Here is a 56765-nt window from a genome sequence, read left to right on the forward strand (position 1 = left end):
CTGGCGCAGGCGCCCGGTGAGGAATGCAAAGCCTTCGAGCAACCGCTCTACATCCGGATCCCGCCCGGCCTGCCCCAGATACGGCGCCAGCGCCGGACTACGCTCGGCGAAACGGCGACCGAGCTGGCGCAGTGCGGTGAGTTCGCTTTGGTAGTAGTGGTTAAAGGACATTTCTGGCTGCCTGGGTATTGATTCGTTTGATTTGAAAAATTAATCGACCAAAAGCACTAATAGCGGAAAACGAAAAAAATCATTTCGCACCCCGGGCCAACAAAAACCTTTCAAACTTGCCGGCCACCAATATCGCCAGCGTAGTAAGTCCGCCTGTTAGAACGATATAGGCCAACGCTCGAACGGGATAAAGCGGCAGCAGATAAACCAATATCAAGGCCACCATAAAAAACACAACACACAACTTAAAACGTCGATTCGGAATTACAGCAACGAGCAAATTAACAAAAATGAATAAGTAAAAAACCATATACATGGCAATTCCAATGGAAGCACCACGGGACGTTAACCCGCCGAATAAAAATTTATAGAGAGAAACACCATAGTAATTAACAACGACGTAAATTACGCAGGTAAAAAAATGGACGAGCAAGCTCCCAGCTATTCTCGTCATCATCTCTTCCACTCTCCGTACGTATCTACAGAGCCCTGCGTAATGAAGCTTTTCAACTTCTGGTCGGAAACGCCGAGATAAACCGTGCTCGTAATTACTTTCTCGCGATAGCCCATTCGCCCCACAAATACTTTTACCGTTTCCGTACGTAGATCAAAGTTCTCGGAGGCCCACAAAGCACCGCGCAGCACCATGTAGTTATCGTATTCATTGGTTTTGTCCTCCTTCGGAAATATAGGAAGACCATCGCCATACTCCATGCCGGTTTCAACGGTTTTCTTGATAGCCGTTTCCACGGACTTGGTTTCCTCCAGATATAACCGGTATGTATCGGTAGCGAATGGTATTTGCCCTACACCGTCAGCCCAGTAAGGTTCGCCCTCGATCATGACCAACAAGAATCCAGAACCGCCCTCCGGACTGTTTTTCCAATCACCCGGCATTTTAGCGGCGAAGCTAATCGACATTCTGTCAACAGCTGCAAACTTGGCAATTTCCGCCCAAGTAAATTGTTTATATGCATTGTATGCATCGGTGCCAGCGACTTTGGACTCGGGATTTATCCAAGATTTTTCCCGATAATTATCAGCTAACGGCTCAAACCACTGAATGGCTTCCGCATACAGTTTTTCGGCCGTCATGATTCTGAACTGTGCATCTGTCGCATTCGGCTTTACCGCGAAGAGAGGCACGCCATTGCCTCTAGTTATCAGCCACATACTTGGCAAAGGAAGCTTTTTCGGCTCTTTATCCTCGCTAGGCGTAGTTTCGCCTTCAATTTTCAACTCCGTTTTACCATCGGAGGTCTCGAAAATATGTGCGATGCCATCGATAACAATAGAGGTTTCCACGTGCTTACTCCGCCGACACGTAGATGGTAACCATCTCGCCTTGTTTACCCGTCGAGAAACATCCCGTGCCACCGGCCGCCGATGAACGTCCTGCTTTTTCTAATCCACTCTCAGAAACCATTCTGTAATTCAAGTTCTCGACGGGCTGTCCATCCGCTGCATGGAAGGAAAAAACACGGTTAAAGACTCCGGGAATAACAACAGGCTCTGGCGGCACAAACGGCGCTGGCGTATGCGAATTGCCAATAATCACCGTCCCGGACCCAGCCGTGACCTTGTTGCCGTGAGATCCAACCGAACCTACTGTCGCAGCCGGTTTGCCGTTGATCAGAACAGTGGTCGCCAAGCCGCCCGACAGCGCACCACCACACGCCGAGGCATCGCCTTGGCGGGCGGCCGCGAGGCCATCGAAAAACACGTCGCCGGAACCGGCGGCGATCGGGTTGGTACCGTGGCCGGGGAGCGGGCAAGCGGTGGGGTCGGATACGCGTGCTGCGGGTTTGCCAGACATCGGGGATCTCCTTAGTTGACCTTCACTTGACGACTGTTTATTTCCTGTCCACACGCTGGAATATTCCAGCCCTCGTAACCGGTCGCTGTCGGATAAATCGCATGGCCGGATACCCACTGCGAACGTTCATCGAAAGTGAACTCGTTCTGCCAAAGCAACCATTCGGACGATTTCAACAGCGTGCCGTCTTTTGCGTAAACGCGGAAAAAGGCTTCGCTGGCGAACAGCTTGAACAGCTTTCCGGGTATGCCAATGGCTGAGTACTGCGGAATGTAGGAGCCGAGGGAGCACGTTCCATTGTCACTCCAGACAATCGAGTACTCGTCGGCCAGCCGTGCTGCCGTCGTTTTCACGTAACAGGCAACTGAAATCAGGGCAGTGGCGGTTAGAACCAGAAAGAGCAACACGCTCCGTCCCAACTTTGGCAAAACACCTTGATTCACGGCGCTCTCTCGCATGGTCCTAATTCACCTTGACTTGACCGCTGCCATCCAGGCGCGCGGAGAAACTGACCTGACGCTTGAAACCCTCGACTTCCAGCACGCCTTCGATACTGAAGGCCAGGCGCAGTTGATCGTGGTCACGCGGCAGGGAAATGACACGCACGTTGCTCAGGCGTGGCTCGTAGGCTTCGATGAAGTTTTCGATAGCCAGACGGGCCTGACTCAGCGAGTCGTGCAGGCTCAGGCGCATGTCATTGAGATCGGGCAACCCGTAGTCGGCCAGCGTTTGCACGCTGCCGGCCCGGGTGCTGAGCATTTTGGCCAGATGGGCAGCCACTGACGCCATGGCGCAAGCCTCAAGGCTGTTGCCCTTGCGTAGTTGTGCGTCGCCGTTGAGGCGTTCGAACAGGCTGCCGTATCCGTCCATGAGTCGCTCTTACTCTTTGTCCAGCTTGCCAACCAGCGACAGGGTGAAATCGGCACCCATGTACTTGAAGTGCGGACGCACGTTCAAGCTCACGCGGTACCAGCCCGGCTCGCCTTCAACGTCGCTGACGATCACTTGCGCAGCGCGCAGCGGACGACGGCCACGCACTTCGGCGCTCGGGTTTTCCTGGTCGGCAACGTACTGACGGATCCACTTGTTCAGTTCCAGCTCGAGGTCGGTACGCTCTTTCCACGAACCGAGTTGCTCGCGCTGCAGCACTTTCAAGTAGTGAGCCAGACGGTTGACGATCATCATGTACGGCAGTTGGGTGCCGAGCTTGTAGTTCAGCTCTGCCGCCTTGCCTTCTGCGCTGATGCCGAAGAACTTCGGCTTCTGCACCGAGCTGGCGGAGAAGAACGCCGCGTTGTCGGAGCCTTTGCGCATGGTCAGGGAGATGAAGCCTTCCTCGGCCAGTTCGTATTCACGACGGTCGGAAACCAATACCTCGGTAGGGATCTTGGTTTCGATTTCGCCCATGCTTTCGAAGTGGTGCAACGGCAGGTCTTCAACCGCGCCACCGCTCTGTGGGCCGATGATGTTCGGGCACCAGCGGAATTTGGCGAAGCTGTCGGTCAGCTTGGTGCCGAACGCGTAAGCGGTGTTGCCCCACAGGTAGTGCTCGTGGCTGTTGGCAACGGTTTCCTTGTACACGAACGATTTCACCGGGTTTTCTTCCGGATCGTACGGGTTACGCAGCAGGAAACGCGGCACGGTCAGGCCAACGTAGCGCGAGTCTTCCGAGGTACGGAAGCTCTGCCATTTGGCGAATTGCGGGCCTTCGAAGTGATCTTTCAGGTCTTTCAGATCCGGCAGGCCGGTGAAGCTTTCCAGACCGAAGAATTTCGGGCCGGCGGCAGCGATGAACGGCGCGTGGGACATGCACGAAACGCTGGCCACGTACTGCATCAGCTTGACGTCTGGCGAGCTTGGCGACATGTAGTAGTTGGCGATGATGGCGCCCACTGGCTGACCACCGAACTGGCCGTATTCAGCGGTGTAGATGTGCTTGTACAGGCCCGACTGCATGACTTCCGGCGAATCTTCGAAATCGTCCAGCAGGTCTTCTTTGGAGACGTTGAGGATTTCGATCTTGATGTTTTCGCGGAAGTTGGTGCGGTCGACCAGCAACTGCAGACCACGCCACGACGATTCCAGCGCCTGGAAATCCGGGTGGTGCAGGATCTCGTCCATCTGACGGCTGAGCTTGGCATCGATCTCGGCGATCATGCGGTCAACCATGGCTTTCTTGACCGGCTCACCGTTGTTCTGCGGCTTGAGCAGCTCTTCGATGAACGCCGACACGCCACGCTTGGCGATGTCGTAGGCTTCGTCGTCCGGGGTCAGACGGGTTTCGGCGATGATGCTGTCGAGAATGCTGTATTCGCCGCTGGCGGCGCTCTTCTCTTGTGCTGCGCTAGTGCTCATTGTGTTGGCTTCCTTGGCTACTGGAGTCTCAGGCGTCCGGGGCTGCGGCGTTCAGGCCCAGCTCACCGAGTACGCGACCGCGGGATTCGTCGTCGGCGAGCACGCCTTCGATCGCTTTACGGAACGCAGGTGCGTTACCCAGCGGGCCTTTGAGGGCCACCAGCGCATCGCGCAGTTCCATCAGTTTTTTCAGCTCAGGCACTTGCTCGACCAGGCTGGCCGGGTTGAAGTCCTTCATCGAATTGACGCGCAATTGCACGGCCAGCTCTTCAGCCTCGCCATCTTCCTGCAGACGGTTCGGCACGCTCAGCGTCAGACCCAGCTCTTGCTTGGCCAACACTTCGTCGAAGGTCATCTTGTCGATGCTGATCGGCTTGCGATCTTCGATTTTGCGATCGTCCTTGCGGTGGGTGTAGTCACCGATTGCCAGCAGCTTCAGCGGCAGTTCAATCTCTTCCTGAGCTCCGCCGGTGGCGGGTTTGAAGGTGACGTTGATGCGTTCCTTGGGGGCTACCGAGCCTTCTTTGGCCATGGCTTTTCTCCTTGCGGTTGTGGCCCTGGGGCCTATTCGAGTACCACTTCGAGGTCGAGGTGGCACAGCCTGCGATAAATCTCTTCCTTGCTTTCACGTACGGCGTGGTTCTGCGGCAACAACTCGCAGCAACTGTGCAGCAGGTGCAGCACTTGCAATGCAAGATCGGGCTCCCAGGCGTGCAGGCCTGAGTCCTGTAATGTCTGATCGAGGGTTTCGAGCTGGTTCTTGGCCAGTTCGTATTTCTTGGCCAGGAAACACAGCCGCGCGAGGGTGAACTGCCAGAAGAAGCGTTCGCGGCCACCGTGGGCCGATTGCAGACCCTGCTTGAGAATCTGCACGGCCGGCTTCAAGCCTTCCTTGCGCAGAATCGGCTGGACTTCCTCGAGGGCTTTTTCCCAGGCCGGCTGGGTTTCGACGTTCTCGCTTTCGACCTTGCGCGGCGCGCTGGCGCTTTGCAGGTGCGGCATGACATTGGCGGCGATCCACGCCCGGGTGGACGGATCGGCAAACGGCGCGCCGTCATGGAAGCGCAACTCGATGATGCCCGGCAGGCGCTGAATCAAAAGCGCGAAGTGGATTTCCACTTCGCGCATGGCCAGCTCGGCGTTGAGGTTCTGGAGACATTCCCAGACCATCCTCTGGCCATCGAACCAGAACGGCGCCTTCGCCAGGCTCGCCTCCAGTTCCACCAGCAGGTCGGCGTATTTGCCCTGATCGAAACGGTCCTGATAGAGCTTGAGTTTTTCCAGCGGCAGGCCGCGCAGCACGGTGATCTGCTCGGCGTTGCGCTCGGGCACGGCGTCGATGGTCATCCACAGCAGCGTGCGATTGAGGCGCAGGGCACGCAGATCGGTAGCCTTCTGCTTGAGCCACCAGGCACACAACGGCCGGGCGCTGTCCTGCTGGGCGCGCAGGGCTTTGTGCGCATCCCGCTCGTTGTCGATCGGTGCGCCAGGAGTGAGCAGCTGGGTCGCGGCCTGCTTGACCTGCGCCACCGCCGCGCCCACCACGCCGGGCGCCGGCTGGTTGTCGGCGGCGCGCTGAATCATGGTTTTCAGGCGGCGGGAGATCGGCAGCAGCAGTGGCGCGTCATCGCCCAGATGTTCAGTGCACGCGGCCTCAAGACCGGCCAGGTGCTCAGAGAGCTGCCGGAACATCGGCAACTGCTCTTTGATCGCAATGTTTTCGGTGATGACCTGCTCGAGACGCGGCACCAGCCAGCCGATCGCGGCGGCACGGGTGCGGGGTTTGAGCGGGTGGACGTCGGCCCAGTTGTTTTCCGACAGATGGTGCAGCAGACCGAGGCCGGCAAGCAGCCCGGGGAAGGATTCGCGCTGGTACAGCGACCACGTCAGCCAGGCGCCGACACGCAGATCCTTGGATTGGGTACGCAGCAGATTTTCACTGTTTTCGCGGATTTTCAGCCAGTCGATCTGCCCGCTTTCGTGCATCGACGAAGCCTTGGCCAGCTCACTTTCCAGCGCCTCGAACTCGCTCGAAAAACGAACGTCTTCGCCCGCGAAATTCTCTTTGGAAACAGAGACTTTTGCGAGTTCGAGGTAATGGGCGGAAAGTTTGCTTGAGTAGGACATCCATGGCCTTTATTAAGGATTACAGTCATGCGCGCGAATGGAGTTTCAGCAACGCGGGACAGTATCGAAGAGCAGTTCAGCGACTCATCCAATTGAGATGTGCTCTTTCAAGTGGGCGCATCGTAATCACTATGATGGCCACTAGCAAGCATCTGATTAAACAACAAGACGAACTGTTCATTGCGATCTGTAGGAGATCGCCCTATATGTCGCAGGGGTTTCCCTGATGCCGTTTATAAATCAGCGCATTTTCCCGGCTCCCGCCAAACCATTGTCCCAGAGCCTCGGCCGCAGCCGGGCGAGTTTACCTGACGCCCGCACCCTCGAGCGGCGTGCAGCATGCCAAATTCAAAAAAAAATAGAAGTAGGACACTTCCTAAAATGACCGGGTTCCATCGAGAAGTTTGCAGCGACAACGATCAATGCAAAAAGTGCCACTATAATGATGGCATTTCATTATTCTGAAACTTTACTCCCCCGGCAAATACTGGCACTTCGATAGTTATCCGAGCCGCGTCCTACAGACACTTCTCGCATCCCAACCAAGACTTCCACACCGGAATACTCTGACAAATTTCAGGGATACTTCTTACATCAATTAGTTTGCCGCGCCGCTAGCTTGCCTTGGCAACTTTTCATGCGCGGCGATCAGGGAGGACGGTATCGCGCGTTGACTCACTTTGCTTAAGGACAAGCCCATGTTCGGCAAAGGCCACTGCGCGCCATTCTCACTGCATATCCCGGCCATTCGTCACGACTTCAAGGTGCTCGCGTTCACTGGCACCGAAGCGATCAGTCAGCTGTACGCATTTCGCATCGAGCTGGTGAGCGAGTACGCGGATTTCGATCTGGAAAGCCTGCTCAGCCAGCCTGCTTTTCTGCAATTCGGGTTAGCGGGCGAAGGCATTCACGGGCGGATCGAAAATGTCATGCTCGGCGAATCGGGAAAGCGCCTGACCCGCTATGAGCTGTCACTGGTACCGGCGCTGCATTATCTGCAAATGAGCCACGACCAGCGGATTTTTCAGCAACTGACAGTGCCGCAGATCATCGCGCAAGTCCTCAAAGGCCATGGCATCCAGGCCGATGACTTCACGTTCAATGTCGCCGCCGGTGAGCCTCGTGAGTACTGCACGCAATACGGCGAAAGCGACTTCCTGTTCATTCAGCGCCTGTGCGCCGAAGAGGGTATTGCCTGGCACCACCAGCATTCGCTCGACAGGCACTTGCTGGTGTTCAGCGACAGCCCGGTGTTCGCGCGCAAATTGGGTACGACAGCCTTTCGGGTGGATAGCGGCATGGTCGCCGAACACCCGGTGGTCAACCACCTGAGCATGGGCTTCAACACCCGTACCAGCACGGTCACCCGCCGCGACTATGACCTCATGCGCCCAAGCCTGCTGCTGGAAAGCCGCTTCACCGCCGAGTTCACGCCGGCTCTGGAGGACTATCGCTATCCACTGCTGATCAAGTCCGAGAAGCACGGCAAACAGCTGGCGCGTCAGGCCTTGGAGCGCCATCGCAGCGACTATCAATGGATTGAAGGCAAAAGCAATCAGCCGATTTTGCGCAGCGGTCACCTGTTCAAGCTGAGCGAACATCCCAGGGCCGACTGCAACGAGTTGTGGCTGTTGGTCAGTCTCAGTCACGAAGGCAAGCAACCGGCAGTACTCGAAGAGGCTTTCAGCAGCGAGGCGAATCCTGCCGATGGTTTTTCCCAGGGCTACCGCAATACCTTCAGGGCCATTCCCGCAGAGGTGGTTTACCGTCCGCCTTTGCCCGCGCCAAGACCCTTGCTGGTCTGCCAGACCGCGCGCGTTACCGGGCCTCCCGGAGAGGAGATCTTCTGTGATGAATACGGCAGGGTTCGTGTCGAGTTTCCCTGGGATCGCGCTGAACGCAACAGCGAAAAAAGCAGCTGCTGGTTACGCGTAGCGTCCAGTTGGGCAGGTGACGGATTCGGTGCGGTGACCATTCCCCGGGTCGACATGGAAGTGGTCGTGACCTTCCAGGAAGGCGACCCGGACCAACCGCTGATTACCGGCTGCGTCGCCAACAAGGTCAATGCCGTCGCCCATCCCTTGTCGGCGAGTAAAACCCGCACGGTATTACGCAGCCAGAGCTCACCGCGCAATGGCGGCTACAACGAACTGTCGATCGAGGATCGCGCCGGGCAGGAGAAGATCTACCTGCGCGCGCAGCGCGACCTCGAGCAACTGATCCTCAACGACAGCCGCAGCCTGATCACTCGCGACCGCCATGAGCATGTCGGCAATGACAGCACCAGTCTCATCGAGGGCAAGGATTCGCGCACTCATCAAGGACTGCGCAGCACAGTAATCAACGCCGATGACTTGTTGCAGGTCAGCGGTACCAGCAGCCAGACCCTGGGCGCTCTGGTGATCCAGGCCGGCCAGCAGGCGCATGTCACGGCAAGCAACGTGGTGATCGATGCCGGCATGAGCCTGACGCTGTCAGCGGGCGGTCATCACATCGTGATCAATGCCGGCGGGATTTTCAGCAGCGTGCCCATCGTTCAGGGCGGCGCGCCACTGCCGGCTCTCGCACCGCTACAACCGCTGCAAGTTGAGGCCGGCCTGCCAGCTGCGATCAACGCCACGCCGCTGTCGATCGTCAACAGCGCCCGCCAGCAGGCAGCGGATTTTTGCCCGCTGTGCGAAGCCTGCGCAGCGGGTCTGTGCGAGCTGGGAGAAGTCGCATGAGCCCGGTCGAACAATGGTTGCACGCTCAGTCCCGCGCCGGCTGCGATCTGTATCTGATGCTCGACACCGACGGCCACAGCGCAGAGCACGCTGCGTTGACCCGCGACCTCGGCACCGAGCGGTTTCGTCCGCTCTACACCGGCACGCCGGCCGAGTCGCTGGTGCCGACCGGCCCGCTGCTGTTGCAGATCGATACGGCGCAGCATCCCGCGATCCAGACCTTGCTCGCCACGCCCGAGCGCAATTGGGGCTGGCTGGCCAGTGCCCGTCACGTCGAACTTGATCTGCTGGCGGCGCATTGGCGCGATCGCCTGATAACCGGCGAACGTCCGAATCAGGCGGTGTACCGCGTGCATGACAACCGGGTTCTGGGACGTGCGCTGGCGCACCTGCAACCCGAGCACCGCGCGGCGTTTCTCGGGCCATTCAACAGCGTTTGCTATTGGCACGCAGAACGATGGAACGCCATCGACAACCCGGACCCCGGCCACCACCCGCTGCCGATGGATCCGCCGTGGCTGCACACGCCGACCCCGGAACTGATCTACGCCAACGTGCTGTTCGACAACACCCGCCGTTACCTGGTCGGCGAACACACCGAAGCCATGGCCGAGCTGGCCGAACAACTGGACGTCGATGAATGGTTGTGGGGCCTGATTCAACTGACGCACCTGTGGGGCTGGCAACAACCGGAGCACGTGCATTTCTTGCTGACCCGCAGTTTGCAGTTACCGGGATATCGGCCAGGCAAATCATGGCTGCCCAAACCCGGTGAAGATCCGGCGATGCATTTTGAGCGGGTATATCAGGAAGCGTTGTATTGGCAGGGAGAGGTAGGTCGATGAGGAACTTGAAACGAGGGTTGCTGCTGAGTGGTTGCCTGGGATTGCTGGTGGGTTGTACGACGGTGAAGACCCCGAACACCTTTATGTTTGTTCCGGATTTTCCACCTGGATTCAAGTACGACCTGACGGCCACCTATGTTCCGGCCAAGGGCCAAACATGCACCGTGCCTGGCGGGAGAAACACTCAGCTGGGATACAACAAAACCAATATGAAGTACCAAGGGACTTCCGAGATCCCGCTGTACAGAACCGTAAGCGAATGTCCGCTGGCGCTGAATTACATCGAGATCAAGGTCATCGGTATTTATGGTTCAGGGCGAAGCAACTTCAGCTATGACTACGCCTCGATTGCTGTACGTCCGGAGTTGCTGGAACGACAGATGGGTAGTTTCAGAGATGACGAGACAGCTGAGTTCTTTGGTGAGTGCATGTGGTCTTTTCGCACGGTGGGCCCGAAGCGTTATCTGATCAAACTGCTGACCTGCAAAAAAATGGATGCACAGGGCAATGTCGGGCGGAGCCGTCCTTTCACGGCGTACACGCTGACTCAGCTTTCTGGAAAAACGGTGACTCTGAAAATCCAATTATCTGAGCGGGAAAAGCCCGCTTTTGGTGACACGTGGGTAAAAGTGCCCGGCGGATGGAAGCGCTGCATGGGGAAAGCCTTTGAGGATCAGGATGCGTTCTGTTTCGGCAATTACAAAGACTTCAGCACATTCAGGATGGTAGACGAGCGCATCTGCACTATTTACCCCGATTGCACTGAAAACAAGGATCAGACCCCATGAGCATTGAGCCGACAGATTCCGGCATTGCGGCCTTTATGCAAGGCAACATCCACGCCTGCCCAAGACGCGGACAAGCCACAAGTTTTCAATTGGTGGACGAGTTCGGTGATGGCAAACCCTACGCCGGTTTGACCTACGAAGCCGTCGATTACGAAGATATTGTTTATACCGGCAAACTGGATTCCTCGGGCTCCGGAAAAGTTCTTGATCATTACTGCGGTCCCGTAACCCTGAAGCTCAGTCAGTTTTATCAGGGTAAAGAGGAAGTATATGCGCGACTGAAGGAACGACCGCACTACCCTCTCCCCATCACCGAACTCCAAGTCCGCGCCGAAAAAACCCGCTTCTTCCACAAAACAGGCACTCGCACCCAGGCCAACCCCGCCAAGGACCTGTCCGAAACCGATGCGTACTGCCAGGTCGAAGTCAGTGAACTGGTAAAATACATCGCCCACTTGCCGCCGCTGGCTGCTCGTCGCGACGCTCCGAAGAGGGCGGCGCACAAGCTCATGCGCCCCGCTGCGAAGTCCAGAGACTTCACGGTCGTCGATAAAACTTCTGCGGATGGCGGACTGCACACCATCTTGAGTGCGGCGGAGATGGCCACCGTCGAGTTGGGGTTTTCCCCGCCGCCGCCCAAGGGCGTCGCACTGCTGCCGAACAAACACCATGTGCTGGAAGTACGGCCGATGAGAGCGCTACGGCCAATGCTGTCGACAGGCGACGCGTTCTGCGCGCTCAACCTTTATCAGCTGTCGGTGATGGCGACGCTGAGCTACACCGATTTCGGACAGGAACCCAACACTCAACCGGTGCAGACCGACACGGTAAGCTTTCCGCTACAGCCCAGCAGCGGCAACTGGTTCGGCCACGCGCTGCCGCAGTTCGATGAGTTGTGGAAGGTCGATGACTCACAATCGCAGAAATACTATCCACTGTATGAAGACGTGCCGTATTCGAAACGCCTGGAAGTGGTGCCGTTTGACCCGAATCTTTACCCCGAAGTGAATGACCCCGCGTTAGGGAATCAACAAGAACACCCCGCCAGACTGCATTTTTTCGATGATCGCAAACAGGTCGAAAGCACGGACACTCAGGCTTTCATCTGCCACCACGACGAACTGATCCTGATCAGCGTACGCGGTACCAGTGAGATCTGGCCCGACGGCCGGCGTGACGGCGATGCCTATCAGGTTCCCTTTGCCGAAGGCGAAGGCAAAGTGCACCGCGGTTTCTACGGTGGCGCTTTGGCGGCTTATCCATTTATCGTGACTTATCTGGAAAAATTCTACAGCGGGCAAAAGCTGCTGATCACGGGTCACAGTCTGGGCGGTGCAGTTGCACTGATCCTGTCCGAGATGCTGAGACGCAACCTGGAGTTCTCCCCGCAAATCGTGCTCTACACCTACGGCGCCCCCCGCGCCGGCGACACCACCTTCATCGAAAGCGCCAGATCGCTGGTGCATCACCGCATCGTCAATCAGAACGATCCGGTACCGAGCGTGCCGGCGACCTGGATGAACACCTTTGCCAAGCCTGGGCCGATGTACGCAACCAACGCCGTGGTGCTGGGCTTCAACCCGGTCGCCGGCCTCGGCCTGCTGATCTGGGGAATCATCAATTTCTTTGGCGACGACTATGGGCATCACGGTGCTTTGCGCCATTTCATGCCCGTTGAGTTCGACAAGGACCACCGATCCTCCCTTCTCTGGGAGCCGGGTTGCAGCACGATCGTCGATCACGGCTGCGCCAAGGCCCTGCGCGCTACCAACGGCTTGCCCGAACGCGGATCGTTTCTGCGGCAGTTGTTCGACCGGGGTCACCACTCAATGGTCGGCAGCTACATCCCCGGCTGCTGGGCCAGCTTGCGCCGTTGGCAGGAAGCACTGCAGCTCAAGCGTTCGCTGGTGACCAATCGCGAATACGAATGGATCAGCAGCGCCCTGGAGAATATTCAGCAACAGCTGCGGGCCGTTAAGCGCGATCTGCAAAACAACCACCGTTCTTACGTGCGAGAGCAGGAGCGCGCGCACAAGACGCTGATGCTCAATCAGGAAATAGACAAGATCAGCATGACCATGGCCCGCCTGACAGCGCTGCGCAGTCAACGGGTCACCGAGGTCGACGTTTACGGCAGCTATGCCGACCAGCCCGAATGGGTCGAGGAAGGTCTGCTGCGCTGGAACGCCCATCCTGAAAACCTGGTTCAGGAGCAACTGGCGATGATCCCGCCAGCCGCTGAAGACCACGATGCCGCTATCGCCGCGATGACCGGAGGGCATGCGGTTGGCGCGCCGTTTCGGCTGGATATTGATTCGTTCATTTAACTTAATCAGTCAACAAGGAAGTACCGATGCTCTCGTTGTCCCCCAAGTTAAACTTCGTCACTGCAACGCACTCGATCCGCGCTTTGTTATTGGCCAGCTTCATAATATTTGGAACTGGATGCAATTCGTTCTCCAGTTCGGCAACACTGAACATGGACATCCCTGCGAATTTTAGCGTCACCGCCGAAGCGTACTATCAGCCGTTTTCCCCATATTACTGTTACGCGCCAGAAAACTACGCAAGAGACCCCAACCTTGGAGTCAAAAAATTTAAACAACCTTGGCTACCCACTGCGCAGACCGCCAAGTTCAACGTCAAATTACTTCCCAGCATTGGGGGCTGTCTCACGCTCCTCAGCGAAATCAAGATCTGGATCATGGACATGACTGAGGATCCAGAGAAACTTGGCTTAAGCGCCGTCTGGATACATATTAATGACCTGGCAGATGAACCACTGGACGAGCATGGGTCGAACGAGAACTTGCTTTCAGTCGAGTGTAAATATGCGGACTCCCGGTTAAGTAAAGTCTTCAAATATGAATTGGTATGCAAAGGGCAGAGTACGAACGATGAAATTTTGGGCAGGCTACGAATTGAGCAATTCCAGGATAAGCCATTGCGATTAACAGTTCGGATGACCGAGTAGTCGGCGTGCTGCCCGATGCTTAAGTCCCAATGACTGCCGCAAGCTGGCTAGGCAGCTTGGTCATGTCCGCTATCAAACGCAGTCTGAGCGCGAAGGACTGGGGCACAATGATCAAAGGTCACGGCGGAATCCTCGATTGGATGGACTCGATATGCTTCGCGGCACCGCTCTTCTTTCACCTGACGCGTTACTTCTTCTCCGTCTGATCTAGACGAATGCTCCAACCACAAAAAATGGGCACCCGACCGCAATCGGTGTGCCCATTTTCATTTGCGGTTCTCCCCGTCATTCAGGGGAGCACGCCGCCATCAAGGATTGACGCTGTCTTTCAACGATTTGCCTGGCTTGAACGCAACGGTGTTGCTGGCCTTGATCTTGACCGGTTCGCCGGTCTGCGGGTTTTTGCCGGTGCGGGCGCCGCGGTGGCGTTGCAGGAAGGTGCCGAAGCCGACCAGCGTCACGCTGTCCTTGCGGTGCAGGGCGCCGGTGATTTCTTCGAGGACGGCGTTGAGGACGCGATTGGCCTGTTCTTTGGTCAGGTCTGCCTTTTCGGCGATTGCAGCGGCGAGTTCTGGTTTACGCATTAGTGAAGCCCCTTTGACGGTTTTTTGTTGTTATGTCCGTGCTGTTCTCGTTGGAACAGCGCCCAAGGCGCCGCAGGCTCTACTCTGCGGCAGACGGGAGTGAGAATGGCACGCCGCCAACGGCGGCGCCAGTCTCCCCAAGACCTTTGTCGGGGCAAAAGAGCGGTGTTTGCGACAGAACGACCGGCATTTACGCCAGCAGCGGCGGCAGCTGTTTGTTCAGGGCCAGTTTTTCCATGACTGCCCCGCCGGTCAGGGCGTATCCGAGTAACTGACCGTCGGCACTGTGGCACAGCGCTTTGATGTCGGCGCCCTGCCCTTCGACGCTCCAAACGCCTTCGCTGCCCCGTGGCGGCGGCGAAACCACCAGCGGGCACACCGGGGTTTTCACGGTGATAGGCATCGGCCCGTAGCTGACTGCGGTCGGGTTTCCGGCGAGGGTTTGCGCCAACGCGCGCGCGCAGCTCATCAGTGGCATCACGTAGAGCAGATTGAGCCCGTCGACTTCGGCGCAGTCGCCCAAGGCGTAGATGTTGGCGTGAGAGGTCTTCAGGTAACGATCGACCATCACGCCGCGATTGACCTGCACGCCGGCAGCCGCTGCCAGATCGATGCGCGGGCGCAGACCGATCGCCGAGACCACCACATCGCACGGGATGATCTGACCGTCGGACAGGTGCGCTTCCAGGCCATCGGCGACTTTCTCCAGGCGGGTCAGCACCGGGCCGAGGTGAAACTTCGCCCCGATACTTTCCAGCCCGGCCTGCACGGCCGCCGCCGCGGCAGGATGCAAGAGCATTGGCATGACCTGTTCGCACGGCGCGACCAGTTGCACTTCGTAGCCGCCGAGGATCAGGTCATTGGCAAATTCACAGCCGATCAACCCGGCGCCGAGCAACAACACCCGACGCTTGCCCGCGGCTGCGGCACGGAAGCGCGCGTAGTCTTCCAGATCGTTGATCGGGAACACCAGTTCCCCGCCGTCGCCTTCGATCGGCACGCGCACGGTTTCCGCGCCCCAGGCCAGAATCAAGTCGCGATAGGGCACGGCTTCTTCGCCGATCCACAAGCGTTTGTGGCCGGCGTCGATACCGCTGATGCGCGTGTGGGTGCGCACTTCGGCCTTCAACTGCTCGGCCATGGCGCCGGGTTCGGCCATGCTCAGGCCGTCGGCATCCTTGTTCTTGCCGAAGCCGGTGGAGAGCATCGGCTTGGAGTAAGAGCGGCCGTCATCGGCGGTGATCAGCAGCAGCGGGGTTTCGCTGTCGAGCTTGCGAAACTCGCGGGCCAGGTTGTAGCCCGCAAGCCCGGTGCCGATGATGACGACTGGTGCGCTCATGCCCTACTCCTCTATTTGCTTAGTTGATTTCAATCATTTCGAAGTCCATTTTGCCGACGCCGCAGTCGGGACACAGCCAGTCTGCCGGTACGTCTTCCCAGCGGGTGCCCGGCGCGATGTCGTCATCCGGCCAGCCCTCGGCTTCGTTATAGATCAGGCCACAGACGATACATTGCCACTTCTTCATTCAGGTACTTCCTCAGGGTTCAGGCGTAGTGCCGGCGCGGACGGTCGATGGGTGTTGCGCTGCCATCCTGCTCAGGGCGTTTTGTACTGAGGGTGCCGCGCAGATGCAAGCCTGTTCGGCGCAACGGCGGCCGGCGCCGCTCAATCCTGTCGCCTGCCATGGTAAGCTCGCCGCCTCATTTGCGGCCAATAATGACTCATTGTGCAACATTCAAATGCCTGCCCCGCCCCGCTCTGGCTGACCCAAGACCGCCTGACGCCCCGCCCCGATCCGTTGACCCTGGACTGGTTGTTCGACGAAGGTTCGCTGACCCGCCGTTTGACCCGTTTGTCCGAGGATGGCTTCAGCGTGTCGCCGTTGTTCGAAGGCTGGGACACCCTGCGCGCTGATGAATGCGCGGCGCTGGATCTGGCCGAGGGCAGCGAAGGCTGGGTGCGTGAGGTGTATTTGCGTGGTCATGGCGAAGCCTGGGTGTTTGCCCGCAGCGTCGCCTCGCGCGCCGCCCTGCAAGGTGATGGTTTACACATGGATGAGCTGGGCAGCCGCTCGCTGGGCGAATTGCTGTTTTGCGATCGGGCATTTCAACGCCGCGCCATTGAAGTCTGCCACTACCCTGAACAATGGTTGCCGCCAGCGGTGCAAGCCCCTGAATTGTGGGGCCGGCGTTCGCGTTTCGACCGTGGTGCGCTGAGCGTGCTGGTCGCGGAAATCTTCCTGCCGAGCCTGTGGGACGCCGCCCGCGCCCATCCGGAGAACTGCTGATGTATCAAAGCCTGCTCAAGTCCCTCAACCGTCTGAACCCGCGCGCCTGGGATTTCGTTCAGTTGACGCGCATGGACAAGCCGATCGGCATTTACCTGCTGCTGTGGCCGACATTGTGGGCATTGTGGATTGCCGGCAAGGGCTCGCCGTCGCTGGCCAACGTGGTGATTTTTGTTCTTGGCGTAGTGCTGACCCGTGCCGGCGGCTGCGTGATCAACGACTGGGCCGACCGCAAGGTCGACGGCCACGTCAAACGCACCGCGCAACGGCCGCTGGCCAGCGGCCGGATCAGCTCGAAGGAAGCGCTGGTGTTCTTTGCCGTGCTGATGGGCATCAGTTTTCTGCTGGTGCTGTGCACCAATGCGCCGACGATCTGGCTGTCGCTGGGCGGTCTAGCGCTGGCATTCACTTACCCGTTCATGAAGCGCTACACCTACTACCCGCAAGTGGTGCTGGGCGCGGCGTTCTCCTGGGGCATGCCGATGGCCTTTACCGCCGAGACCGGCGAGTTGCCAGCGGCGGCGTGGCTGCTGTGGATTGCCAACCTGCTGTGGACGGTGGGCTACGACACTTATTACGCGATGACCGATCGTGATGACGACCTGAAGATCGGCGTGAAATCCACGGCGATTCTGTTTGGCGAGGCGGATCGGGTGATCATCCTCAGCTTGCAGGCGCTGTCATTGGGCTGCCTGATTCTGGCCGGGTCGAAGTTCGAGCTGGGGATCTGGTTCCACCTCGGCCTGCTGGTGGCTGCGGGGTGTTATGCGTGGGAGTTCTGGTACACACGCAGCAAGGACCGCATGCGCTGCTTCCAGGCCTTCTTGCACAACCACTGGGCAGGGTTGGCGATATTTGTCGGGATCGTGCTGGATTACGCACTGCGCTAATGCATGACACCTGTGGGAGCGAGCCTGCTCGCGAAGGCGTCATGTCAGTCACCTCTGCGATAACTGACACATCGTTTTCGCGAGCAGGCTCGCTCCCACAGCGTCTGGGTTGCATCTATTTGGCCTTGGCGACTTTCCACGCGCCGTCCATTTTGCCGTCGCCGGTCATGTCGCCGGCCTTTTTGTCCATCACGAAGGTGTACAACGGCATGCCCTGGTAGGCCCACTGCATCGTGCCGTCGTCACGCTTGATCACCGTCCAGTCGCCCATGGATTTGTCACCCGCCTGCGCCATCAACGGCGGCCAGTTTGCCGCGCACTTGTCGTTACACGCGGACTTGCCAGCGGAGTCCTTGGCGAAGGTGTACAGGGTCATGCCCTTGTGGTCGGTGTACATGCCGTCCTTCTCCATCGCCGGATCGGCCGCCATGGCCAGCCCCGGCAATGTCAGGGCGGCGGCCATCAGCAGGGCTTTGAAAGAAGCAGTCATCTGAGTCATGGAAACCTTCTTTTGTGGTTGTCAGGATTCGGACTTAGAGCTTAGTCGAGGATGGGTGCAAATGTTGCCGGCCTGAAATACTGTCACACGACTGCAATAATTCCGTTATCTAATGCGGCGCAAGACAGTTAAATGACAAGAGGATTAAGGCATGGTTGGCAGGAGCATTCTTATCGTCGACGACGAAGCGCCCATTCGCGAAATGATCGCCGTGGCGTTGGAAATGGCCGGCTATGACTGCCTCGAGGCAGAGAACTCGCAGCAGGCTCACGCCATCATCGTCGACCGCAAACCGGACCTGATCCTGCTCGACTGGATGCTGCCCGGCACCTCGGGCATCGAACTGGCCCGGCGCCTCAAGCGTGACGAGCTGACCGGGGACATCCCGATCATCATGCTCACCGCCAAGGGCGAAGAGGACAACAAGATCCAGGGCCTGGAAGTCGGCGCCGACGACTACATCACCAAACCGTTTTCCCCGCGTGAACTGGTCGCCCGCCTCAAGGCTGTGCTGCGCCGCGCCGGACCGACCGATGGCGAAGCGCCGATCGAAGTCGGCGGCCTGCTGCTCGACCCGATCAGCCACCGCGTGACCATCGACGGCAAACCCGCCGAGATGGGCCCGACCGAATACCGCCTGCTGCAATTTTTCATGACCCATCAGGAACGCGCCTACACCCGTGGCCAGTTGCTTGACCAGGTCTGGGGTGGCAACGTCTACGTCGAAGAGCGCACCGTCGACGTGCACATCCGGCGCCTGCGCAAGGCCCTCGGCGACGCTTACGAAAATCTGGTACAAACCGTGCGCGGCACCGGCTACCGGTTCTCCACAAAAGCATGAAAGCAGCTGCAAGCTTTCAGCTACAAGCGGCAAGAAACAGCGAGCCGCTCTGACTTGCAGCTTGTAGCTTGAAACTTGACGCTGCGGCTAAGGACGCCTCTGTGAATCAAAACTGGCATGGCACCCTGATTCGCCACATGCTGTTGCTGGTCACCGCCTGCCTGGTGATCGGCCTGATCACCGGCTATTACGGCTGGAGCCTCGCGGCGGGTCTGGGGCTTTATCTGGCCTGGACGCTCAAGCAATTGCTGCGTCTGCACGAATGGCTGCGCCAGCACCAACCCGACGAAGCGCCGCCCGATGGCTATGGTCTGTGGGGCGAGGTGTTCGACAGCATCTATCACCTGCAACGCCGCGACCAACGGGTGCGCGGGCGTCTGCAAGCGGTGATCGACCGGGTGCAGGAATCCACCGCCGCGCTGAAAGATGCAGTCATCATGCTCGACAGCGACGGCAATCTCGAATGGTGGAACCGCGCCGCTGAAACCCTGCTCGGCCTGAAGACTCCGCAGGACAGCGGCCAACCGGTGACCAACCTGGTGCGCCATCCGCGCTTCAAGGAATACTTCGAGCAGGACAGCTTCGCCGAGCCATTGGAAATCCCTTCGCCGACCAACGATCGCGTGCGCATTCAGCTGTACCTGACGCGCTACGGCAACAATGAACACCTGATGCTGGTCCGCGATGTCACGCGCATCCATCAGCTGGAACAGATGCGCAAGGATTTCATCGCCAACGTCTCCCACGAGCTGCGCACACCGCTGACGGTGATCTGCGGCTATCTGGAAACCCTGCTCGACAATGTCGAAGAAGTGAACCCGCGCTGGAGCCGTGCCCTGCAGCAGATGCAGCAACAGGGCGGGCGCATGCAGACACTGCTCAACGATCTGTTGCTGCTGGCCAAGCTGGAAGCCACCGACTATCCGTCGGACAACCAGCCAGTGCAGATCGACACCTTGCTGCAATCGATTACCAGCGATGCGCAGCAGTTGTCCGGGGCGAAGAACCAGCGCATCAGCCTCGAGGCCAATGCCGGAGTGCTGCTCAAGGGCAGCGAGGCCGAGCTGCGCAGCGCGTTCTCTAATCTGGTGTTCAACGCGGTCAAGTACACCCCCGCCGAGGGCAACATCCGCATTCGCTGGTGGGGCGACGATCAGGGCGCGCACCTGAGCGTGCAGGATTCCGGCATCGGCATCGACAGCAAACACCTGCCGCGCCTGACCGAACGTTTCTACCGTGTCGACTCGAGCCGCAACTCCAACACCGGCGGCACCGGCCTCGGCCTGGCCATCGTCAAGCACGTGCTGCTGCGCCACCGCGCGCGCATGGAGATCAGCAGCGTGCCCGGCCACGGCAGCACGTTCACCTGCCATTTCGCCCCGGCCCAAGTGGCCAGCGCACGGGCGATCAGCGCCGCCGAGTGATGCCGCCCGGCACACGCCACTAGGCAATCGCACGGTCAGCCGCTACATTGGCTGACTTGTGCCTGCCTTTCAGGCGCTGTTTCTCCCTACTTTCGAATCACACGGAACCCGCAAAACTCCATCATGGACCCTTCCCCTGGCTTGTCCCTCGCGACCATTTTTGCCGACTTCGGCATGATTCTTTTTGCTCTGATCCTGGTTTTGCTCAACGGCTTTTTCGTTGCGGCGGAATTCGCCATGGTCAAACTGCGCTCGACCCGGGTCGAGGCCATCGCTGAACAACACGGCTGGCGCGGACACATCCTGCGCACCGTGCACAGTCAGCTCGATGCCTACCTGTCGGCGTGTCAGCTCGGCATCACCCTCGCCTCTCTCGGTCTGGGCTGGGTCGGTGAACCGGCGTTCGCGCATATTCTCGAGCCGCTGCTGAGCGCAGTCGGCGTCGACTCGCCCGAGATCATCAAAGGCGTGTCGTTCTTCACCGCGTTCTTCATCATTTCGTACCTGCACATCGTGGTCGGCGAGCTGGCGCCCAAGTCATGGGCGATCCGCAAACCCGAGCTGCTGTCGCTGTGGACGGCGGTGCCGCTGTACCTGTTCTACTGGGCGATGTACCCGGCGATCTACCTGCTCAACGCCAGCGCCAACGCGATTTTGCGTATCGCCGGGCAAGGTGAACCCGGCCCGCACCATGAACACCATTACAGCCGCGAAGAACTGAAACTGATCCTGCACTCCAGCCGTGGCCAGGATCCGAGCGATCAGGGCATGCGCGTGTTGGCTTCGGCGGTGGAAATGGGCGAGCTGGAAGTGGTCGACTGGGCCAACTCCCGCGAAGACCTGATCACCCTGGAGTTCAACGCGCCGCTGAAGGAAATCCTGGCGATGTTCCGTCGCCACAAGTTCAGCCGTTATCCGGTGTACGACAGCGAGCGCCAGGAGTTCGTCGGCCTGCTGCACATCAAGGATCTGCTGCTGGAACTGGCCGCGCTGGACCACATTCCCGAGTCGTTCAACCTGGCCGAGCTGACCCGCCCGCTGGAGCGCGTGTCGCGGCACATGCCGCTGTCGCAACTGCTGGAGCAGTTCCGCAAGGGTGGCTCGCACTTCGCCGTGGTCGAAGAGGCTGACGGCAACATCATCGGCTACCTGACCATGGAAGACGTGCTGGAAGTGCTGGTCGGCGACATTCAGGACGAACACCGCAAGGCAGAGCGCGGCATTCTCGCCTATCAGCCAGGCAAGCTGCTGGTGCGTGGCGATACGCCGTTGTTCAAGGTCGAACGTCTGCTGGGCATCGATCTCGATCACATCGAAGCGGAAACCCTTGCCGGGCTGGTTTACGAAACCCTGAAACGGGTGCCGGAAGAGGAAGAAGTGCTGGAAGTCGAAGGCTTGCGGATCATCATCAAGAAGATGAAAGGGCCGAAGATTGTTCTGGCCAAGGTGTTGATGCTCGATTGATGGGAGTTTGGGGGGCTCTTGTGGCGAGGGGATTTATCCCCGTTGGACGGCGCAGCCGTCCCAAAACCATTGAATGCAGTCAGTTAGTACAGAGTTGCAATATTTGGGGCCGCTTCGCGGCCCAACGGGGATAAATCCCCTCGCCACAAAAACCCTCAACACCCTATCGCGCCTACTGTTTGCCCAACGCAAAGTTGGGCAACGCCCCCAGCGGCTGGTTGAACTGATAGGGAATCGACACCAGCCCTTCTCCGGTATTGCGCTGCACCACGAAGTGCAGGTGCGGGCCGCTGCTGTTGCCGGTGTTGCCCGACAGCGCCAGCGGGCTGCCGACCTTGACCCGTTGTCCTTCGCGCACACTCACCGAACCCTGTTTGAGATGCAGGTACACGCCCATGGTGCCGTCGTCGTGCAGCACCCGGACGAAATTGCCGGAGGCATCGGTACCGCGCCCGCTCTGGGAATTCTCGGTTTTCACCACTACTCCCGCTCGCGCGGCGATGATCGGCGTGCCCACCGGCATGGCGATGTCCATGGCGTAGCGGTTCTTCGGCCCGTAGTGGCTGTATTGGCCGTTGGCGCCCTGACTCAGGCGAAACGGCCCGCCACGCCAGGGCAGCGGATAGCGATAGCTCTGTGCGGTGCCTGCGGGGTCGCCCAGCGAATACTGGAACTGCGGCGAATACACCAGCGGCTGGTCACGGCTGATCGCCGTCAGCAGCGCCAGCCGTGTGTTGCTGCGCGGCGGCAGCACGCGACGGATCGCCCGCGCGGGCACGCCGCGCACATTACTCGTGCCAATGAAGGCCAGGGCAACCTCGACCGGCGCGTACAAATCGTTGCGCGCAAACACCACGTCGACGCCTTTCTGCTTCTTGATGTCCAGGTACACCTGGCGGTCGAGGCGCTCGACCATACGGTCCTGAAACACGAACACCTTTGCGCCTTTGCTCGGGCGGTCGCTGTACGAGACCACGCCGTTGGCATCGGTGGATTTGTAGATGGTCATGGCCATCGCCAGCTGGGAGGCCAGGCAGAGACCGCAGAAAAACAGCAGGCGCGCGAACATGGGCAAAAGTCTGTCGAAGGAAGGCCTGGGAATCAGCCTAGCAGCTGAGACAGACCAGGCTAGTCGACAGATGTTTCAAATGATCGTCCCCACGCTCTGCGTGGGGATGCAGCCCGGGACGCTCTGCGTCCCCTGCACAGAGGACACGGAGCGTCCGGTTGAGGCATTCCTTTGCTGCGCGTGGGAACGATCAGAGCACGGGAGACAAGTGGTGTTTTGGCTGGCCCCTTCGCGAGCAGGCTCGCTCCCACATTTGGAATGCGTTCCAGGGTGGGAGCGAGCCTGCTCGCGAAGGCGGCCTATCGGGCGACGAAGCTTACGCGCCGGGTACGAAATGCTTCTGCGCCGTGCCCCGGGCGATCAGGCGCGAGATGTAGTCGAGCTTCTGCGCATCCTGGTCGACAAAGCGGAAGGTCAGTTGCAGCCAGTCGCTGTCGGCTTTCTGCTCGTGGGCGACGATGGCGTGCAGGTAACCATTGAGCCGCGCGATCTCGGCGTTGTCGCCCTGCTCCAGATCGAGCACGGCGCTGTCGAGGATCTGCGGCAGGGTCTCGGTGCGCTTCACTACCAGCAGCGCCTCCTTGATGCTCAAGGCCTTGATCACGCATTGCTGGGTACCGCTCGGCAGGCGCAACTGGCCCTGCCCACGACCGCCCACCGGCGCCTTGGATGCACCGGGCGCCTGAACTGGCGGGCTGTTGAGCAAACCGCGCGACGGCGCAGCGGCTGGAGCGGGTGCAGCAGCGGCAGGCCTGGCCGCAGCGCCGCCGACCACGGCAGGCTTGCCGCCGGTCAGTGCGCTCAGGGAATCGTTGCCGAATGCCGAATTCATCTTGGTCGGCGCGCTGTTCATCAAGGTGTCGAGCTTGCCGACCTTGTTCAGTGCCTGCTTGACCTTGGTCAGCAGCTGCTCGTTGGTGAACGGCTTGCTGACGTAACCGGATACGCCGGCCTGAATCGCCTGCACGACGTTTTCCTTGTCGCCACGGCTGGTGACCATGACGAACGGCATGGTCTTGAGGTTGTCCTGCTCGCGGCACCAGGTCAGCAGTTCGAGGCCGGACATTTCCGGCATTTCCCAGTCGCACAGCACCAGGTCGAAAGCCTCTTTGGCCAGCATGGCCTGGGCCTTTTTGCCGTTGATGGCGTCCTCGGTGCGGATCCCCGGGAAGTAATTACGCAGGCACTTTTTCACCAGGTCACGAATGAACGAAGCATCGTCCACGACCAACACACTGATCTTGCTCATCCAACACCCCTATTAAAATCCCGGCAAGCATAACGCTGGCTGATGGCACATTGCCAAAACTCTTCAGTCACGCCGGGACTTTTCGTTCGCGGGTGCTGCTTTTAATTCGAATCCGCTTCTGAAAAGCAGAAACAAAAACGCCCGGCCAGAGGGCCGGGCGCTTTTCTCAGGCAATCTTACTTATCGTCAGCTTCGCCCGGAACATTAGCGGTTTCAGCGCTTGTGCCTTCAACTTCTTCTTTCATACGCTTGAGGCCCATGTGCCGCACGTCGGTGCCGCGCACCAGGTAGATCACCAGTTCGGAGATGTTGCGCGCATGATCGCCGATGCGCTCCAGTGAACGCAGGACCCAGATGATGCTCAGCACCCGCGAGATAGAGCGCGGGTCTTCCATCATGTAAGTGGCCAGCTCACGCAGGGCGGTTTTGTATTCGCGGTCGATGATCTTGTCGTACTGCGCCACCGACAAGGCCAGATCGGCGTCAAAACGCGCGAAGGCGTCCAGCGCATCACGAACCATGTTGCGCACCTGGTCGCCAATGTGACGGACCTCGACGTAACCGCGCGGCGCTTCACCTTCTTCGCACAACTGGATGGCGCGGCGGGCGATCTTGGTGGCTTCGTCGCCGATACGCTCGAGGTCGATCACCGATTTGGAAATGCTGATGATCAAACGCAGGTCAGAGGCTGCCGGCTGACGACGGGCGAGAATGCGCAGGCATTCTTCGTCGATGTTGCGTTCCATCTGGTTGATCTGGTCGTCGATCTCACGGACCTGCTGAGCCAGGCCGGAGTCGGCCTCGATCAGCGCCGTGACCGCGTCGTTGACCTGCTTCTCGACCAGCCCGCCCATGGCAAGGAGGTGGCTGCGCACTTCCTCCAGTTCAGCGTTGAACTGCGCGGAAATGTGATGGGTAAGGCCTTCTTTGGAAATCATTGTTCGCTCCGCGAAAGTTGCAAGCTTCAAGCTGCAAGCTTCAAGCAGTTATGTGTAAGTCCTGATATCGCACCAATTCTTTCTTGCCGCTTGAAGCTTGCGGCTTGCAGCTGCTGCAATCAGCCATAGCGACCGGTGATGTAGTCTTCGGTCTGCTTCTTCGCCGGATTGGTGAACAGAGTATCGGTGTCGCCGAATTCCACCAGTTTGCCCATGTACATGAACGCGGTGTAGTCGGACACCCGTGCCGCCTGTTGCATGTTGTGGGTAACGATGACGATGGTGAACTTGGATTTCAGCTCGTAGATCAGCTCTTCGACTTTCAGCGTCGAGATCGGGTCCAGAGCGGAGCACGGTTCGTCGAGTAGCAGCACTTCCGGCTCGACCGCGATGGTACGGGCGATCACCAGACGCTGTTGCTGACCGCCGGACAGGCCGAGGGCCGAGTCGTGCAGACGGTCTTTGACCTCGTCCCACAATGCCGCGCCTTTCAACGCCCATTCAACGGCTTCGTCGAGGATGCGCTTCTTGTTGATGCCCTGGATGCGCAGGCCATAGACCACGTTTTCGTAGATGGTCTTCGGGAACGGGTTGGGCTTCTGGAACACCATGCCGACGCGACGACGCAGTTCGGCAACGTCTTCGCCCTTGCGATAGATGTTGTTGCCGTACAGGTTGATCGCGCCCTCGACACGGCAGCCGTCGACCAGATCGTTCATCCGGTTGAAGGTACGCAGCAGCGTCGACTTACCGCAGCCGGACGGGCCGATGAACGCCGTCACGCGCTGTTTCGGGATGTTCATGCTGACGTCGAACAGTGCCTGTTTGTCGCCGTAGTAGAGGCTCAGGCCCGGCACTTCGATGGCGACGGTTTCCTGCGCCAGGTTGAGGCTCTGCTTGTCGCGGCCCAGGGCAGACATGTTGATGCCGTGGCTGTGTGTTTCGTGCTGCATGGGAGGCTCCCTGTGCTAACAAATTCGGTTCGGTTTTGTAGGAGTGAGCCTGCTCGCGATTCAGGCGCTGCGGTTTGTCTATGAAACCGCGGTGATGCCTTCGCGAGCAGGCTCGCTCCCACATAAAAATCAGTGCTGCAAAATCAGCTATCCAGTGCTTTGTATTTTTCGCGCAGGTGGTTGCGGATATACACCGCCGACAGGTTCAGCGTCGCGATCACCAGCACCAGCAGCAGCGCGGTGGCGTACACCAGCGGGCGGGCTGCTTCGACGTTGGGGCTCTGGAAGCCGACGTCATAGATGTGGAAGCCCAGGTGCATGATCTTCTGGTCCAGGTGCAGGTACGGGTAGTTGCCGTCCACCGGCAGCGACGGCGCCAGTTTCACCACACCCACCAGCATCAGCGGCGCCACTTCACCGGCGGCACGGGCCACGGCGAGGATCATCCCGGTCATCATGGCCGGGCTGGCCATCGGGATAACGATTTTCCACAGCGTTTCCGCTTTGGTCGCGCCGAGGGCCAACGAGCCTTCACGCACGGTACGAGGAATCCGCGCCAGACCTTCTTCGGTCGCCACAATCACCACCGGCACTGCCAGCAGCGCCAGGGTCAGCGAGGCCCAGAGCAGGCCCGGCGTACCAAAGGTCGGCGCCGGCAGTGCTTCAGGGAAGAACAAGCGGTCGACCGAACCACCCAGCACGTAGACGAAGAAGCCCAGACCGAACACGCCGTAAACGATCGCCGGTACGCCGGCGAGGTTGTTCACCGCGATACGAATGACGCGAGTCAGGGTGTTCTGCTTGGCATATTCGCGCAGGTACACCGCTGCCAGCACGCCGAACGGTGTAACGATCATCGCCATGATCAGGGTCATCATCACAGTGCCGAAGATCGCCGGGAAGATCCCGCCTTCGGTGTTCGCTTCACGCGGGTCGTCGGAGAGGAATTCCCAGATCTTGCTGAAGTAGAAACCAACCTTGGTCAAGGTGCTCATGCCGTTTGGCTGGTAGGCATGCACGACTTTGCCCAGACCGATTTCGATTTCCTTGCCGTTGGCGTCACGGGCGGTCAAGGCGTCGCGGTTGAACTGTGCATGCAAATCAGACAGACGTGCTTCGATGTCTTTGTAGCGCGCGTCCAGCTCGGCGCGCTCGGACTCCATGTCCGCTTGTGCGGTGGCGTCGAGTTTGCCCTCCAGCTCCAGTTTGCGCCCGTGCAGACGGATTCGCTCGAGGCCGGCATTGATTGCGCCGATGTCGGTTTTTTCCAGCGTCTTCAGTTGAGCCGCAAGATCGTTCACCCGATCGATGCGCGCTTGCAGTTCAGGCCAAGCGGCCTCGCCTTCGGCGATGACCTTGCCGTCCTGTTTGACGTTGACCAGGTAGCCGTAGAAGTTGCCCCACTCGCGACGCTCGATCGCCATCAATTCTGGCGGTGTGGTCTGCTTGGTCAGCCACTCGCCGACGATCCAGGTGAAGTCGTTGCCGTTCAGGTCACGGTTGCCGACCTTGATCAGCTCGCGGGTCATGAATTCCGGACCTTCGTCCGGCACCGGCAGACCGGCGCTCTTCAGACGTGCGCGCGGCACTTCTTCTTTCTGCACCACTTCGCCGATCACCAGGTGATTGGCCTGGCCCGGTACGTCGTAATGCGCGTGGATCAGGTCCGCCGGCCAGAAGTGACCGAGACCGCGCACGGCAATCACCGCCAACAGACCAATGGTCATGATGACCGCGATGGACACCGCGCCACCGCTGATCCAGACGCCCGGGGCGCCGCTCTTGAACCATCCTTTCAGGGAGTTCTGTTTCACAGACTTCTACCTTTGCTTAAAGCGACGAGTATTTCTTGCGCAGACGCTGACGAATCAGTTCTGCCAGGGTGTTCATGACGAAGGTGAACAGCAGCAGCACCAGCGCCGAGAGGAACAGCACGCGGTAGTGGCTGCCGCCGACTTCCGACTCGGGCATTTCCACCGCGACGTTGGCGGCCAGGGTGCGCAGGCCTTCGAACAGGTTCATCTCCATGACCGGGGTGTTGCCGGTGGCCATCAGCACGATCATGGTTTCGCCGACCGCACGGCCCATGCCGATCATCAGCGCCGAGAAGATGCCCGGGCTGGCGGTCAGGATCACCACGCGGGTCATGGTCTGCCATGGCGTCGCACCCAAGGCCAGCGAACCCAGGGTCAGGCCGCGCGGCACACTGAACACGGCGTCTTCGGCGATCGAGTAGATGTTCGGGATCACCGCGAAACCCATGGCCAGACCGACCACCAGAGCGTTGCGCTGGTCGTAGGTGATGCCCAGGTCATGGGAGATCCACATGCGCATGTCGCCGCCGAAGAACCAGTTCTCCATGAACGGGCTCATGTACAGCGAGAGCCAGCCCACAAACAGGATCACCGGAATCAGCAGCGCACTTTCCCAACCGTCCGGGACTTTCAGGCGGATCGATTCAGGCAGGCGGCTGAAGGTGAAACCGGCGACCAGAATGCCGATCGGCAGCAACATCAGCAGGCTGAAGATGCCCGGCAGATGGCCTTCTACGTACGGCGCGAGGAACAGGCCGGCGAAGAAACCGAGGATCACCGTCGGCATCGCTTCCATCAGTTCGATCACCGGTTTGACCTTGCGGCGCATGCCCGGGGCCATGAAGTACGCGGTGTAGATCGCAGCGGCGACGGCCAGTGGCGCGGCCAGCAGCATGGCGTAGAACGCGGCTTTCAGGGTGCCGAAGGTCAGCGGCGACAGGCTCAGTTTCGGTTCGAAATCGGTGTTGGCGGCGGTCGACTGCCAGACGTATTTAGGCTCGTCGTAGTTCTCGTACCAGACCTTGCTCCACAGCGCGCTCCACGATACTTCCGGGTGCGGGTTGTCGAGCAGCAACGGCTGCAGCTTGCCGCCGGCTTCGACGATCACTCGGTTGGCGCGCGGCGACAGACCAAACAGGCCCTGGCCTTCAACCACCTGATCGACCAGCAACGTGCGGTGTGCGGTGCTGTGGAACACGCCGAGCTTGCCGCTGGCATCGAGGGCGAGGAAGCCTTTGCGGCGCTCTTCGGCAGCGATTTCAACGATCGGCGTGGTGCCCATCTGGAAGGTGCGGATCTGCTTCAGACGCTGCTCGCCATCGGTATCGCGAGCCATGAACCACTGGGCCAGACCGCCCTTGGAATCGCCGACGATCAGCGAGATACCGCCGACCAGCTGCGCGGTGGCAGTGACTTGGGCGTCAGCGTTTTCCAGCAGTTTGTAGCGCCCGTTGAGGCTCTTGTCGCGCAGGCTGAACACGTCGGCCTGAGCACGACCGTTGACCACGTACAGCCACTGCTGGCGCGGGTCGACGAAGATGTTTTTCACCGGCTCGGTCATCTGCGGCAGATCGATGCGCGTCTGCTCGTTGGTGACTTCGCCGGTCATCATGTTTTCTTCGCTGGTCAGCGACAGCACATTGAGTTGCGAGCCAGTGGAGCCGACCAGCATCAGCGTCGAGTCGGTGGCGTTGAGGCTGACATGCTCCAGCGCGCCGCCGCTTTCGTTCAGCGCAATTGGCGCCTCGCCATAGGGATATTCGATGGCCGGGCTGATGGTTTTCTTGCCATCGGGATAGCTGACTTTATAGGTATGACGGAACACCAGCGCCTGACCGTTGGACAGACCCACGGCCACCAGCGGATGACCCGGCTGGTCTTCGCCAATAGACGTCACAGTGGCGCCCGCAGGCAGCGGCAGATCGACACGCCTCAATTCAGCGCCACTGTCGAGATCGAAGAACAGCGCCTGGCCCTTGTCGGATACACGCATGGCCACCTGATTCTGCTCTTCGAGCGAGATCATCAGCGGCTTGCCCGCGTCCTGCATCCAGGCCGGGGTGATCGAGTCTTTCGCGGTCAGGTCGGCGCCTTGAAACAGTGGCGCAACGACGTAGGCGAGGAAGAAGAAGATCAGGGTGATGGCCGCGAGCACCGCCAGGCCGCCAACGAGGACGTACCAACGGGTGAAGCGATCCTTGAGCGCGCGGATGCGGCGCTTGCGTTGCAGCTCAGGCGTATTGAAATCAATGCGCTTGGGAGGGGAAGACGTAGTCATTGGGGAATTGGCCAGATCATTCATGCGCACACCCTAGCGATCCTGTATGACAGAAAGATGACAGTGCAGTGACGCAGCAAATCCGCCAGCCGGAAGTCCGGCAGCGGAGTCGAGAATTCGAGGTTGTGAAACCTGTGCAGGAGCTGTCGAGGGAACCGAGGCTGCGATCTTTTGATCTTGCGATCAGAGGCCAGATCAAAAGATCGCAGCCTCGTTTCACTCGTCAGCTCCTACACGGTTCCAGCAGGTCCGGGGGGTTGCCCCGGATCTGCGGTGTTACTTCTTGGCGACAGCGCCGCCTTCTTGCAGACCGAGGTCAGCCAGTGCTTTGGCAGCAACCTTGGCTGGCAGCGGGATGTAGCCGTCTTTCACTACCACTTCCTGGCCCTGCTTCGACAGCACCAGCTTCACGAACTCGGCTTCCAGCGGGGCCAGAGGCTTGTTCGGGGCTTTGTTGACGTAAACGTAGAGGAAGCGCGACAGCGGATACTTGCCGTTCAGGGCGTTTTCTTCGGTGTCTTCGATGAACTCGCCGCCTTCTTTCTTGGCCAGGGCTACGGTTTTCACGCTGGCGGTCTTGTAGCCGATGCCCGAGTAGCCGACGCCGTTAAGCGAGCTGCTGATCGACTGCACCACCGACGCCGAACCTGGTTGTTCGTTGACGTTTGGCTTGTAGTCACCTTTGCACAGGGCTTCTTCCTTGAAGTAGCCGTAGGTGCCGGACACCGAGTTACGGCCGAACAGCTGGACCGGCTTGTTGGCCAGGTCACCGGTCACGCCCAGGTCACCCCAGGTCTTGACGTCAGCTTTGGCACCGCACAGGCGCGTCGAGGAGAAGATCGCATCGACCTGAGCCATGGTCAGGTGCTTGATCGGGTTGTCCTTGTGCACGAACACGGCCAGGGCATCCACGGCAACCGGGATCGCCGTCGGCTTGTAGCCGTACTTCTGCTCGAAAGCCTGCAGCTCGTTGTCCTTCATCTTGCGGCTCATCGGGCCCAGGTTAGCGGTGCCTTCGGTGAGTGCAGGTGGCGCGGTGGAAGAACCGGCAGCCTGAATCTGGATGTTGACGTTCGGGTATTCTTTTTTGTAGTTCTCGGCCCACAGGGTCATGAGGTTTGCCAGGGTATCGGAACCGACGCTGGACAGGTTGCCCGACACACCAGTGGTCTTGGTGTAGCTCGGGATAGCAGGGTCAACAGCGGCGAACGCGTTGGCAGTCGCAACGCCAGCAGCGACAAAAGTCATTGCCGCCATCAAACGCTTCAGTTTCATGCCTTACTCCTAGCAGATAGGGTGTGTTAAGTCGGGGCCAAGTATCAGCAGGCCATGTGAACACTCTATGGCTGAAATATGACAATTGGATGAAAGGCCAGCATCGGGTTTTGCTGGATGATTTGTGGCGTCCCCATTCGCGAGCAGGCTCGCTCCCACAATTGAAATGCATTCCAACTGTGGGAGCGAGCCTGCTCGCGAAGTGGCCGGTATTGGTGGAGTAGATCCTGGGCTTTAGCGCCCCTTCTTCCAGAGCCAGGCGCCTACCAGAATTCCCATCCCGCACAGCACTGCCACATAGTAGGCAGGCCCCATCGCGCTTTCCTTCAGCAGCAGGCTCACCACCATTGGCGTCAGGCCACCGAAGATCGCGTACGCGACGTTGTACGAGAACGACAGGCCACTGAAGCGAACCACCGGCGGGAACGCCTTGACCATCACGTACGGCACCGCGCCGATGGTGCCGACCAGCAAACCGGTCAATGCGTACAGCGGGAACAACCAGTCCGGGTGGTCGGCGAGGCTGTGGTAGAAGGTCCAGGAGCTGATCAGCAGACCGAGGCAGCCAAAGACGAAAACGCGACCGGCGCCGAAGCGATCGGCCAGCGCGCCAGCGCCAATGCAGCCGAGGCTGAGGAAGACGATGGCCAGGCTGTTGGCTTGCAGCGCCGTGGTCGGCGAGAAGTGGTAGACCGTTTGCAGCACGGTCGGGGTCATCAGGATCACCACGACGACGCCAGCCGAGAGCAGCCAGGTCAGCAGCATCGAAATCGCGATGGCGCCGCGATGGTCACGCAGCACCGCGCGCAACGGCACTTCTTCGGCCAGTGCCTTGCGCAATTGCAGTTCGGCGAACACCGGTGTCTCGTGCAGCCAGCGGCGCAGGTACACCGAGAACAGGCCGAACACGCCGCCGAGCAGGAACGGGATCCGCCAGGCGTAATCCGACACTTCGGCTGGCGTATAAATGCTGTTGATTGCCGTGGCGACCAGCGAGCCGAGGAGGATGCCGGCAGTCAGGCCACTGGTGAGCGTGCCGCAGGCATAACCGATGTGCTTTTGCGGTACGTGTTCGGAAACGAAGACCCACGCTCCCGGCACCTCACCGCCAATAGCGGCGCCCTGGATCACCCGCATCAGCAGCAACAGGATCGGTGCCCAGATGCCGATCTGCGCGTAGGTCGGCAGCAGCCCCATGATCAGCGTCGGCACGGCCATCATGAAAATGCTCAGGGTGAACATCTTCTTGCGCCCCAGCAGGTCACCGAAGTGCGCCATGACGATGCCGCCCAAAGGACGCGCCAGATAGCCGGCGGCGAAGATGCCGAAGGTCTGCATCAACCGCAGCCACTCGGGCATGTCGGCCGGGAAGAACAGCTTGCCGACGACGGTGGCGAAGAAGACGAAGATGATGAAATCGTAGAACTCCAGCGCCCCGCCAAGGGCGGACAGCGACAGAGTCTTGTAGTCATTGCGGGTCAACGGTCGTGCGGGTTGCTCGGGCTGCGCGAGGCTCGAAGGCGCTGTGGTCATGGCAAGGGCTTCTCTTATAGTCGAATCTGTCGCCACAACAACGCTGGCGGTGGCTTGGACAGGTTCGGCACCATAGCAAATTGTTCGAAAAAGCACATAGAGGCGCGTAATTGACGGTCGAAATCAGAACCGGGTGGTCGTCGCGGGGTCTATCGACCGATATACTTGTCACCTGCGCAGGATTTGTAAGAGGTTGCTGTGCGAAAACGTTGTTGGCCCGTCCTTTGCTCGGGATTTAGCCTTTTTCGCAGAGTTTCCCTTTAGGCGCCTGATGGAAAACGTGACGAACGCAGTGTGTTCGGTGTTGAATCGTTTTTCTTGAAGACGGCTACCACTCGCAATACCCACGAAGAGTCATGGGTCAGAGGCCCCTCGGCATGATAGAGCTCGAACAAGAAGATCCGATCCCACAGGGCGACCTGGCCCTGCAAATCACCGCACTTCCCCGCGAAACCAACGGCTTTGGCGATATTTTCGGCGGCTGGCTGGTCGCGCAGATGGATCTGGCCGGCACCGCCATGGCCAGCCGGGTGGCCGGTGGCCGCGTTGCCACTGTCGCCATCGACCGCATGGCGTTCCTCGTCCCGGTCGCGGTCGGCGCGCAGTTGTCCTTTTATACCCAGACCCTGGAAATCGGACGCAGCTCGATCCAGATGATGGTCGAAGTGTGGAGCGATGACCCACTCTCCAGCGAATGGCGCAAGGTCACCGAAGCGGTTTTCGTTTTCGTCGCCATCGACGGCAGCGGTCGCACCCGTTCGGTGCCGCCACGCGCGCGTTAAACCTCGCGACCGTTTTGCGGTCGATAGTCGTCCCCAGTGTCTGATCGAGAGTTGCCCATGAACACGCCCAACGTGGAAGCCGTGAAACAGGATGAACTGAACTGCTGGCGCATCCGCCACGGCAAGGCCGAAGTGCTGGTGGCCCAGCAAGGCGCGCACATCCTCAGTTATCAGATCGACGGCCAGCCGCCGATCATCTGGCTCAACGACAAGGCCGAGTTCAAGACCGGCAAGAGCATCCGCGCCGGCGTGCCGGTGTGCTGGCCGTGGTTCGGCAAATTCGAACGCAACCCGAGCAGCGTGCAGGCCATGTACACCGGCGCGCAACCGGCCCCCGCGCACGGTCTGGTGCGGGCGATGGACTGGGAATTGGGCAACATCGAATCAGAGGCTGACGGCATCAAGGTCGAGTTCAAGCTGCCCTACCCCGAAGGAGGTTTGCCGGGCTGGCCCCACGAGGTCGATCTGACCCTGACCCTGCATCTGGCGGATCAACTGCATTACAGCCTGACCAGTCATAACCGTGGTACTGACACCGTCACGCTGAGTCAGGCGCTGCACACCTATTTCGCCGTGAGTGACGTGCGTAATGTGCATGTCGACGGCGTGGCCGGGCTGAATTATATCGAGACCCTGGATGACTGGAACACGGCCAGCCAGAGCGGCGATCTGCATTTCGCCGGCGAGACCGACCGCATCTACCTCGACGTTCCGCCGCAATTGAGCATCGTTGATCCGACCTGGGAACGACGCATCGTGCTGATCTCCACCGGCTCGCGCACGGCGGTGATCTGGAACCCATGGATCGACCGCGCCGCCGCACTGCCGGACATGGACAACGATGGCTGGCAACGCATGCTGTGCATCGAAACGGCGAATGTGATGGATGATCTGGTGACCCTGGCGCCGGGTGCGCGCCATACGATGGGTGTTAGCGTCGCCGCTACGCCGCTCTAAGCTCTAGCGCAATACAAAAGGGCAAAGAGCCCCGTGGCGAGGGGATTTATCCCCGCTGGACTGCGCAGCAGGCCCCAGCTTTTGATTTAAAAAAAAGCGGGGGCCGCTGCGCGACCCAGCGGGGATAAATCCCCTCGCCACAGATAAATCCCTTCACCACAGATAAATCCCTTCACCACAGATAAATCCCCTCACCACAAAGGCTCGCTCCCAAATTTATGTGCGGCGCGCTTTAGAGGTCAGCCTCCTGCACCACCCGCACCTTCTCCGCCTCCAGCGCATACGCCGCATCCGCCAGGTCATTACTGACCTTTTCGATTTTAAGCGTGCCGGTCACCCACAGCGGTGTGTAGATGTCCTCCAGCTTCAAGCCTTTCGGGTAACGCACCAGCACCAGTTGATTCGGTGGTGGTGGCGGTACGTGGATGCAGGCGCCCGGATAGGGCACGAGGAAGAACAGCGTGCTGCGGCCCTTGGCATCCGACTCCAGCGGCACCGGGTAACCACCGATGCGGATGTGCTTGTCGTTCATTGACGCCACGGTTTTCGTCGAATACATCACCGCTGGCAGACCTTTGGCCTGCTTCATCCCGCCCTTCTCGGTGAAGGTGCCGGTGGCTTCGGGGGAGTTGTGGTCGATTTCCGGCATGGCCTCGAGGGCCTTTTGATCCGACTTGGGCATCAGTTCCAGCCAGTCGGTTTCCGGCAGTTCGCCGGCGTGGGCGAGATAGCTGCCCAGCAAGAGGAGAGTCAACAGAAGACGGCGCATGAAGGTGCTCGGCAGGCAAAGGAATGGACGGTGAGTCACCGCGCATTCTAGCCCTCCCGGCCGCGCTGGCCGAGAGGGCTTGGTCGCTTTCGATCAGTTCTTTTTGATCAGACCGTAGATCACCAGCAACACCACAGCGCCGACCAGTGCGCCGAGGAAACCAGCGCCCTCGCCCGCCTGATAGATGCCCAGAGCCTGGCCGCCGTAGGTGGCCGCCAGCGAACCGCCGATACCGAGCAGGATGGTCATGATCCAGCCCATGCTGTCATCGCCCGGTTTCAGGAACCGAGCCAGCAGGCCGACGATCAAGCCGATAAAGATGGTTCCGATAATTCCCATGGCATTTCCCTCTGATTTGGAAGATATGCGAAAGACTAGCCAGTGTTTCGCATCCTGCCATGAGAGAACGGCGGCCCCTGAATGGTTCCGCCGCGGCCACATGAAACTGGTTTACTCGGCGATCAGCGCTTCGACCTTGATGATCTGCGCTTGCAGCGTGGCCATGTCGGCGCAGCGCAGGTTGGCGTGGCCGACCTTGCGTCCGGCCTTGAAAGCTTTGCCGTAGTGATGCAGGTGGCAGTCCTCGATGGCGATGACTTTCTCCACCGGCGGCACTACGCCGATGAAGTTGAGCATCGCGCTCTCGCCGACCTTGGCGGTCGAACCCAGCGGCAGGCCAGCCACGGCGCGCAGGTGGTTTTCGAACTGGCTGCACTCGGCACCTTCGGTGGTCCAGTGCCCGGAGTTGTGCACGCGCGGGGCGATTTCGTTGGCTTTGAGGCCACCGTCGACTTCGAAAAACTCAAAAGCCATCACGCCGACGTAGTCTAGGTGTTTGAGCACACGACTGGAATAATCTTCCGCCAGCGCCTGCAACGGGTGATCGGTGCTGGCCACCGACAGCTTGAGAATGCCGCTGTCGTGGGTGTTGTGCACCAGCGGATAGAACTTCGTTTCACCATCGCGGGCACGCACGGCGATCAGCGACACTTCGCCGGTGAATGGCACGAAGCCTTCCAGCAGGCAGGCAACGCTGCCCAGTTCGGCGAAAGTACCCGCCACGTCTTCCGGTTTGCGCAGGACTTTCTGGCCCTTGCCGTCATAACCCAGGGTGCGGGTTTTCAGCACGGCCGGCAGACCGATGGAAGCGACGGCGGCATCCAGGTCGGCTTGCGACTGGATGTCGGCGAAGGCCGGGGTCGGAATGCCGAGGTCTTTGAACATGCTCTTTTCGAACCAGCGGTCACGAGCAATGCGCAGGGCTTCGGCGCTCGGGTAGACCGGCACGAATTGCGAAAGAAACGCCACGGTTTCGGCCGGGACGCTTTCGAATTCGAAGGTCACCAGATCGACTTCATCGGCCAGTTGGCGCAGATGATCCTGATCGCCGTAATCGGCCCGCAGGTGTTCGCCCAGCGCGGCCGCACAGGCGTCCGGCGCAGGGTCGAGAAAAGCGAAGTTCATGCCCAGCGGAGTGCCCGCCAGGGCCAACATGCGACCCAACTGGCCGCCACCGATTACACCGATCTTCATCTCAACAACCTCAGGCAATACGTGGGTCTGGATTGTCCAGGACGCTGTCTGTCTGCTCGGCACGGAAGGTTTTCAGTACCGCGTGGAACTGCGGGTGCTTGGCGCCGAGGATGCTCGCCGAGAGCAGTGCGGCGTTGATTGCGCCAGCCTTGCCGATGGCCAGGGTGGCAACCGGAATGCCAGCTGGCATCTGCACGATCGACAGCAGCGAATCGACGCCCGAGAGCATGGCCGACTGCACCGGCACGCCCAGCACCGGCAGGTGGGTCTTGGCCGCACACATGCCTGGCAAGTGGGCTGCGCCACCGGCACCGGCGATGATCACCTCAATGCCGCGGCTTTCAGCCTCTTCGGCGTACTGGAACAGCAGATCCGGGGTGCGGTGGGCAGAGACCACCTTGACCTCGTACGGGATGCCGAGCTTTTCCAGCATATCGGCGGTGTGGCTAAGGGTGGACCAATCGGACTTGGAGCCCATGATCACGCCAACCAGTGCACTCATCGTCGCGCCTCTTCTCTCTGGAGCGCCCGCAGGCGCGTCATAAAACAACAAGCCACGCAGGTTGCGTGGCTTGATTGTACGAAAAATGGCCGGACGTGCCGGCCGAAGGCCGCGCAGTATACCGCAAAGAAAGCAATAAACAGCCCCCGAAACGACCATCTGTCAAATGAGCGAAACGCCCGGTTTTATTGACCTAGAGGTCAGCGAAAGAACACCGCAAAAATCCCCCTGTGGGAGCGAGCCTGCTCGCGAAAGCGTTGCGTCAGACGATACCTCAGCGCCTGAAACTCCGCATTCGCGAGCAGGCTCGCTCCCACATTCGATCTTCATCAGCTTCAAGCGCTTTGTGCGGCGCCACCTTCTAGTTTTCGCCAAAGCAACCGCACGTTGGCCTTGCGCACCAGGGCGCAGCGGTACAGGCGGATCTCCAGCGGCACATGCCATTGCGGGCCGCCGCACACCACCAGTTCACCGCGGGCCAGTTCGGCGCGTACGCTCAGTTGCGGCACCCAGGCAATGCCGAGGCCTTCCAGGGCCATGCTTTTCAGGCTGTCGGCCATCGCGGTTTCGTAGATCGTGGTGAAGCGCAACTGGCGCTGGCGCAGCAAGCCGTTCACCGAACGACCGAGAAACGCCCCGGCGCTGTAAGCCAGCAACGGCACACTCGCCTCGCCTTCCAGATCGAACAATGGTTTGCCATCCAGATCTGCCGCGCACACCGGCAGCATCTCGGTCTGGCCCAAATGCAGCGACGGGAAAATCTCCGGGTCCATCTGCATCGCCGAATCCGGGTCGTAGAACGCCAGCATCAGATCGCAGCCACCTTCACGCAAAGCGTGCACGGCGTCGCCAACGTTGGTCGCCACCAGCCGTGTGGCGATGTTCAGCCCTTCGTTGCGCAACTGGGCGATCCAGCGCGGGAAAAAGCCTAGCGCCAGCGAGTGCGCCGCTGCGACTTGCATGACCTCGCCCTGCCCGCCTTCCAGATGATGCAGGTGGCGCAGCACTTCACCGAGTTGTTCGACCACGGTGCGCGCAGTCACCAGAAACAACTGCCCCGCCGCCGTCAGTTCGACCGGCGTGCGCGAGCGATTGACCAGAGTCAGCCCCAGCGCCGCTTCGAGGCTGCGGATCCGCCGACTGAATGCCGGCTGGGTCACGAAGCGCCGTTCGGCCGCCTGCGAGAAGCTGCGGGTGGCGGCCAGGGCACTGAAGTCCTCAAGCCATTTGCTTTCCAGATTCATCACGTCCTCCCGGACACGCACCAAAACAGGTCACACGTCTGCCGCACAGGCGGCGTCACACGGGCATTATGCCGAATGTGCATAGGGCAGTGCTGAACAGCATTGGCCCAAAAATCCCCACAAGCCTAGCATTCGCAGCGTTCCGGCACAGACCGGGTCCTTATCGAGATGATTTCTATCATGTCCTCCGCTGCATCTTTCCGCACAGAAACCGACCTGCTTGGCGCCCTCGAAGTACCGGCCCATGCGTATTACGGCATCCAGACCCTGCGAGCGGTGAATAACTTCCGCCTCTCGGGCGTTCCGATTTCGCATTACCCGAAACTGGTTGTGGGCCTGGCGATGGTCAAACAGGCCGCCGCTGACGCCAACCGCGAGCTGGGTCACCTGAGCGAAGCCAAGCACGCTGCCATCAGCGAAGCCTGTGCGCGATTGATCCGCGGCGATTACCACGAAGAGTTCGTGGTCGACATGATTCAAGGTGGCGCCGGCACCTCCACCAACATGAACGCCAACGAAGTGATCGCCAACATTGCTCTGGAAGCGATGGGCCACGAGAAAGGCGAGTACCAGTACCTGCACCCGAACGACGACGTGAACATGGCGCAGTCGACCAACGACGCCTACCCGACGGCGATCCGCCTGGGTCTGCTGCTGGGTCACGACGCGCTGCTGGCCAGTCTCGACAGCCTGATTCAGGCCTTCGCGGCCAAGGGCAAAGAGTTCGACCACGTCCTGAAAATGGGCCGTACCCAGCTGCAAGACGCCGTGCCGATGACCCTCGGCCAGGAATTCCGCGCCTTCGCCACCACTATGGGCGAAGACCTCGCGCGCCTGAAGACGCTGGCCCCGGAACTGCTGACCGAAGTCAACCTGGGCGGCACCGCGATCGGCACCGGCATCAACGCCGACCCGCGTTATCAGGCACTGGCTGTTCAACGCCTGGCATTGATCAGCGGCCAACCGCTGGTACCGGCCGCCGACCTGATCGAAGCGACCTCCGACATGGGCGCCTTCGTGCTGTTTTCCGGCATGCTCAAGCGCACCGCGGTCAAGCTGTCGAAGATCTGCAACGACCTGCGTCTGCTGTCCAGCGGCCCACGCACCGGCATCAATGAAATCAACCTGCCAGCGCGTCAGCCAGGCAGCTCGATCATGCCCGGCAAGGTCAACCCGGTGATCCCGGAAGCCGTGAACCAAGTCGCGTTCCAGGTCATCGGTAACGATCTGGCGCTGACCATGGCAGCCGAAGGCGGCCAGCTGCAACTGAACGTGATGGAGCCGCTGATCGCCTTCAAGATCCTTGACTCGATCCGCCTGCTGCAACGTGCCATGGACATGCTGCGCGAGCACTGCATCGTCGGCATCACCGCCAACGAAGCGCGCTGCCGTGAACTGGTCGAGCACTCGATCGGTCTGGTCACCGCACTGAACCCGTACATCGGCTACAAAAACGCCACCCGCATCGCCCGTATCGCCCTTGAAAGCGGCCGGGGCGTGCTGGAACTGGTGCGCGAAGAAGGTCTGCTCGACGAAGCCATGCTCGCCGACATCCTGCGCCCGGAAAACATGATTGCCCCGCGTCTGGTTCCGCTCAAAGCCTGAGCCGACGCGAACTTGTAGCACCGCTCACCAGGTCGAGGGACTAGACACCTCTCACCTTTTGAGGGCTTGGGGATTTTGTCCCCGAGCCCTTTTTTTTAACTTCTTTGCGGGCAGGACGTTAGATGCTTTGTGTATTCGATACCGCCAAGATCGCAGCCTTCGGCAGCTCCTACAGGATTGACGTGCACCTGTAGGAGCTGCCGAAGGCTGCGATCTTTTGATTTGCAGCAACCTCGTTTCGTCGCTTGCACCACTACCGTGCAGACGGGCGCGCCACTGATCGGTATAGTGCCGCCCCTCTTCGCGTGAGCGGTCGTCGGTAACGAGGCCATAACCCATGCGAAACCCGAACTAATAACAAAACCCGCGATATGGATCCGGGACGAAACCTTCGCCTCACCCGTCGTGCCGCGCGCAGACCGGTGTAACACGATGTTTCTCCGATCCAGCATTTGCACCCACAAAAAACAGCGAGGATAAATCCATGCTCGAAGTCATCAACGACTTCCTCTCAGGGAAAGTACTGATCGTGCTCATTGTCGGGCTCGGTAGTTACTTCACGATTCGCTCGCGTTTCGTTCAACTGCGTCATTTCTTCCACATGTTCGCGGTGTTCCGCGACAGCCTCAAAGGCAGCGCCGGGCAACTCAGCTCGTTCCAGGCCTTGATGCTCAGCCTCGCCGGCCGCGTCGGTGCAGGCAACATCGCCGGTGTCGGCATCGCCGTGACTCTCGGTGGTCCGGGTGCGGTGTTCTGGATGTGGGTGACCGCACTGGTCGGCATGTCCAGCAGCTTCTTCGAGTGCACCCTGGCCCAGGTCTACAAGCGCGCGGATGGCGACGGCCTGTACCGTGGCGGTCCGGCCTACTACATCCAGCACGGGCTCAAGCTCAAAGGCATGGCGATAGTGTTCTCCGTTCTGCTGCTGGTCACCTACGGTTTCGCCTTCATCGGCCTGCAGTCCTACACTGTGACCCACTCGCTGCAGAACGCCTTTGACTTCAACCCGCAACACACCGGTATCGTCCTGGCGGTGCTGCTGGCCATCACCTTTATCGGCGGGATCAAGCGCATCGCTTCGGTGTCCGACCTGCTGGTACCGATCAAGACCCTGGCCTACATCGGCGTGACCCTGTACGTGATCGGCACCCAGATCGAACACGTGCCGGCCATGCTGGAAACCATCTTCAAGAGCGCCTTCGGCCTCGACCCGGCCTTTGCCGGCCTGCTCGGCAGCGCCATTGTCATGGGCGTGAAGCGTGGCGTGTTCGCCAACGAAGCGGGCCTGGGCAGTGCGCCGAACGTTGCCGCCGTGGCCGCCGTCAAGCACCCGGGCGCGCAGGGCGTGGTCCAGGCTTTCAGCGTGTTCCTCGACACCTTCGTGATCTGCACCTGCACCGCGCTGCTGATCCTGCTGTCGGGCTTCTACACCCCGGGTTTCGAAGGTGACGGCATCGTCCTTACCCAGAACTCGCTGGCCGCCGTGGTCGGTGACTGGGGTCGCATGTTCGTCAGCGTCGCGCTGTCGCTGTTCGTCTTCACCTGCATCCTCTACAACTACTACCTGGGCGAGAACAGCTTGCAGTTCCTCAGCCGCAACCGCGCCCTGCTGATGCTGTTCCGCGGCCTTGTGCTGGCGCTGGTGGTATGGGGTTCGATGCAGGACCTGACGACGGTGTTCGCCTTCGCCGACATCACCATGACCTGTCTGGCCTTCGTCAACCTCGTGGCCCTGGCCATGCTGTTCAAGGTCGGCCTGCGGGTGATGCGCGACTACGACGAGCAGCGTCGCGCCGGCGTCAAACAGCCAGTGTTTGATTCGAGCAAATTCGCCGATCTGGATCTGGATCGCAACGCCTGGCCGGTGAACCCGCCAGCAGCGGCGGGCCAGACTGAAACTGCGCCGCAAGGCGTACCTGCAGCGCAACGCTGACAGGTGAATGACGGGCGCATCCCCTGCGCCCGTCAGTTATTGTGATGCAATAACCTGTAGGAGTGAGCCTGCTCGCGATGGCGGACTTTCAGCCAACATCATTGTTGAATGACACGCCGCTTTCGCGAGCAGGCTCGCTCCCACAGGGCCCTCATCGTTTCGGAGAATCCTATGAGCTCGTCGACCTATCCCGCCGCTCAACACGTCATGGTGCTCTACACCGGTGGCACCATCGGCATGCAGGCCAGCGCCAACGGTCTGGCCCCGGCGTCCGGTTTCGAAGCGCGGATGCGCGACTACCTGCACAGTCAGCCTGAGCTGGTAGTGCCGCAGTGGCAATTTCGGGAAATGTCGCCGCTGATCGACAGCGCCAACATGACCCCGGCCTACTGGCAGCAACTGCGCGAAGCGGTGGTCGATGCCGTGGATGTGCAAGGTTGCGACAGCGTGCTGATCCTGCACGGCACCGACACCCTGGCCTACAGCGCGGCGGCGATGAGTTTTCAGTTGCTCGGCCTGCATGCCCGCGTGTGTTTCACCGGTTCGATGCTGCCGGCGGGCGTGACCGACAGTGATGCCTGGGAAAACCTCGGCGGCGCGCTGGTCGCCCTCGGCCAGGGCCTGGCGCCAGGCGTGCACCTGTACTTCCACGGCGAACTGCTGGCACCGACCCGCTGCGCGAAAGTGCGCAGCTTCGGCCGCCATCCGTTCAAACGCCTGGAGCGTCAGGGCGGTGGTGTGAAGGCGCCTTCGATTCCAGGCGCGCTGAACTACAACCAGCCGAAGCAACTGGCGAAAGTCGCGGTGTTGCCGCTGTTTCCCGGCATCAGTGCCGAAGTCCTCGACGGCCTGCTCGACAGCGGCATTCAAGGTCTGGTGCTGGAATGCTACGGCAGCGGGACCGGGCCGAGCGATAACCCCGAGTTCCTCGCCAGCCTTGGCCGTGCACGGGATAACGGCGTGGTGGTGGTGGCAGTGACGCAATGCCATGAAGGCGGGGTCGAGCTGGATGTCTACGAGGCTGGCAGCCGCTTGCGGGGTGTTGGCGTGTTGTCCGGTGGCGGCATGACCCGCGAGGCGGCGTTCGGCAAGTTGCATGGCTTGCTGGGGGCCGGGCTGGAAACGGCTGAAGTGCGCCGATTGATCGAACTGGATTTGTGTGGTGAGTTGATCTGAGCACGGCGCTGGATTGCCCCTCACCCTAACCCTCTCCCAGAGGGAGAGGGAACTGACCGTAGTGTCTTGCGCTATACACCGACCTTATAAACAGTGTCGATTATGGATTCGGCGGCGGTGTCTCACGTCGGTTTATTTCTGCAATATCCCCCGTTCGGCCCCCTCTCCCTCTGGGAGAGGGCTGGGGTGAGGGCCTGCGGCATGCAACTTGCTGGGTCCCAGCCACCTCCAGGCTGGAAGATCCCATGCTCCACTCCCACCTCACCACCCTCAACGCGGTCTCGCTGATCCTCAACACGTTCAAGGCCGAAGGCCTGTCGAGCGAGGCGTTACTGGCCGGCAGCGGCATCGTGGCAGCGGATCTGCAGCGTGCCGATACGCGCATCACCACCCATCAAGAGATGCAGGTCTGCACCAACGCGGTCGCGCTCAAACGTGACATTGGCCTTGAGTTGGGTCGACGCATGCACGTGTCCTGTTACGGCATGCTCGGTTACGCCCTGCTGACCTGTGCCACCTTCGGTGACGCTTTGCGTCTGGCTATCCGTTATCCGGCGCTGTTGGGCACGTTGTTCGAACTGAGCCTGGAAGACGATGGCGAGCAGGTCTGGTTCGTCGCTGCTGATTACCGTGAAAGCGCGGCGATGGCGGTGTTCAACGCCGAATTCTGTCTGGTGTCCCTGAAAGTCATCTGCGACGACTTGCTCGGCCATTCCCTGCCGCTGCGCGCCACGCGCTTCGAACATGCAGCGCCGGACTACCGCGACAGCTACGCCGAACCCTTTAACTCGCCACTGCACTTCTCGGCCAAGGACAACGCCTTCGCCTTCGACCGCCATTGGCTCGATCAGCCGCTGCCGCTGGCCGACGCGATCACTCATCAGGCCATGGCCGAACGTTGCCGCAAGCAGAATCTTGAGTTCACTGGACGTCAGGCCTGGCTGGGGCGGATTCGTCAGTTGCTCAGCGCACAATTGAATGCCGCGCCGGGGCTCGAGGGGCTCGCGCAGCAAATGAAGTGCTCACCGCGCACCCTGCGCCGGCATTTGAAAGACATGGGCAGCAGCTATCAGGAACTGCTCGATGAACTGCGCTTCGAACGGGCCAAGCAGATGCTGTGTGAGGACCAGTTACCAATCTATCGGATCGCCGAGACGCTGGGCTTCAGCGAGACCGCGAGTTTCCGTCATGCATTTGTGCGCTGGAGTGGCGTGGCGCCGAGTCAGTTCAGACCGCATTGATGTCTACTTCAGGCATGAGCCTGCATGAACAAGGGGCGAATTGCGGTCAGAGGTTTTGGCCATATCGATCCCCTTTTGGCCGCTCCCGACGTTCTCCGATTCAAACTGCGCCGCAACACTGAAAGCCACCGAATCAGCCTTGCGGAGAACAACAAATGCTGACGATCTACTCAGACGATCACCACTTGCACCATGGCCGCTGCGAACTCATCGATGGCCAGCTCAAGCCGTGCTTCGAAATGCCGTCGCGTGCCGACCACGTACTGCAACGCGTGCAGAAGCAAAACCTCGGGGCGGTCGAAGCGCCGAAGGATTTCGGCCTGGAGCCGATCGCGCGCATTCACAGCCGTGACTATCTGGAATTTTTCAAAGGTGCATGGCAACGCTGGACCGAGTTCAACACCGACGGCGACTTGCTGCCCTACACCTGGCCGGCGCGCACGCTGCGTGCGATCAAGCCGACCAGCCTGCATGGCCAGCTCGGTTATTACAGCTTCGACGGCGGCGCGCCGATTACCGCCGGCACTTGGCAAGCGGCCTACAGCGCGGCGCAAGTGGCGCTTACCGCGCAGGCTGAAATCCAGCGTGGCGCACGCGCGGCCTTCGCGCTGTGCCGTCCGCCGGGACATCACGCCGCCAGCGACTTGATGGGCGGTTATTGCTACCTCAACAACGCCGCCATCGCCGCTCAGGCCTTTCTCGATCAGGGCCACAAGAAAGTCGCGATCCTTGACGTCGACTACCACCACGGCAACGGCACTCAGTCGATTTTCTATGAACGCAGCGACGTCCTGTTCACTTCGATCCACGGGCACCCGGAAGCGGAGTTTCCGTTCTTCCTCGGCTATGGCGACGAGCGTGGCGAAGGCGCCGGTGAAGGGTTCAATTTCAACTATCCGCTGCCGGCCGGCTCCGGCTGGGATGTCTGGAGTGCAGCGCTGGATCAGGCCTGCGACGAGATTGATCGCTACGGAGCGGACATCGTTGTCGTCTCCCTCGGCGTCGATACGTTCAAGGACGATCCGATCTCGCAGTTCAAACTCGACAGCCCGGATTACCTGGCCATGGGCAAGCGCATCGCCGCCCTCGGCAAGCCGACCCTGTTCGTCATGGAAGGTGGCTACGCGGTGGAGGAGATCGGCATCAACGCAGTGAACGTGCTGGAAGGTTTTGAACAATGAACAAGCGACTGATCGCCTCGGCGCTGTGCGCGGCCCTGCTAAGCGCTGGCGCCCACGCCGAAGAACGCACGCTGCGCGTCTATAACTGGTTCGACTACATCACGCCCAAGGCGCTGGACGACTTCAAGGCACAGAACAGCCAGACCAAACTGATCTACGACATCTTCGACACCAACGAAGCGCTCGAGGCCAAGCTGCTCACCGGCAACTCCGGCTATGACGTGGTGGTGCCGTCCAACGTGTTCCTCGCCAAGCAGATCGAGGCCGGAGTGTTCCAGCCGCTTGATCGCAGCAAGTTGCCGAACTGGAATCATCTCGATCCGAAGCTGATGAAGCTGATCGAAGCCAATGACCCGGGGAACAAGTTCGCCGTGCCATACATGTACGGCACCATCCTGATTGGTTTCAACCCGGCCAAGATCAAGGCAGCGCTGGGCGACGACGCGCCCGTGGACAGTTGGGACCTGATCTTCAAGGAAGAGAACCTCAGCAAGCTCAAGCAGTGCGGCGTCGCCCTGCTCGACTCACCGTCGGAGATTCTGCCGCTGGCTCTGCAACACCTGGGCCTGGACCCCAACAGCAAGAAGCCGGCGGATTACGCCAAGGCCGAAGCGCTGCTGATGAAGATTCGTCCTTACGTGACCTACTTCCATTCGTCCAAGTACATGGCCGACATCGCCAACGGCGACATCTGCGTGGCCGTCGGTTATTCCGGCAGCTTCTCGCAAGCGGCCAACCGCGCCAAGGAAGCGAAAAACGGCGTGGTGGTCGATATGCGTCTGCCGAAGGAAGGTGCGCCGATCTGGTTCGACATGCTCGCGATTCCCAAGGGCGCGAAGAACACCGAGGACGCCTACACCTTCATCAACTATCTGCTGCAACCTGCGGTGATTGCCCCGGTCAGCGACTTTGTCGGGTATCCGAACCCGAACAAGGATGCCACCGGCCTGGTCGATCCGGCCATTCGCAACAACCCGAACCTGTACCCGACCGATGCGGCAATGAGTACGCTCTACACCTTGCAGCCGCTGCCTCGGGATGCCGAACGCGCACGAACGCGGGCCTGGACGAAAATCAAATCCGGGACCTGAAACCGGCTCGTTTGCCGAAGACCCGCCGAGGCGGGTCTTTTTTTGCCTGGCAGCTTTATCTACCGCACGGGTCGCTGTTGCGCCTTTTAACTTGCCCTGCTCCGCCGCCCTTGCGGCGTCCCGACAGAGCAGGAAACCACCATGACCGCCATTCCCAAAGCCAGTGCCGTCGATATCGTGACTCAGCTGGTTACTGGCCCCTCACTGCAGGAAGTCGCTTCAAAAACGCTGCGCGATGCCCTCAAGACGCTGTATCCGAATCTCGACATAGACCCGCGTCTGGCGATGGTCGTGCAACCCACCTGGGCCATTGTGGATGGTCGAGTCGTACCCGACGGGTATCAGGCTGGATCGCTGACCAACGCCCTGGTGCGGCTCGGCCTGTCCGGCACCACGGTGACGTACCTTGATGGCGAGCATTATCTGACCCTGCAACCCGGCATGCCCGCACCCGCGCATCTGCCGGTAAAGATCGATGCCATCGGCCTGTTGCTCAACGAACTGGCGCCACTGCTGTTCATCGCCTACAAGGAGCAGCACGTCGAATACTGGGACGAGTTCACCTACCCCGGGCAACCGCGCTGGCAGCAGTTGTCCGAGGCACTGCGCAACCTGTGGAACGTCGATGCCAGCGTCGGCTGGGACGCTGACGAGATCGCCATGGCCCGGGCGATTTTCAAACAGCCCGACCCGCAACAACGCCTGGCCCCCGCCCCGTACTCGGCAAAGGCATATCTGATTGACCTCGATCGCGGTAGCTCCGACAAGTCATCGCACTTGACCCTGGTCGATGCCGCAGTAGTGATCGGCACAATCGCAGACCGCAAGTTGATTCTCACCCACGCGGTCACCCAGGGCTTTCAGCGTTTCGATTCACTGGAGGAGCTCGGCGAGGCTCTGCTGCGGATATATGGCGCAAGCGCCTCGGGCGAAGATCTCAAGTGGCGGCTGGTCGAACCCCAGGGCAATTTCTTCGACCAGCAGGCGTGCACGCTGATTTCCATGGAAGCGGATGCCTTGGGCGAAATCAGTTTTTTTCAGGATTCCCCTGGTAAACGCGTCTATCCGCATACCGGCACGGCCGGCAAACCGGCTCAACCGACACCGCGCCTCGAAGCGCACTTCGAGCGTTTGCAGCCGATGCTTCCGGACTGGCTGAACGACGCACTGCCCATGGATCAGACGCGTTACAGCCGGCACCTGCTGGATCTGACAACGCTGCAGCACGAGAACAACGGCAAATCCTTTCAAAGCGAAATCACCAGCCTGCAGGCGTTCACTCGTGCAGCGCTGATCAAACAGATTCTCAAGGAGCAGCCCGGCGCCAAAGACGTGAACATCGACAACATCGAAATCACCATCACCAGTCTCGTGGTCTGGGGCACGTTTGTATTGCCGGGAAATACTCAGGCTCAGACATGGACGCTGACCGAGCTTGCCCTGCAAAACCTCGCAGGCCTGCCGTTGGGCAACAAGACTGTGCGGTACAAGGATGGCAGCCCGGTACCCGAGTGGATGAGCGCGACTTTTCTGGAAAAACTGGTCAGCACGGTCGACATCGGCAAGACCTACCCGGCGCATCTCAAGGCCATGCTGCTAGACGACCCCGTGCAAGCGCCGCTGTTGCAAGGGCTCTACACCAGTCAGTTGCGCATTGAGCTGCCATTGCTGGCGTTGCAGCACAAGATCCGGGGTAGAGCCGGCCTCGATGAATCGGGTTATCGATACGTGGTCGCCGCATTCGCCACGACTGGCGCGGAACGCTACGTCGATGGCGAGGAAATCGTCATTCGCCCTTTGGCCTTCGTCGCTCATCGCAGCCGCTCCACCGCAGACACTGTCGACAACATGTATGTCATAGGCCCGCGCGATGCCGACAAAGGACCGTGCGTGCTGTATCGACCGCTGTTCGACAAGACTCTGCTGCAATATCCGGGGCCCGCGAATCTGCTTTTTGCGATCCAGCATTCGCGACATTTGCGTGACTCGGTACTGGCCTGGTTGCCGGACGATGTGCGCTTCAATTACAGCCAGTTCGTCTTCACCGCCAGGCTGCCGTCGGTGTGGACGATCCCGCAACTGATGATCAATCCGACCACTGCGCTGGATATGTCAGGCGCGGTCGCGCTGGGCACTCAGGTGATCGCCAGCGATGTCCTCGCAACCCTGCACGAACGCAACGTCAAGGCGCTTGTCACTCAAGCCGACCGGCAGTCGGTCTCCGATGCCGAAGCACGCTGGGCCTCGCTGAAACAGGGCGGCTGGGTGATGCTCAATGCCGCGCTGCCGTTCCTGGGCCGCAGCGTAGGCACAGCGGCGTGGATCTGGCAGATCATGGATGATCTGCAGGAAATCACCGACGGCGCCAACGAGCAATCGGGGAAGATCGCCTGGACGGCCATCGCCGATATTCTCCTGGCGCTGGGCATGGTGCTCGCCCACCGTGCGGCGGTGGGCGATGCGCCATCGACACCCGTGGCCACGGAGCTCGAAGAGGACCCAGCGACGACCAGACCTGCCGCCAGAATCGTCAAAGCGCTGCGCCAGCCCGATATCACCGGCCCGCAGTTAACCCAATTCCATGGCACATCGATCGACAGCATCACGGCGCTGAAACGATCCCCGACGGCACTCGCCACGCTATTGGACGGGTTCGAGGTCGGCAAGCCCAAAGCCCTTGGCGCAGCCACCCGGGAAGGCGCGTACCGAGACCTCTACGCCCAGGCAGACAAATGGTACGCCCGGGTCGGTGAGCGCTGGTTCGAAGTCGCGCGCAACGTGCATGGCGATGTGCACATCGTCGATACGCGTCAGCCCACCCGACCAGCCGGGCCCAGGCTTGCCTATACCGCCAATGGCCAATGGGTGATAGATCTGCGTTTGCGCCTGCGCGGAGGCGGGCTGGAGGACGGTCGCAAGGTGGCGCAAGGCAAAAAAAACCAAGAGGTGGCCGTATTGTCCGAGCAGATCACCGCGTTCGATTTGACGATGGAGAGCAAAGGCAGCCTTCTCGATACCGAACGCAACAGCCTGCGCGATGCCCCTGCGCAGGCACGCGAACAAGCGCTTGCGCAGTACCTCGCCACGCTCGATTCACAGCACAACGAATATGCCGCGAACATTCAGCTGATCAAGACACTCAACTGCAAGCAATCGATTCCCAACTACCGCACGGTCATGCCGGAGCGGTTGGACATGCAGTTGTTTCTGGGGCAGGAGTGGCTCAGTAATAACGCTTCGGATTACCAGCAACGCGTACTGAGGGTGCAGGCGATACTGGACGACGAACTGCGCGGCGAATCGCAGGCGGTCACCTCTGCGTTCGAACAGTTGAACGATGCCACTCAAACCATTATCGAGAAAATGGAGTCGGCTGAAGCCTGCCTGGATGAACTGACCAGGCTGGGACCTGATGGCCTGGAGATAAAGCAGAAATACAACATCAGCCTGGCGCCCTACCCGCTGGATGATCTGAAGACTCTGCAGATCAGTCTAGGCCATTACACCTGCATCAAGCCCGGCGATTCCACCGCTCATGTCGAGGCGCAACAAGCGCTGGCCAGTCTGTTCGAAGATGCTGCGCTGAACGTTCAGAGTTCGCGGGACCTGAGCGCCGATGAAAGCCTCAGTGATCTGCGCATACGCATCGACGCCCTGAGTCAGGTGAGCGAACAGTTCGCTTCCGTGGACAAGCGTTTCGATGACCTGGCGAGTGAATATTCCGAACACATACACACGGAACGCCTCAGGCAATTGCAGGCGCGCGTGGCCGCATTCAAGGATAGCGCCGACAACCGACTCGCCGACCTGTTGCGCTACCGGCACTTACTGGTGCCGCAAGCCGGTCCGTCGAGACCCTCAACGTCAGCTTCGAATCGGCAGATCATCAAGACACGCAACAAGGGCACCCTGGTCGGCCAGCGGAAAAAAAGCCTCGACGGCAAGAACACCGATCTGGTCGAAGTCGGTACGGCGCTGACCAGAGTGATCGCGACATTCAAGGAGGAATCGCCAGGTATCTGGGTCGAGCAGAGTGCACGGCCTGCACCGTTGCCTAAAGCCAGGCCCAACCTCAACAAGAGCATCAGCGAAGGGCAGGCATTGATCGACGGGCTGGCGGCGTTTCATCGGCGCATCGAGGCGCGTCTCAAACGCGGCTCGCGCATTCCAGTGGAGGTCGAAGAGGAATACCACAACCACGCCACCCTATTGCGCAAAGCCTGTGCGGCGATCGATGAAGCGTTAACGGCGAGTAACCTCACCGCTGCTCTGCATGAACCGTCCGAAGAGCTCAACCACAAGCTCGACGCTGCGGCTACGACACTGGAGCAAAAAGGCACCAGCACGCGAATCCGCCTGGTCAAGCAACAACTGCCAACAGCTGCCGGGGTCGAGTGGCTCAAGGACAAGGGCGAAGTGAACATCTCGAAAACCCTGACCCGACGGCGTCTGAGGCGCCATCAGAACGATTTTCTCGACGAATATCAGATTCGTGATGCGCATACCGACAAGGTCCTCTGCTATGCGCATTTCCATTACAGCAGCGTCGACGCGCCCGTTGGTGCATTTGTGCGTGGACATATGAAAACGCTCGCTCAGCACCGCATGGGGGGCGTCGCCGAAATAACGGGTGTGGATAATCAGAGGCTGATAGAAATCCATCGCAGCGAAATTTCCACTCGCAGCGCCGAAACGCTGTTCTTCAATCTCTCCAAGCCTGCCGCAGACGCGACAGCGCCGCTTTGATCGCAGGCTCTGGTACGGCGGCAAAACCCAGCACCAGGCCGGCGCGCTGATCCATGGGCGTAGTCGAGTCGGGTAACCAGTAGCTGCTCAGGCCGTTGATTTCGACATCGACATCAGCGGCCTGAGCGATCAATTGCTGCTCGCGCGCGATGCTGTCCACGGCGACGGTCAGGTGCAGCCCGGCCGACACGGCCGGCAACTGACCGACACCGGCGACCGTCGGCCAGCCTTCGAGCAGGCAGTTGCGCCGGCTCAGCGCAGCCCGGCGCATGCGACGGATATGTCGCTGGAAATGCCCGGCAGCCATGAATTCGGCCATCACCGCTTGGGTGCTGACCTCCGAATGCCGCACATCGACGGCGCGGCGTTGCGCAAACGCGTCGACCAGCGCTGGCGGCAGCACCAGATAACCAAGGCGCAACGCCGGAAAAGCGACCTTGCCGAAGGTGCCGACGTAGAGCACACGCCCCTGACGATCAAGTGCGGCCAACGGCGCCAGCGGTGCGCCGGTGTAGCGGTACTCGCCGTCGTAATCATCCTCGACGATCCAGCCGCCGACACGCTCGGCCCAGGCGAGCAATTCCAGACGCCGGGCCAGACTCATCACCACTCCGGTCGGGTACTGATGAGACGGCGTGACATAAGCCACCCGACAATCGCTGAGCCGGGCCATGGCGCTGCAATCGATACCGTCGCTATCTACCGCCACCCCATGCAATTTCGCCCCCGCCACAGCGAAGGCATGCCCGGCGGCGCGATAGCCCGGATTCTCGATCGCCACACCGTCCCCCGGCTCGACCAGTAACTGTGCACAAAGGCTGATGCCCTGCTGTGCGCCACTGGTGATCACAATTTGCTCAGCCGTGCACTGCATGCCGCGCGAGCTGCGCAAATACGCAGCAATCATGCCGCGCAGCCGCGCGTCACCGGCCGGGTCGCCGTAACACAGCTGCTGTAGATCCGGTTTACGCCAGAAAGCCGCGTTCAGCTTGGCCCAGACCTCGAACGGGAACAGATCAAATGCAGGCACACCCACCCGAAAAGCGCGCGGCGGACCGCTCGGTGGTCGAGGTAAATGGTGCTTTTCAATGCGAGAAAAGCCACCACTGTGGATAACTTTGCTGGATGAATTCACAGGTAAATCCAGCCAATTTGTGGATAAGGCTGTGGGTAAGCCTGTTGACAAGCCTGTGGATGAATTTGTGGATAGTTTTTTCTTCGACGTGGCTGTCTGAGCCAATTGCGCCACGTAAGTACCGTCGCCGACGCGCCCTTCGATAAAGCCCTCGGCATACAACTGATCGTAGGCGCGCACCACGCTGTTACGGGAAATGCCCAGCGCCGAGGCCAGGTCACGGCTGGCCGGCAATCGCGTGCCACTGGCCAGACGTCCATCAAGCACCCGCAGGCGCAAAGACTGATAGAGCTGGCGACTCAGGCCTTGACGGCGATCAAGCTCGATACCGGCCGGGTTGAAGGGCATCGACAAGGGTGGCAGATCGGGCATGGCGAATGGACCTATGAAATGGCTCGGCAATGGCTCTTACAACGGACCAATAGCCTGCCTAGGATGCAGGCATTCGCCAAGGAAAATCTGTCCATGTACACGCCACGCGCCTTTGCCATCGAAGACTTGTCCCAACTGCACGAACTGATTCTTGCCACGCGCCTGGCCATTCTGGTCAGCCACGGCGAAAGCGGCCTGCAAGCCAGCCACGTGCCGGTGCTGCTGCATCGCGAACAGGGCGAATACGGCACGCTCTACGGCCATCTGGCCAAAGCCAATCCGCAGTGGAAGGACCTGCGTGACGGTGCCGAGGCGATGCTGATCTTCGCCGGCCCGGACGCCTACGTCAGCCCAAGCTTGTATCCGAGCAAAGCCGAGCACGGCAAAGTCGTGCCGACCTGGAACTACATCGCCGTGCACGCCTACGGTCATGCCGAGACTTTCAGCGATGGCGGGCGCCTGCTCGATATTGTCAGCACTCTGACCGACCGTCATGAAGCGGGCCGCGCGCAGCCGTGGTCGGTGGACGATGCGCCAGCCGAATACATCGACGGCATGCTCAAGGCCATCGTCGGGTTTGCCATTCCCATTGACCGCCTCGAAGGCAAACGCAAGCTCAGCCAGAACCGCAGCGCTGAAGACATTGCCGGCGTGCGCGAAGGCCTCGCCGCCAGCCCCGACGCCAACGATCAAACCCTTGCCAGCCTGATGCGCTAAGGATCTACCCATGACCCAGATCGACATTCGCCCGGTCAGCTCCAATGACCACGCCGCTTGGCTGCCGCTGTGGCAGGCGTACCTGCGCTTCTACAACACCGAACTGCCGGACGCCGTCACCCAGAGCACCTGGCAGCGCTTTCTCGACCCGAATGAACCGACCCACGCCGCCCTCGCGTGGGCCGATGGCAAAGCATTGGGCATGGTGCATTACATCTATCATCGCTCGAACTGGAGCATCGAAAATTCCTGCTATTTGCAGGATCTGCTGGTGGTGCCGGAAGCCCGTGGCACCGGTGTCGGTCGGCTGTTGATCGAGCATGTCTACGCTACCGCCAAGGCCGATGGTTGCTGCAAAGTCCACTGGCTGACCCATGAAACCAACGCCACGGCGATCCAGCTCTACGAGCGCATTGCCGAACGTCCGGGCTTCATCCAGTTTCGTAAAGCCCTTTAAGGAGACGCGCACATGACTGCTTCACTCGCTGACTGGAAAGGCGTCCCCGCCCCCTCCGCCACCCTGCTCGAGGGCCGTTTCATTCGTCTGGAAAAACTCGACCCGGCGCGTCATGGCGATGAGCTTTACGCCGCCCTCGAAGGGCCGGGTGCCGATCCGAAGCTTTGGGATTACTTGCCTTACGGTCCGTTTCCCGAGCGCAGCGCGTTCAACGACTGGCTGAACAATCATGCAGCCAACAGCGACCCGTATTTCTTCAGCATCATCGACCGTGCGACTGGTCAGGTGCAAGGCATCCTCAGCCTGATGTCGATCGTCCCGGCGCAGGGCCGCATCGAAATCGGCCACGTCACTTTCGGTGCGCCAATGCAGCGCTCGCCGAAAAGCACCGAGGCGGTGTACCTGCTGGCCAAATATTCGTTCGAGCTGGGTTACCGACGCCTGGAATGGAAGTGCAACAACGGCAACGCCCGCTCCAAATACGCGGCCGAGCGTCTGGGCTTCAGCTTCGAAGGCGTGTTTCGCCAGCACATGGTGGTCAAGGGGCAGAACCGCGATACCGCGTGGTATTCGATTCTGGATGCGGAATGGCCAGCGATTGGTGCTGGGTTCGAGCGCTGGCTGAGCGATGAAAACCAGACGCCTGCTGGCCAACTCAAAGGTCTGGCCGAATGCCGTAGCTGAACTTCACGGATACCCTTGTGGGAGCGAGCCCGCTCGCGAAGGCGGTGTGTCAGTCACCGCAGATGTTGACTGACTGACCGCTTTCGCGAGCAGGCTCGCTCCCACAATGGGCGGGGTCTTTCTTAACAACGCAGTTCTTGCGCCAGCACCGCAATGTGCTCCGGGCCGATCCCGCAGCAGCCACCCAGATGACTGGCGCCGCGCTGTTGCCAGTCCAGCGCCCAGTGCAGATACCCCGGCGGATCGAGATCGTCACGCAACGGGTCGAGGCCGTCGTTGGCCGTGGCTTCTTTCGGTTGCGGAGGAAACGCGTTGGCATACGCGCCGATATTGATCATGACGCCGAGACGCTCAAAGGTGGCGCGCGCCGCGTCGATTGCTGCGCCAATCACTTCAGGCTGACTGCAGTTGAACAGCAGGGTTTCGACGCCGAGTTCAGCCGCCACCGCAGCCGCTTCGGCCACTGGCTCGCCAGAGCGCAGGCGCGGCACTTCATCGGTGTCTTCATCCTTGAGCGTGAATGACAGCCAGAACGGTTTACCGTCCTTCGGCAGCCCGGCGTGGATAGCGCGGGCCTCGACGATCGAGCTTTGCGTTTCTGCCAGCCACAGGTCCACATGTGGCGCCAGACCGTTAACCAAAGGCGTCAACAGTTCGGTCACGCGACCAGCCTCGAACAGATCCGGACGGTACGAACCAAACAGCGGCGGCAACGAACCGGCAACACGCACTGGCTTGCCGGATGTCTGCACCGCCCGCCGCGCCAACTCCCCCGCCAGTGCCGCAAGCGCCTGGCCTTCAGCCGCAAAGCGCGCCTCGCCAATGTGAAATGGCACCACCGCGTAACTGTTGCTGGTGATCACGTCGGCGCCGCTGTTGATGTAAGCGGCATGCACCGCCTCGACCGCCTGCGGCGCTTCGCTCAGCGCCAGTGCCGACCACTCGGGCTGGCGAAATGGCGCCCCGGCGCGTTGCAGTTCACGGCCCATGCCGCCATCGAGAATGACCGTACTTGCTGCGCCCATATGCTTTTCACTCATATGCTTATGAAAATAACTCACTATCAGAGTCGTTCTTATAACTATTTAATACGCACCACTCGGTTAATAACAACCTCTTTTTTCAACAGGAAGCGACTGTGAAACTCCAACCGCTATTGGCCCTGGGCCTGACCATTCTGGCCTCCACCCAAGCCTTCGGCGGCGCGACGCTGGACCGTGTCGAACAGAAAAAAGAACTGGTCGGCGTGCTCATGGAAAGCTATCCACCCTTCTCGTTTCTCAATGAGCAGAATCAACTCGACGGTTTCGATGTCGACGTTGCCAAAGCGGTGGCGGACAAGCTTGGCGTCAAACTGCGTCTCGAAACGCCGTCCTGGGACGTGATCGCCGCCGGTCGCTGGAGCGGGCGCTACGACATCTGCATCTGCTCGATGACCCCGAGCAAGGCCCGCGCAGAAGTGTTCGACTTCCCGGTCGAGTACTACGCCTCGCCAGCGGTAATCGTGGTCAATGCCAAGGACGATCGCATCCACAGCGCCAAGGATCTGAGCGGCAAAAAGGTCGGCCTGACCAGCGCCTCCAGCTACGAAAGTTATCTGAACAAAAATCTGGTGATCGAAGGCGCCGAGGATACGCAGTTGCAGTATCCGTTCGAGGATGTGCAGATCGCCCCGTACGACACCGACAACGTCGCCTTCCAGGATCTGGGCCTGGGCGCCGGCGTGCGCCTGGATGCAATCC

51 protein-coding genes and 1 pseudogene (2 of these 52 only partly in view) are annotated in these 56765 nt (G+C 60.1%); 24 read left to right on the forward strand and 28 right to left on the reverse strand.

Annotated elements, in window-relative coordinates; genetic code table 11:
* From tssF to tssA, 9 genes are all read right to left on the reverse strand, one after another.
* Positions 1-171: the start of a type VI secretion system baseplate subunit TssF gene (gene tssF / locus ACZ9BE_RS23965; RefSeq protein WP_056790882.1), read on the reverse strand. Its footprint begins 1617 nt before the window's first position; the window shows 171 of its 1788 coding nt (coding positions 1-171); the start codon lies at positions 169-171; its stop codon lies beyond the left edge, outside the window.
* A gap of 79 nt (positions 172-250) precedes the next feature.
* The gene (locus ACZ9BE_RS23970) at positions 251-628 is read right to left on the reverse strand and encodes a hypothetical protein (RefSeq protein ID WP_056790885.1); all 378 of its coding nucleotides are present in this window, start codon (positions 626-628) and stop codon (positions 251-253) included.
* Positions 625-1476 carry a hypothetical protein gene (locus ACZ9BE_RS23975; RefSeq protein ID WP_095181221.1) on the reverse strand — a complete coding sequence of 284 codons (852 nt, stop codon included), beginning with the start codon at positions 1474-1476 and terminating at the stop codon, positions 625-627. Before ACZ9BE_RS23975 ends, ACZ9BE_RS23970 begins: the two co-directional genes overlap by 4 nt.
* A gap of 4 nt (positions 1477-1480) precedes the next feature.
* Positions 1481-1987, reverse strand: a complete 507-nt coding sequence (locus tag ACZ9BE_RS23980; RefSeq protein ID WP_056790890.1) for a PAAR domain-containing protein — start codon at positions 1985-1987, stop codon at positions 1481-1483.
* 11 nt (positions 1988-1998) lie between these two features.
* Positions 1999-2430 (reverse strand): hypothetical protein, encoded by a 432-nt coding sequence (locus ACZ9BE_RS23985; RefSeq protein ID WP_476250010.1) that lies wholly within the window; start codon positions 2428-2430, stop codon positions 1999-2001.
* A gap of 19 nt (positions 2431-2449) precedes the next feature.
* Positions 2450-2857, reverse strand: coding sequence for a type VI secretion system baseplate subunit TssE (gene tssE / locus ACZ9BE_RS23990; protein ID WP_476250011.1), 408 nt, complete (start codon positions 2855-2857; stop codon positions 2450-2452).
* A 9-nt stretch (positions 2858-2866) separates the two neighbouring features.
* Positions 2867-4342, reverse strand: coding sequence for a type VI secretion system contractile sheath large subunit (tssC, locus tag ACZ9BE_RS23995; protein ID WP_016772499.1), 1476 nt, complete (start codon positions 4340-4342; stop codon positions 2867-2869).
* Positions 4343-4370: 28 nt separating this feature from the next.
* Positions 4371-4874: a type VI secretion system contractile sheath small subunit gene (gene tssB, locus ACZ9BE_RS24000; RefSeq protein ID WP_016772498.1), complete on the reverse strand. Its 504-nt coding sequence runs from the start codon at positions 4872-4874 to the stop codon at positions 4371-4373.
* Between the two features lie 32 nt (positions 4875-4906).
* Positions 4907-6469 (reverse strand): type VI secretion system protein TssA, encoded by a 1563-nt coding sequence (gene tssA / locus ACZ9BE_RS24005; protein WP_056790892.1) that lies wholly within the window; start codon positions 6467-6469, stop codon positions 4907-4909.
* Positions 6470-7167: 698 nt separating this feature from the next.
* Between tssA and tssI the strand changes: the two genes are divergently transcribed.
* The 6 genes and pseudogenes from tssI to ACZ9BE_RS24035 form a co-directional block, all read left to right on the forward strand.
* Entirely contained in the window at positions 7168-9192 is a 2025-nt protein-coding gene (tssI, locus tag ACZ9BE_RS24010) for a type VI secretion system tip protein TssI/VgrG (RefSeq protein ID WP_460142514.1), read from the forward strand.
* Positions 9189-10037 carry a DUF4123 domain-containing protein gene (locus ACZ9BE_RS24015; RefSeq protein WP_095181220.1) on the forward strand — a complete coding sequence of 283 codons (849 nt, stop codon included), beginning with the start codon at positions 9189-9191 and terminating at the stop codon, positions 10035-10037. Before tssI ends, ACZ9BE_RS24015 begins: the two co-directional genes overlap by 4 nt.
* Complete coding sequence (locus ACZ9BE_RS24020; protein WP_095181219.1) at positions 10034-10825, forward strand: hypothetical protein; 792 nt, start codon at positions 10034-10036, stop codon at positions 10823-10825. The genes ACZ9BE_RS24015 and ACZ9BE_RS24020 overlap by 4 nt, the downstream gene beginning before the upstream one ends.
* Positions 10822-13152: a lipase family protein gene (locus ACZ9BE_RS24025; protein WP_353187228.1), complete on the forward strand. Its 2331-nt coding sequence runs from the start codon at positions 10822-10824 to the stop codon at positions 13150-13152. The genes ACZ9BE_RS24020 and ACZ9BE_RS24025 overlap by 4 nt, the downstream gene beginning before the upstream one ends.
* A gap of 26 nt (positions 13153-13178) precedes the next feature.
* Positions 13179-13799, forward strand: coding sequence for a hypothetical protein (locus ACZ9BE_RS24030; protein WP_476250012.1), 621 nt, complete (start codon positions 13179-13181; stop codon positions 13797-13799).
* Positions 13800-13843: 44 nt separating this feature from the next.
* Positions 13844-14005: pseudogene (locus ACZ9BE_RS24035) on the forward strand (phosphatidate cytidylyltransferase); the annotation flags it as partial.
* A 102-nt stretch (positions 14006-14107) separates the two neighbouring features.
* Here the strand turns inward: ACZ9BE_RS24035 and ACZ9BE_RS24040 are convergent.
* The 3 genes from ACZ9BE_RS24040 to ACZ9BE_RS24050 form a co-directional block, all read right to left on the reverse strand.
* Positions 14108-14383, reverse strand: a complete 276-nt coding sequence (locus tag ACZ9BE_RS24040) for an HU family DNA-binding protein (RefSeq protein WP_003213368.1) — start codon at positions 14381-14383, stop codon at positions 14108-14110.
* Positions 14384-14573: 190 nt separating this feature from the next.
* On the reverse strand, positions 14574-15722 hold the full coding sequence (locus tag ACZ9BE_RS24045; RefSeq protein WP_252887026.1) for an NAD(P)/FAD-dependent oxidoreductase: 1149 nt from the start codon (positions 15720-15722) through the stop codon (positions 14574-14576).
* A 19-nt stretch (positions 15723-15741) separates the two neighbouring features.
* A complete protein-coding gene (locus ACZ9BE_RS24050) occupies positions 15742-15909 on the reverse strand; it encodes a rubredoxin (protein ID WP_305381791.1) in 168 nt (55 codons plus the stop codon).
* Between the two features lie 201 nt (positions 15910-16110).
* On the opposite strand from ACZ9BE_RS24050, the gene ACZ9BE_RS24055 reads away from it, so the two are divergent.
* Together ACZ9BE_RS24055 and ubiA are read left to right on the forward strand one after the other, a co-directional pair.
* Entirely contained in the window at positions 16111-16671 is a 561-nt protein-coding gene (locus ACZ9BE_RS24055) for a chorismate--pyruvate lyase family protein (protein WP_076564594.1), read from the forward strand.
* Complete coding sequence (ubiA, locus tag ACZ9BE_RS24060; RefSeq protein ID WP_056790919.1) at positions 16671-17561, forward strand: 4-hydroxybenzoate octaprenyltransferase; 891 nt, start codon at positions 16671-16673, stop codon at positions 17559-17561. Before ACZ9BE_RS24055 ends, ubiA begins: the two co-directional genes overlap by 1 nt.
* A 115-nt stretch (positions 17562-17676) precedes the next feature.
* Here the strand turns inward: ubiA and ACZ9BE_RS24065 are convergent, their stop codons facing one another.
* Entirely contained in the window at positions 17677-18060 is a 384-nt protein-coding gene (locus ACZ9BE_RS24065; RefSeq protein ID WP_252877130.1) for a COG4315 family predicted lipoprotein, read from the reverse strand.
* 151 nt (positions 18061-18211) lie between these two features.
* Between ACZ9BE_RS24065 and phoB the strand changes: the two genes are divergently transcribed.
* The 3 genes from phoB (at position 18212) to ACZ9BE_RS24080 (ending at position 21789) form a co-directional block, all read left to right on the forward strand.
* On the forward strand, positions 18212-18901 hold the full coding sequence (gene phoB / locus ACZ9BE_RS24070) for a phosphate regulon transcriptional regulator PhoB (RefSeq protein ID WP_007896474.1): 690 nt from the start codon (positions 18212-18214) through the stop codon (positions 18899-18901).
* 137 nt (positions 18902-19038) lie between these two features.
* Positions 19039-20325 carry a phosphate regulon sensor histidine kinase PhoR gene (phoR, locus tag ACZ9BE_RS24075; protein WP_231991049.1) on the forward strand — a complete coding sequence of 429 codons (1287 nt, stop codon included), beginning with the start codon at positions 19039-19041 and terminating at the stop codon, positions 20323-20325.
* 123 nt (positions 20326-20448) lie between these two features.
* Entirely contained in the window at positions 20449-21789 is a 1341-nt protein-coding gene (locus ACZ9BE_RS24080; protein WP_016772486.1) for a hemolysin family protein, read from the forward strand.
* Positions 21790-21961: 172 nt separating this feature from the next.
* On the opposite strand, the gene ACZ9BE_RS24085 is transcribed toward ACZ9BE_RS24080, so the two are convergent.
* The 8 genes from ACZ9BE_RS24085 to ACZ9BE_RS24120 all read right to left on the reverse strand — a co-directional run bounded on the left by ACZ9BE_RS24085 (position 21962) and on the right by ACZ9BE_RS24120 (position 32898).
* Complete coding sequence (locus tag ACZ9BE_RS24085; RefSeq protein ID WP_150742875.1) at positions 21962-22858, reverse strand: peptidoglycan DD-metalloendopeptidase family protein; 897 nt, start codon at positions 22856-22858, stop codon at positions 21962-21964.
* A gap of 316 nt (positions 22859-23174) precedes the next feature.
* Positions 23175-24107, reverse strand: coding sequence for a response regulator (locus tag ACZ9BE_RS24090; RefSeq protein ID WP_041476598.1), 933 nt, complete (start codon positions 24105-24107; stop codon positions 23175-23177).
* A gap of 176 nt (positions 24108-24283) precedes the next feature.
* Positions 24284-25045 carry a phosphate signaling complex protein PhoU gene (gene phoU, locus ACZ9BE_RS24095; RefSeq protein ID WP_016772483.1) on the reverse strand — a complete coding sequence of 254 codons (762 nt, stop codon included), beginning with the start codon at positions 25043-25045 and terminating at the stop codon, positions 24284-24286.
* 119 nt (positions 25046-25164) lie between these two features.
* A complete protein-coding gene (gene pstB / locus ACZ9BE_RS24100) occupies positions 25165-25998 on the reverse strand; it encodes a phosphate ABC transporter ATP-binding protein PstB (RefSeq protein WP_041476597.1) in 834 nt (277 codons plus the stop codon).
* A 143-nt stretch (positions 25999-26141) separates the two neighbouring features.
* On the reverse strand, positions 26142-27812 hold the full coding sequence (pstA, locus tag ACZ9BE_RS24105; protein WP_016772481.1) for a phosphate ABC transporter permease PstA: 1671 nt from the start codon (positions 27810-27812) through the stop codon (positions 26142-26144).
* A gap of 16 nt (positions 27813-27828) precedes the next feature.
* Positions 27829-30114: an ABC transporter permease subunit gene (locus ACZ9BE_RS24110; RefSeq protein WP_024014834.1), complete on the reverse strand. Its 2286-nt coding sequence runs from the start codon at positions 30112-30114 to the stop codon at positions 27829-27831.
* Between the two features lie 252 nt (positions 30115-30366).
* Complete coding sequence (locus ACZ9BE_RS24115) at positions 30367-31365, reverse strand: phosphate ABC transporter substrate-binding protein PstS (protein ID WP_016772480.1); 999 nt, start codon at positions 31363-31365, stop codon at positions 30367-30369.
* A 234-nt stretch (positions 31366-31599) separates the two neighbouring features.
* The gene (locus ACZ9BE_RS24120) at positions 31600-32898 is read right to left on the reverse strand and encodes an MFS transporter (RefSeq protein ID WP_016772479.1); all 1299 of its coding nucleotides are present in this window, start codon (positions 32896-32898) and stop codon (positions 31600-31602) included.
* Between the two features lie 377 nt (positions 32899-33275).
* Between ACZ9BE_RS24120 and ACZ9BE_RS24125 the strand changes: the two genes are divergently transcribed.
* Both ACZ9BE_RS24125 and ACZ9BE_RS24130 read left to right on the forward strand, forming a co-directional pair.
* Positions 33276-33680, forward strand: a complete 405-nt coding sequence (locus ACZ9BE_RS24125; RefSeq protein WP_003229628.1) for an acyl-CoA thioesterase — start codon at positions 33276-33278, stop codon at positions 33678-33680.
* A 57-nt stretch (positions 33681-33737) separates the two neighbouring features.
* A complete protein-coding gene (locus ACZ9BE_RS24130) occupies positions 33738-34637 on the forward strand; it encodes a D-hexose-6-phosphate mutarotase (protein ID WP_476250013.1) in 900 nt (299 codons plus the stop codon).
* Positions 34638-34869: 232 nt separating this feature from the next.
* On the opposite strand, the gene ACZ9BE_RS24135 is transcribed toward ACZ9BE_RS24130, so the two are convergent.
* From ACZ9BE_RS24135 to ACZ9BE_RS24155, 5 genes are all read right to left on the reverse strand, one after another.
* Positions 34870-35406 (reverse strand): DUF3299 domain-containing protein, encoded by a 537-nt coding sequence (locus tag ACZ9BE_RS24135; protein WP_056790934.1) that lies wholly within the window; start codon positions 35404-35406, stop codon positions 34870-34872.
* A 93-nt stretch (positions 35407-35499) separates the two neighbouring features.
* Entirely contained in the window at positions 35500-35745 is a 246-nt protein-coding gene (locus tag ACZ9BE_RS24140) for a GlsB/YeaQ/YmgE family stress response membrane protein (RefSeq protein ID WP_016772475.1), read from the reverse strand.
* Between the two features lie 111 nt (positions 35746-35856).
* Positions 35857-36939 carry a 5-(carboxyamino)imidazole ribonucleotide synthase gene (locus ACZ9BE_RS24145; RefSeq protein ID WP_041476593.1) on the reverse strand — a complete coding sequence of 361 codons (1083 nt, stop codon included), beginning with the start codon at positions 36937-36939 and terminating at the stop codon, positions 35857-35859.
* A 10-nt stretch (positions 36940-36949) separates the two neighbouring features.
* Entirely contained in the window at positions 36950-37441 is a 492-nt protein-coding gene (gene purE / locus ACZ9BE_RS24150; RefSeq protein ID WP_007920220.1) for a 5-(carboxyamino)imidazole ribonucleotide mutase, read from the reverse strand.
* Between the two features lie 335 nt (positions 37442-37776).
* Positions 37777-38685, reverse strand: coding sequence for a LysR substrate-binding domain-containing protein (locus ACZ9BE_RS24155; RefSeq protein ID WP_024014837.1), 909 nt, complete (start codon positions 38683-38685; stop codon positions 37777-37779).
* Between the two features lie 180 nt (positions 38686-38865).
* Between ACZ9BE_RS24155 and aspA the strand changes: the two genes are divergently transcribed.
* The 7 genes from aspA (at position 38866) to ACZ9BE_RS24190 (ending at position 51658) form a co-directional block, all read left to right on the forward strand.
* Positions 38866-40290, forward strand: coding sequence for an aspartate ammonia-lyase (gene aspA / locus ACZ9BE_RS24160; protein WP_016772472.1), 1425 nt, complete (start codon positions 38866-38868; stop codon positions 40288-40290).
* 484 nt (positions 40291-40774) lie between these two features.
* Positions 40775-42223: an alanine/glycine:cation symporter family protein gene (locus ACZ9BE_RS24165; protein ID WP_016772471.1), complete on the forward strand. Its 1449-nt coding sequence runs from the start codon at positions 40775-40777 to the stop codon at positions 42221-42223.
* Positions 42224-42394: 171 nt separating this feature from the next.
* A complete protein-coding gene (locus tag ACZ9BE_RS24170; RefSeq protein WP_150742871.1) occupies positions 42395-43399 on the forward strand; it encodes an asparaginase in 1005 nt (334 codons plus the stop codon).
* Positions 43400-43644: 245 nt separating this feature from the next.
* Positions 43645-44640 (forward strand): AraC family transcriptional regulator, encoded by a 996-nt coding sequence (locus tag ACZ9BE_RS24175; protein WP_256807576.1) that lies wholly within the window; start codon positions 43645-43647, stop codon positions 44638-44640.
* Between the two features lie 155 nt (positions 44641-44795).
* Positions 44796-45821 (forward strand): histone deacetylase family protein, encoded by a 1026-nt coding sequence (locus ACZ9BE_RS24180; protein WP_460059687.1) that lies wholly within the window; start codon positions 44796-44798, stop codon positions 45819-45821.
* Entirely contained in the window at positions 45818-46912 is a 1095-nt protein-coding gene (locus ACZ9BE_RS24185) for a polyamine ABC transporter substrate-binding protein (RefSeq protein WP_476250014.1), read from the forward strand. The genes ACZ9BE_RS24180 and ACZ9BE_RS24185 overlap by 4 nt, the downstream gene beginning before the upstream one ends.
* A 141-nt stretch (positions 46913-47053) precedes the next feature.
* Complete coding sequence (locus ACZ9BE_RS24190) at positions 47054-51658, forward strand: dermonecrotic toxin domain-containing protein (RefSeq protein WP_476250015.1); 4605 nt, start codon at positions 47054-47056, stop codon at positions 51656-51658.
* Here ACZ9BE_RS24190 and pdxR read toward each other — a convergent pair.
* Entirely contained in the window at positions 51615-53165 is a 1551-nt protein-coding gene (gene pdxR, locus ACZ9BE_RS24195) for a MocR-like pyridoxine biosynthesis transcription factor PdxR (protein WP_252887029.1), read from the reverse strand. The genes ACZ9BE_RS24190 and pdxR overlap by 44 nt on opposite strands.
* A gap of 93 nt (positions 53166-53258) precedes the next feature.
* Between pdxR and ACZ9BE_RS24200 the strand changes: the two genes are divergently transcribed.
* The 3 genes from ACZ9BE_RS24200 to ACZ9BE_RS24210 are packed head-to-tail and all read left to right on the forward strand — an operon-like array spanning position 53259 to position 55023.
* Positions 53259-53882 carry an FMN-binding negative transcriptional regulator gene (locus tag ACZ9BE_RS24200; RefSeq protein ID WP_252887030.1) on the forward strand — a complete coding sequence of 208 codons (624 nt, stop codon included), beginning with the start codon at positions 53259-53261 and terminating at the stop codon, positions 53880-53882.
* 10 nt (positions 53883-53892) lie between these two features.
* A complete protein-coding gene (locus ACZ9BE_RS24205; RefSeq protein WP_476250016.1) occupies positions 53893-54339 on the forward strand; it encodes an N-acetyltransferase family protein in 447 nt (148 codons plus the stop codon).
* A 12-nt stretch (positions 54340-54351) separates the two neighbouring features.
* Positions 54352-55023, forward strand: a complete 672-nt coding sequence (locus ACZ9BE_RS24210) for a GNAT family N-acetyltransferase (RefSeq protein WP_056790955.1) — start codon at positions 54352-54354, stop codon at positions 55021-55023.
* A gap of 122 nt (positions 55024-55145) precedes the next feature.
* Here the strand turns inward: ACZ9BE_RS24210 and ACZ9BE_RS24215 are convergent, their stop codons facing one another.
* On the reverse strand, positions 55146-56048 hold the full coding sequence (locus ACZ9BE_RS24215) for a homocysteine S-methyltransferase family protein (protein ID WP_122698745.1): 903 nt from the start codon (positions 56046-56048) through the stop codon (positions 55146-55148).
* Between the two features lie 113 nt (positions 56049-56161).
* Here ACZ9BE_RS24215 and ACZ9BE_RS24220 point away from each other — a divergent pair, with 113 nt between their 5' ends.
* Positions 56162-56765, forward strand: the 5' portion of a protein-coding gene (locus ACZ9BE_RS24220; RefSeq protein ID WP_016772458.1) for an ABC transporter substrate-binding protein. Its footprint extends 215 nt past the window's final position; the window shows 604 of its 819 coding nt (coding positions 1-604); the start codon lies at positions 56162-56164; the stop codon falls past the right edge of the window.

Source organism: Pseudomonas sp. TE9122 (genome assembly GCF_056278925.1).

Excerpts from the sequence above, each read along its gene's own strand:
- ACZ9BE_RS24170 (WP_150742871.1), top strand. The coding sequence starts at position 42,395 with ATGAGCTCGTCGACCTATCCCGCCGCTCAACACGTCATGGTGCTCTAC.
- ACZ9BE_RS24190 (WP_476250015.1), top strand. The coding sequence starts at position 47,054 with ATGACCGCCATTCCCAAAGCCAGTGCCGTCGATATCGTGACTCAGCTG.
- ACZ9BE_RS24110 (WP_024014834.1), bottom strand. The coding sequence starts at position 30,114 with ATGAATGATCTGGCCAATTCCCCAATGACTACGTCTTCCCCTCCCAAG.
- ACZ9BE_RS24015 (WP_095181220.1), top strand. The coding sequence starts at position 9,189 with ATGAGCCCGGTCGAACAATGGTTGCACGCTCAGTCCCGCGCCGGCTGC.
- ACZ9BE_RS23970 (WP_056790885.1), bottom strand. The coding sequence starts at position 628 with ATGATGACGAGAATAGCTGGGAGCTTGCTCGTCCATTTTTTTACCTGC.
- ACZ9BE_RS24140 (WP_016772475.1), bottom strand. The coding sequence starts at position 35,745 with ATGGGAATTATCGGAACCATCTTTATCGGCTTGATCGTCGGCCTGCTG.
- phoU (WP_016772483.1), bottom strand. The coding sequence starts at position 25,045 with ATGATTTCCAAAGAAGGCCTTACCCATCACATTTCCGCGCAGTTCAAC.
- ubiA (WP_056790919.1), top strand. The coding sequence starts at position 16,671 with ATGTATCAAAGCCTGCTCAAGTCCCTCAACCGTCTGAACCCGCGCGCC.
- ACZ9BE_RS24020 (WP_095181219.1), top strand. The coding sequence starts at position 10,034 with ATGAGGAACTTGAAACGAGGGTTGCTGCTGAGTGGTTGCCTGGGATTG.
- tssI (WP_460142514.1), top strand. The coding sequence starts at position 7,168 with ATGTTCGGCAAAGGCCACTGCGCGCCATTCTCACTGCATATCCCGGCC.
- ACZ9BE_RS24120 (WP_016772479.1), bottom strand. The coding sequence starts at position 32,898 with ATGACCACAGCGCCTTCGAGCCTCGCGCAGCCCGAGCAACCCGCACGA.
- ACZ9BE_RS24030 (WP_476250012.1), top strand. The coding sequence starts at position 13,179 with ATGCTCTCGTTGTCCCCCAAGTTAAACTTCGTCACTGCAACGCACTCG.
- ACZ9BE_RS24165 (WP_016772471.1), top strand. The coding sequence starts at position 40,775 with ATGCTCGAAGTCATCAACGACTTCCTCTCAGGGAAAGTACTGATCGTG.
- ACZ9BE_RS24125 (WP_003229628.1), top strand. The coding sequence starts at position 33,276 with ATGATAGAGCTCGAACAAGAAGATCCGATCCCACAGGGCGACCTGGCC.
- ACZ9BE_RS24155 (WP_024014837.1), bottom strand. The coding sequence starts at position 38,685 with ATGAATCTGGAAAGCAAATGGCTTGAGGACTTCAGTGCCCTGGCCGCC.
- ACZ9BE_RS24025 (WP_353187228.1), top strand. The coding sequence starts at position 10,822 with ATGAGCATTGAGCCGACAGATTCCGGCATTGCGGCCTTTATGCAAGGC.
- ACZ9BE_RS24135 (WP_056790934.1), bottom strand. The coding sequence starts at position 35,406 with ATGCGCCGTCTTCTGTTGACTCTCCTCTTGCTGGGCAGCTATCTCGCC.
- phoR (WP_231991049.1), top strand. The coding sequence starts at position 19,039 with ATGCTGTTGCTGGTCACCGCCTGCCTGGTGATCGGCCTGATCACCGGC.
- tssA (WP_056790892.1), bottom strand. The coding sequence starts at position 6,469 with ATGTCCTACTCAAGCAAACTTTCCGCCCATTACCTCGAACTCGCAAAA.
- ACZ9BE_RS24045 (WP_252887026.1), bottom strand. The coding sequence starts at position 15,722 with ATGAGCGCACCAGTCGTCATCATCGGCACCGGGCTTGCGGGCTACAAC.
- ACZ9BE_RS24180 (WP_460059687.1), top strand. The coding sequence starts at position 44,796 with ATGCTGACGATCTACTCAGACGATCACCACTTGCACCATGGCCGCTGC.
- purE (WP_007920220.1), bottom strand. The coding sequence starts at position 37,441 with ATGAGTGCACTGGTTGGCGTGATCATGGGCTCCAAGTCCGATTGGTCC.
- pdxR (WP_252887029.1), bottom strand. The coding sequence starts at position 53,165 with ATGCCCGATCTGCCACCCTTGTCGATGCCCTTCAACCCGGCCGGTATC.
- tssE (WP_476250011.1), bottom strand. The coding sequence starts at position 2,857 with ATGGACGGATACGGCAGCCTGTTCGAACGCCTCAACGGCGACGCACAA.
- ACZ9BE_RS24210 (WP_056790955.1), top strand. The coding sequence starts at position 54,352 with ATGACTGCTTCACTCGCTGACTGGAAAGGCGTCCCCGCCCCCTCCGCC.
- ACZ9BE_RS24040 (WP_003213368.1), bottom strand. The coding sequence starts at position 14,383 with ATGCGTAAACCAGAACTCGCCGCTGCAATCGCCGAAAAGGCAGACCTG.
- ACZ9BE_RS24090 (WP_041476598.1), bottom strand. The coding sequence starts at position 24,107 with ATGAGCAAGATCAGTGTGTTGGTCGTGGACGATGCTTCGTTCATTCGT.
- ACZ9BE_RS24130 (WP_476250013.1), top strand. The coding sequence starts at position 33,738 with ATGAACACGCCCAACGTGGAAGCCGTGAAACAGGATGAACTGAACTGC.
- phoB (WP_007896474.1), top strand. The coding sequence starts at position 18,212 with ATGGTTGGCAGGAGCATTCTTATCGTCGACGACGAAGCGCCCATTCGC.
- ACZ9BE_RS24080 (WP_016772486.1), top strand. The coding sequence starts at position 20,449 with ATGGACCCTTCCCCTGGCTTGTCCCTCGCGACCATTTTTGCCGACTTC.
- ACZ9BE_RS24085 (WP_150742875.1), bottom strand. The coding sequence starts at position 22,858 with ATGTTCGCGCGCCTGCTGTTTTTCTGCGGTCTCTGCCTGGCCTCCCAG.
- aspA (WP_016772472.1), top strand. The coding sequence starts at position 38,866 with ATGTCCTCCGCTGCATCTTTCCGCACAGAAACCGACCTGCTTGGCGCC.
- ACZ9BE_RS24145 (WP_041476593.1), bottom strand. The coding sequence starts at position 36,939 with ATGAAGATCGGTGTAATCGGTGGCGGCCAGTTGGGTCGCATGTTGGCC.
- ACZ9BE_RS23980 (WP_056790890.1), bottom strand. The coding sequence starts at position 1,987 with ATGTCTGGCAAACCCGCAGCACGCGTATCCGACCCCACCGCTTGCCCG.
- ACZ9BE_RS24215 (WP_122698745.1), bottom strand. The coding sequence starts at position 56,048 with ATGGGCGCAGCAAGTACGGTCATTCTCGATGGCGGCATGGGCCGTGAA.
- ACZ9BE_RS24050 (WP_305381791.1), bottom strand. The coding sequence starts at position 15,909 with ATGAAGAAGTGGCAATGTATCGTCTGTGGCCTGATCTATAACGAAGCC.
- ACZ9BE_RS24115 (WP_016772480.1), bottom strand. The coding sequence starts at position 31,365 with ATGAAACTGAAGCGTTTGATGGCGGCAATGACTTTTGTCGCTGCTGGC.
- tssC (WP_016772499.1), bottom strand. The coding sequence starts at position 4,342 with ATGAGCACTAGCGCAGCACAAGAGAAGAGCGCCGCCAGCGGCGAATAC.
- pstB (WP_041476597.1), bottom strand. The coding sequence starts at position 25,998 with ATGCAGCACGAAACACACAGCCACGGCATCAACATGTCTGCCCTGGGC.
- ACZ9BE_RS24175 (WP_256807576.1), top strand. The coding sequence starts at position 43,645 with ATGCTCCACTCCCACCTCACCACCCTCAACGCGGTCTCGCTGATCCTC.
- ACZ9BE_RS24205 (WP_476250016.1), top strand. The coding sequence starts at position 53,893 with ATGACCCAGATCGACATTCGCCCGGTCAGCTCCAATGACCACGCCGCT.
- ACZ9BE_RS24185 (WP_476250014.1), top strand. The coding sequence starts at position 45,818 with ATGAACAAGCGACTGATCGCCTCGGCGCTGTGCGCGGCCCTGCTAAGC.
- ACZ9BE_RS24200 (WP_252887030.1), top strand. The coding sequence starts at position 53,259 with ATGTACACGCCACGCGCCTTTGCCATCGAAGACTTGTCCCAACTGCAC.
- tssB (WP_016772498.1), bottom strand. The coding sequence starts at position 4,874 with ATGGCCAAAGAAGGCTCGGTAGCCCCCAAGGAACGCATCAACGTCACC.
- ACZ9BE_RS24065 (WP_252877130.1), bottom strand. The coding sequence starts at position 18,060 with ATGACTCAGATGACTGCTTCTTTCAAAGCCCTGCTGATGGCCGCCGCC.